52 protein-coding genes and 1 tRNA gene (1 of these 53 only partly in view) are annotated in these 56,680 nt (G+C 60.7%); 26 read left to right on the forward strand and 27 right to left on the reverse strand.

Translation table 11 applies throughout. The features are described from left to right. Nucleotides 1–238, forward strand: the final stretch of a protein-coding gene (locus AB1495_RS14345; protein ID WP_074634860.1) for a hypothetical protein. Its footprint begins 284 nt before the window's first position; 238 of the gene's 522 nt are visible here — the last part of the coding sequence; the start codon falls outside the window, past its left edge; the stop codon is at nt 236–238. A gap of 36 nt (nt 239–274) precedes the next feature. Here AB1495_RS14345 and rnd read toward each other — a convergent pair whose 3' ends face one another. From rnd to purM, 3 genes are all read right to left on the reverse strand, one after another. Continuing rightward, complete coding sequence (gene rnd, locus AB1495_RS14350) at nt 275–1,432, reverse strand: ribonuclease D (RefSeq protein ID WP_074634859.1); 1,158 nt, start codon at nt 1,430–1,432, stop codon at nt 275–277. Nucleotides 1,433–1,505: 73 nt separating this feature from the next. After that, a complete protein-coding gene (gene purN / locus AB1495_RS14355) occupies nt 1,506–2,102 on the reverse strand; it encodes a phosphoribosylglycinamide formyltransferase (protein ID WP_074634858.1) in 597 nt (198 codons plus the stop codon). Beyond that, nucleotides 2,099–3,145, reverse strand: a complete 1,047-nt coding sequence (gene purM, locus AB1495_RS14360; protein ID WP_074634857.1) for a phosphoribosylformylglycinamidine cyclo-ligase — start codon at nt 3,143–3,145, stop codon at nt 2,099–2,101. The genes purN and purM overlap by 4 nt, the downstream gene beginning before the upstream one ends. Nucleotides 3,146–3,281: 136 nt before the next feature. Here purM and AB1495_RS14365 point away from each other — a divergent pair. Continuing rightward, nucleotides 3,282–3,358 (forward strand) — tRNA-Ile (locus tag AB1495_RS14365). Between the two features lie 107 nt (nt 3,359–3,465). Here AB1495_RS14365 and AB1495_RS14370 read toward each other — a convergent pair. From AB1495_RS14370 to AB1495_RS14385, 4 genes are all read right to left on the reverse strand, one after another. Then, nucleotides 3,466–5,562 (reverse strand): ATP-binding protein, encoded by a 2,097-nt coding sequence (locus AB1495_RS14370; protein WP_074635192.1) that lies wholly within the window; start codon nt 5,560–5,562, stop codon nt 3,466–3,468. Between the two features lie 235 nt (nt 5,563–5,797). Further along, nucleotides 5,798–7,174, reverse strand: coding sequence for an NAD-dependent succinate-semialdehyde dehydrogenase (locus AB1495_RS14375; protein WP_074634856.1), 1,377 nt, complete (start codon nt 7,172–7,174; stop codon nt 5,798–5,800). Nucleotides 7,175–7,285: 111 nt separating this feature from the next. Further along, nucleotides 7,286–7,867 (reverse strand): DUF1190 domain-containing protein, encoded by a 582-nt coding sequence (locus AB1495_RS14380; RefSeq protein WP_074634855.1) that lies wholly within the window; start codon nt 7,865–7,867, stop codon nt 7,286–7,288. A 43-nt stretch (nt 7,868–7,910) separates the two neighbouring features. After that, nucleotides 7,911–9,146, reverse strand: a complete 1,236-nt coding sequence (locus tag AB1495_RS14385) for a glutathionylspermidine synthase family protein (RefSeq protein WP_074634854.1) — start codon at nt 9,144–9,146, stop codon at nt 7,911–7,913. Nucleotides 9,147–9,376: 230 nt separating this feature from the next. Between AB1495_RS14385 and AB1495_RS14390 the strand changes: the two genes are divergently transcribed. From AB1495_RS14390 to queF, 6 genes are all read left to right on the forward strand, one after another. Beyond that, nucleotides 9,377–10,051, forward strand: a complete 675-nt coding sequence (locus tag AB1495_RS14390; RefSeq protein WP_074634853.1) for a type 1 glutamine amidotransferase domain-containing protein — start codon at nt 9,377–9,379, stop codon at nt 10,049–10,051. 71 nt (nt 10,052–10,122) lie between these two features. Continuing rightward, nucleotides 10,123–10,719 carry an SDR family oxidoreductase gene (locus AB1495_RS14395; RefSeq protein ID WP_074634852.1) on the forward strand — a complete coding sequence of 199 codons (597 nt, stop codon included), beginning with the start codon at nt 10,123–10,125 and terminating at the stop codon, nt 10,717–10,719. A 233-nt stretch (nt 10,720–10,952) separates the two neighbouring features. Further along, a complete protein-coding gene (queC, locus tag AB1495_RS14400) occupies nt 10,953–11,654 on the forward strand; it encodes a 7-cyano-7-deazaguanine synthase QueC (protein WP_074634851.1) in 702 nt (233 codons plus the stop codon). Next, nucleotides 11,654–12,007, forward strand: coding sequence for a 6-carboxytetrahydropterin synthase QueD (queD, locus tag AB1495_RS14405; RefSeq protein ID WP_009824714.1), 354 nt, complete (start codon nt 11,654–11,656; stop codon nt 12,005–12,007). Before queC ends, queD begins: the two co-directional genes overlap by 1 nt. Then, on the forward strand, nt 12,004–12,714 hold the full coding sequence (gene queE / locus AB1495_RS14410) for a 7-carboxy-7-deazaguanine synthase QueE (RefSeq protein ID WP_074634850.1): 711 nt from the start codon (nt 12,004–12,006) through the stop codon (nt 12,712–12,714). Before queD ends, queE begins: the two co-directional genes overlap by 4 nt. Before the next feature lie 18 nt (nt 12,715–12,732). Further along, on the forward strand, nt 12,733–13,194 hold the full coding sequence (queF, locus tag AB1495_RS14415) for a preQ(1) synthase (RefSeq protein WP_074634849.1): 462 nt from the start codon (nt 12,733–12,735) through the stop codon (nt 13,192–13,194). A gap of 606 nt (nt 13,195–13,800) precedes the next feature. Here queF and AB1495_RS14420 read toward each other — a convergent pair. Then, nucleotides 13,801–15,426, reverse strand: coding sequence for a long-chain fatty acid--CoA ligase (locus AB1495_RS14420; RefSeq protein ID WP_037944362.1), 1,626 nt, complete (start codon nt 15,424–15,426; stop codon nt 13,801–13,803). An 88-nt stretch (nt 15,427–15,514) separates the two neighbouring features. On the opposite strand from AB1495_RS14420, the gene AB1495_RS14425 reads away from it, so the two are divergent. Continuing rightward, a complete protein-coding gene (locus tag AB1495_RS14425; protein WP_005853740.1) occupies nt 15,515–15,994 on the forward strand; it encodes a thioesterase family protein in 480 nt (159 codons plus the stop codon). A gap of 36 nt (nt 15,995–16,030) precedes the next feature. Further along, nucleotides 16,031–16,483 (forward strand): GNAT family N-acetyltransferase, encoded by a 453-nt coding sequence (locus AB1495_RS14430; RefSeq protein WP_074634848.1) that lies wholly within the window; start codon nt 16,031–16,033, stop codon nt 16,481–16,483. Nucleotides 16,484–16,569: 86 nt separating this feature from the next. Here AB1495_RS14430 and pgi read toward each other — a convergent pair whose 3' ends face one another. The 3 genes from pgi to zwf are packed head-to-tail and all read right to left on the reverse strand — an operon-like array spanning nt 16,570 to nt 20,293. Continuing rightward, nucleotides 16,570–18,159 (reverse strand): glucose-6-phosphate isomerase, encoded by a 1,590-nt coding sequence (gene pgi, locus AB1495_RS14435; protein ID WP_074634847.1) that lies wholly within the window; start codon nt 18,157–18,159, stop codon nt 16,570–16,572. Then, the gene (gene pgl, locus AB1495_RS14440; RefSeq protein ID WP_074634846.1) at nt 18,156–18,827 is read right to left on the reverse strand and encodes a 6-phosphogluconolactonase; all 672 of its coding nucleotides are present in this window, start codon (nt 18,825–18,827) and stop codon (nt 18,156–18,158) included. Before pgl ends, pgi begins: the two co-directional genes overlap by 4 nt. Further along, nucleotides 18,824–20,293: a glucose-6-phosphate dehydrogenase gene (gene zwf / locus AB1495_RS14445; RefSeq protein WP_064216451.1), complete on the reverse strand. Its 1,470-nt coding sequence runs from the start codon at nt 20,291–20,293 to the stop codon at nt 18,824–18,826. The genes pgl and zwf overlap by 4 nt, the downstream gene beginning before the upstream one ends. Before the next feature lie 177 nt (nt 20,294–20,470). On the opposite strand from zwf, the gene AB1495_RS14450 reads away from it, so the two are divergent. After that, complete coding sequence (locus AB1495_RS14450) at nt 20,471–21,418, forward strand: radical SAM protein (protein WP_009824723.1); 948 nt, start codon at nt 20,471–20,473, stop codon at nt 21,416–21,418. An 18-nt stretch (nt 21,419–21,436) separates the two neighbouring features. Here AB1495_RS14450 and AB1495_RS14455 read toward each other — a convergent pair whose 3' ends face one another. Next, nucleotides 21,437–22,498 (reverse strand): DUF2855 family protein, encoded by a 1,062-nt coding sequence (locus AB1495_RS14455; RefSeq protein ID WP_074634845.1) that lies wholly within the window; start codon nt 22,496–22,498, stop codon nt 21,437–21,439. 239 nt (nt 22,499–22,737) lie between these two features. Between AB1495_RS14455 and gyrA the strand changes: the two genes are divergently transcribed. Then, complete coding sequence (gene gyrA, locus AB1495_RS14460; RefSeq protein ID WP_074634844.1) at nt 22,738–25,494, forward strand: DNA gyrase subunit A; 2,757 nt, start codon at nt 22,738–22,740, stop codon at nt 25,492–25,494. A gap of 140 nt (nt 25,495–25,634) precedes the next feature. Here the strand turns inward: gyrA and AB1495_RS14465 are convergent, their stop codons facing one another. From AB1495_RS14465 to AB1495_RS14480, 4 genes are all read right to left on the reverse strand, one after another. Further along, complete coding sequence (locus AB1495_RS14465; RefSeq protein ID WP_037944371.1) at nt 25,635–25,976, reverse strand: hypothetical protein; 342 nt, start codon at nt 25,974–25,976, stop codon at nt 25,635–25,637. Between the two features lie 142 nt (nt 25,977–26,118). After that, nucleotides 26,119–27,594: a carboxypeptidase M32 gene (locus AB1495_RS14470; protein ID WP_074634843.1), complete on the reverse strand. Its 1,476-nt coding sequence runs from the start codon at nt 27,592–27,594 to the stop codon at nt 26,119–26,121. Then, on the reverse strand, nt 27,594–28,745 hold the full coding sequence (gene ctaA / locus AB1495_RS14475; RefSeq protein WP_037944373.1) for a heme A synthase: 1,152 nt from the start codon (nt 28,743–28,745) through the stop codon (nt 27,594–27,596). Before ctaA ends, AB1495_RS14470 begins: the two co-directional genes overlap by 1 nt. Nucleotides 28,746–28,800: 55 nt before the next feature. Continuing rightward, nucleotides 28,801–29,553 carry an RNA methyltransferase gene (locus AB1495_RS14480; RefSeq protein WP_064216445.1) on the reverse strand — a complete coding sequence of 251 codons (753 nt, stop codon included), beginning with the start codon at nt 29,551–29,553 and terminating at the stop codon, nt 28,801–28,803. A 156-nt stretch (nt 29,554–29,709) separates the two neighbouring features. On the opposite strand from AB1495_RS14480, the gene AB1495_RS14485 reads away from it, so the two are divergent. Continuing rightward, complete coding sequence (locus AB1495_RS14485) at nt 29,710–30,330, forward strand: thiamine phosphate synthase (RefSeq protein WP_074634842.1); 621 nt, start codon at nt 29,710–29,712, stop codon at nt 30,328–30,330. Nucleotides 30,331–30,346: 16 nt separating this feature from the next. On the opposite strand, the gene AB1495_RS14490 is transcribed toward AB1495_RS14485, so the two are convergent. Continuing rightward, nucleotides 30,347–31,672, reverse strand: coding sequence for a HupE/UreJ family protein (locus AB1495_RS14490; protein WP_074634841.1), 1,326 nt, complete (start codon nt 31,670–31,672; stop codon nt 30,347–30,349). On the opposite strand from AB1495_RS14490, the gene AB1495_RS14495 reads away from it, so the two are divergent. The 4 genes from AB1495_RS14495 to AB1495_RS14510 all read left to right on the forward strand — a co-directional run bounded on the left by AB1495_RS14495 (nt 31,671) and on the right by AB1495_RS14510 (nt 35,172). Further along, nucleotides 31,671–32,486: a DUF4198 domain-containing protein gene (locus AB1495_RS14495; RefSeq protein WP_074634840.1), complete on the forward strand. Its 816-nt coding sequence runs from the start codon at nt 31,671–31,673 to the stop codon at nt 32,484–32,486. The genes AB1495_RS14490 and AB1495_RS14495 overlap by 2 nt on opposite strands. A 57-nt stretch (nt 32,487–32,543) precedes the next feature. Then, nucleotides 32,544–33,428, forward strand: coding sequence for a PfkB family carbohydrate kinase (locus AB1495_RS14500; RefSeq protein WP_037944378.1), 885 nt, complete (start codon nt 32,544–32,546; stop codon nt 33,426–33,428). Beyond that, nucleotides 33,425–34,339: a pseudouridine-5'-phosphate glycosidase gene (locus AB1495_RS14505; RefSeq protein WP_074634839.1), complete on the forward strand. Its 915-nt coding sequence runs from the start codon at nt 33,425–33,427 to the stop codon at nt 34,337–34,339. The genes AB1495_RS14500 and AB1495_RS14505 overlap by 4 nt, the downstream gene beginning before the upstream one ends. A gap of 86 nt (nt 34,340–34,425) precedes the next feature. Beyond that, nucleotides 34,426–35,172 carry a DUF502 domain-containing protein gene (locus AB1495_RS14510; RefSeq protein ID WP_074634838.1) on the forward strand — a complete coding sequence of 249 codons (747 nt, stop codon included), beginning with the start codon at nt 34,426–34,428 and terminating at the stop codon, nt 35,170–35,172. On the opposite strand, the gene AB1495_RS14515 is transcribed toward AB1495_RS14510, so the two are convergent. Both AB1495_RS14515 and AB1495_RS14520 read right to left on the reverse strand, forming a co-directional pair. Next, nucleotides 35,165–36,196, reverse strand: a complete 1,032-nt coding sequence (locus AB1495_RS14515) for a patatin-like phospholipase family protein (protein WP_074634837.1) — start codon at nt 36,194–36,196, stop codon at nt 35,165–35,167. The two genes, AB1495_RS14510 and AB1495_RS14515, sit on opposite strands and share 8 nt — an antisense overlap. Nucleotides 36,197–36,256: 60 nt before the next feature. After that, nucleotides 36,257–37,030: a 3-hydroxybutyrate dehydrogenase gene (locus AB1495_RS14520; RefSeq protein WP_197145991.1), complete on the reverse strand. Its 774-nt coding sequence runs from the start codon at nt 37,028–37,030 to the stop codon at nt 36,257–36,259. Nucleotides 37,031–37,453: 423 nt separating this feature from the next. On the opposite strand from AB1495_RS14520, the gene AB1495_RS14525 reads away from it, so the two are divergent. Beyond that, the gene (locus AB1495_RS14525; protein WP_074634835.1) at nt 37,454–39,172 is read left to right on the forward strand and encodes an extracellular solute-binding protein; all 1,719 of its coding nucleotides are present in this window, start codon (nt 37,454–37,456) and stop codon (nt 39,170–39,172) included. Between the two features lie 91 nt (nt 39,173–39,263). Here AB1495_RS14525 and AB1495_RS14530 read toward each other — a convergent pair whose 3' ends face one another. Then, nucleotides 39,264–39,887, reverse strand: coding sequence for a helix-turn-helix domain-containing protein (locus AB1495_RS14530; protein WP_037945035.1), 624 nt, complete (start codon nt 39,885–39,887; stop codon nt 39,264–39,266). Nucleotides 39,888–39,951: 64 nt separating this feature from the next. On the opposite strand from AB1495_RS14530, the gene AB1495_RS14535 reads away from it, so the two are divergent. From AB1495_RS14535 to AB1495_RS14550, 4 genes are all read left to right on the forward strand, one after another. Further along, entirely contained in the window at nt 39,952–41,466 is a 1,515-nt protein-coding gene (locus tag AB1495_RS14535; protein ID WP_074634834.1) for a class I adenylate-forming enzyme family protein, read from the forward strand. Further along, nucleotides 41,463–42,104 carry a DsbA family protein gene (locus AB1495_RS14540; RefSeq protein WP_037964336.1) on the forward strand — a complete coding sequence of 214 codons (642 nt, stop codon included), beginning with the start codon at nt 41,463–41,465 and terminating at the stop codon, nt 42,102–42,104. Before AB1495_RS14535 ends, AB1495_RS14540 begins: the two co-directional genes overlap by 4 nt. A 115-nt stretch (nt 42,105–42,219) precedes the next feature. Then, nucleotides 42,220–42,702, forward strand: a complete 483-nt coding sequence (locus tag AB1495_RS14545; protein ID WP_074634833.1) for an adenylyltransferase/cytidyltransferase family protein — start codon at nt 42,220–42,222, stop codon at nt 42,700–42,702. Between the two features lie 90 nt (nt 42,703–42,792). Further along, on the forward strand, nt 42,793–44,028 hold the full coding sequence (locus tag AB1495_RS14550; protein ID WP_074634832.1) for a multidrug effflux MFS transporter: 1,236 nt from the start codon (nt 42,793–42,795) through the stop codon (nt 44,026–44,028). Between the two features lie 162 nt (nt 44,029–44,190). Here AB1495_RS14550 and AB1495_RS14555 read toward each other — a convergent pair whose 3' ends face one another. Both AB1495_RS14555 and AB1495_RS14560 read right to left on the reverse strand, forming a co-directional pair. Then, complete coding sequence (locus AB1495_RS14555) at nt 44,191–45,498, reverse strand: DEAD/DEAH box helicase (protein WP_074634831.1); 1,308 nt, start codon at nt 45,496–45,498, stop codon at nt 44,191–44,193. 317 nt (nt 45,499–45,815) lie between these two features. Beyond that, on the reverse strand, nt 45,816–46,859 hold the full coding sequence (locus AB1495_RS14560; protein WP_074634830.1) for an AbrB family transcriptional regulator: 1,044 nt from the start codon (nt 46,857–46,859) through the stop codon (nt 45,816–45,818). 134 nt (nt 46,860–46,993) lie between these two features. Here AB1495_RS14560 and AB1495_RS14565 point away from each other — a divergent pair, with 134 nt between their 5' ends. Continuing rightward, nucleotides 46,994–47,863, forward strand: coding sequence for a DMT family transporter (locus AB1495_RS14565; protein ID WP_037944386.1), 870 nt, complete (start codon nt 46,994–46,996; stop codon nt 47,861–47,863). A 69-nt stretch (nt 47,864–47,932) separates the two neighbouring features. Further along, nucleotides 47,933–49,210: a phosphopyruvate hydratase gene (eno, locus tag AB1495_RS14570; protein WP_074634829.1), complete on the forward strand. Its 1,278-nt coding sequence runs from the start codon at nt 47,933–47,935 to the stop codon at nt 49,208–49,210. An 88-nt stretch (nt 49,211–49,298) separates the two neighbouring features. Here eno and AB1495_RS14575 read toward each other — a convergent pair whose 3' ends face one another. Beyond that, on the reverse strand, nt 49,299–49,979 hold the full coding sequence (locus tag AB1495_RS14575) for a hypothetical protein (protein WP_074634828.1): 681 nt from the start codon (nt 49,977–49,979) through the stop codon (nt 49,299–49,301). A 333-nt stretch (nt 49,980–50,312) separates the two neighbouring features. After that, the gene (locus tag AB1495_RS14580; protein WP_074634827.1) at nt 50,313–51,458 is read right to left on the reverse strand and encodes an anhydro-N-acetylmuramic acid kinase; all 1,146 of its coding nucleotides are present in this window, start codon (nt 51,456–51,458) and stop codon (nt 50,313–50,315) included. Between the two features lie 65 nt (nt 51,459–51,523). On the opposite strand from AB1495_RS14580, the gene tyrS reads away from it, so the two are divergent. Next, nucleotides 51,524–52,774 carry a tyrosine--tRNA ligase gene (gene tyrS / locus AB1495_RS14585; RefSeq protein ID WP_074634826.1) on the forward strand — a complete coding sequence of 417 codons (1,251 nt, stop codon included), beginning with the start codon at nt 51,524–51,526 and terminating at the stop codon, nt 52,772–52,774. A gap of 41 nt (nt 52,775–52,815) precedes the next feature. Here the strand turns inward: tyrS and AB1495_RS14590 are convergent, their stop codons facing one another. The 3 genes from AB1495_RS14590 to AB1495_RS14600 all read right to left on the reverse strand — a co-directional run bounded on the left by AB1495_RS14590 (nt 52,816) and on the right by AB1495_RS14600 (nt 55,935). Then, the gene (locus AB1495_RS14590; protein WP_074634825.1) at nt 52,816–54,627 is read right to left on the reverse strand and encodes an ABC-F family ATP-binding cassette domain-containing protein; all 1,812 of its coding nucleotides are present in this window, start codon (nt 54,625–54,627) and stop codon (nt 52,816–52,818) included. Between the two features lie 84 nt (nt 54,628–54,711). Further along, a complete protein-coding gene (locus AB1495_RS14595; RefSeq protein WP_244268832.1) occupies nt 54,712–55,461 on the reverse strand; it encodes a GNAT family N-acetyltransferase in 750 nt (249 codons plus the stop codon). A gap of 9 nt (nt 55,462–55,470) precedes the next feature. Further along, a complete protein-coding gene (locus AB1495_RS14600; RefSeq protein WP_005853789.1) occupies nt 55,471–55,935 on the reverse strand; it encodes an outer membrane protein assembly factor BamE in 465 nt (154 codons plus the stop codon). Nucleotides 55,936–56,026: 91 nt separating this feature from the next. Between AB1495_RS14600 and AB1495_RS14605 the strand changes: the two genes are divergently transcribed. Then, complete coding sequence (locus AB1495_RS14605) at nt 56,027–56,581, forward strand: DUF177 domain-containing protein (RefSeq protein ID WP_074634824.1); 555 nt, start codon at nt 56,027–56,029, stop codon at nt 56,579–56,581. Nucleotides 56,582–56,680 lie beyond the last annotated feature (99 nt).

The following is a 56,680-nucleotide window of genomic DNA, read 5'->3' on the forward strand; positions in this document are numbered from 1 at the left end:
CGCGGATCGCCAAGGCATTTACGAGGTGCAGCTGACCCCCGCGAACGAAGACGAACTGCCAGTGGACGGCGTTCTGACCTACCGTCTTGAAGGGGTAGAACCAAGCGAGGCGACCGCCATCGGCACGCCCCCCACCCGCGAGGTTACGGCCGGCCGCAAGCTGACCAACCAGACGCTGGCTGGTGTGACGACCATCCGCGTCGAAGGGCTGCGCAACGCGATGACATCGCGCCGCTAACCCCAAATAAAACAATAAAAACCAAAGAGTTGAGCCTTAAAGCTCAACCACTTTCAGATCGGACCCGACCGCGGTCAAAGCGATCTCGCCGTTGCACAGACGCAGCGCATCTTCCCCGAATACCTCGCGTCGCCACCCTTTAAGTGCGGCCACATCACGCAGCCCTGCGGCGATCCCGTCAAGATCCGCAGCGGGGGCGATCAGCTTGGCCGCAACGCCTGCGCTTTCGGACTTGGCCTTTAGCAAGACACGCAGCAGATCGGACAGCGCCGGATTGACCTGAAGCTTGTCGCGGCTGCGATCGGGCTGCGGCATATCGCCGGGCGGGCAATTCACGCCAGCGGCCACCGCCTTGAGGATACCATCCGCGATCTCGCCCTTGCGGGCCTCGCGCAGAAGCAGACGGGCACGGCCCAGTTCCTCGTGGTTTTTCGGTTTGTTGCTGGCCAACTCTACCATCGCGTCATCCTTATAGACGCGGCTGCGCGGGATGTTGCGGGTCTGGGCGTACTCCTCGCGGAACGCGGCCAGTTCGCGCACAAGCGCCAGGAACTTTGGCGAATTCGTGCGCGTCTTGACCCGACGCCATGCCTCGCGCGGCGGGGTGACATAGGTGTCAGGGCTGGTCAGGATCTCAAGCTCTTCCTGAACCCAGCGGGCGCGGCCCGTCTGTTCAAGCTTACGCGCAAGGAATTCGTAGATCTGGCGCAGGTGCGTGACATCGGCCAGCGCGTATTTCGCCTGCGCATCACTCAGTGGGCGGCGCGACCAGTCGGTAAAACGGGACGTCTTATCAAGAGGTTGATGGGCGATCTTGCGCACCAGAGTTTCATATCCCACCTGTTCGCCAAAGCCACACACCATCGCCGCGACCTGTGTGTCGAACAAGGGTTCAGGAAAGACGCCCGCATCGACAAAGAAAATCTCTAGATCCTGCCGCGCGGCGTGGAAGACTTTGACCACCGACGTATCACGGAACAGCGTGTACAGCGGGTCAAGCGACAGCCCCTCGCTCAGCGGGTCCACCAGAACGGCATTGCTATCGTCGGTTCCGGGCATCGCCAACTGGATCAGACAGAGCTTGGAATAATAGGTCCGTTCGCGCAGAAACTCGGTATCGACGGTCACGTAATCATGCTTGGCGGCCTCTGTGCAGTAGGCTTCAAGCTCGGCGGTGGTGGTGATTGTTTTCATAGCGCTACTTTGGACAGAGGAAGCCATTCAGGCAATGGAAAAGCGCATGGTTTCAGCGCAATAGGCCGCGCGGTCAGCTTTCCAGCATTAAAAGATCACGGTTGCCGCTGGCAAACCGCCGCAGCACCGCAGGGTAAAGACGATGTTCCTGCACCAGAACCCGCGCTGCCAGATCTTCTGGCGTGTCGCCGGCCATGACGGGAATGGTCGCCTGCCCCAAAATAGGCCCGTCATCCAGCGCTGCCGTGACCTCGTGCACGGTGCAGCCATGCTGGGTATCGCCGGCCTCAAGCGCGCGGGCATGGGTGTGCAGCCCCTTATAGCGCGGCAGCAAAGACGGGTGGATATTGATCATCCGGCCCGCCCAAGCATCGGTAAAGCCGCCGGTCAGTTTGCGCATAAACCCTGCCAGACAGATGATGTCGGGCGCATGGGGCATCAGCCGCGCGGTCAATTCGTTTTCAAAGGCAGCGCGATCCCCTGCAAAGGGCTTGTGATCCACGACTTCGGTCGGGATGCCGCGTTCTTTGGCCCAGGTAATCCCACCCGCGTCCGTCACATTCGACACCACCACACAAGGCCGCGCGGGATGGTCGCCGGTCATGTCTTCGACCAGCGCCCGCATGTTCGACCCGCCACCCGAAAGGAAAATCGCAACCCGTTTGGTCACAGCAGGCTGCCGGTATAGGCAACGCCCGTGGTCTCGGTGACATTGCCCATCGGATAGACCGTTTCGCCCGCCTGCCGCAGCAGTTTGGTCAGCGCCTCGGCCTCATCCGCTTTGACCACAAGGATCATGCCCACGCCGCAGTTAAAGGTCTTGAGCATCTCGGTTTCCGAGATCGCGCCCACATCGGCCATCCATTTGAACACGCCGGGCAGCTCCCAGCTGTCCAGATCAATCTGCGCGCCCAGATCATCGGGCAGCACACGGGGCAGGTTTTCCGTCAGACCGCCGCCGGTGATATGGGCCAGCGCACGCACGCCCCCTGCCCGCACGGCCTGCAACGCGGGTTTCACATAAAGCCGCGTCGGCGTCAGCAGCACCTCGCCCAATGTTCCGTCGGCCCAGGGGCAGTCCGCATCCCAGCCAAGGCCAGAGATCTCGACCAGTTTACGCACCAGAGAATAGCCGTTCGAATGCACCCCGTCCGAGGCAAGCCCCAGCAGCACATCCCCCGCCGCCACATCACGGGGCAAGTCCGCACCGCGTTCCATCGCGCCCACAGAGAAGCCCGCAAGGTCAAAATCACCTTCGGAATACATGCCAGGCATCTCTGCCGTCTCGCCCCCGATCAACGCGCAGCCAGAGCCTTCGCAGCCTTTGGCGATGCCTTCGATGATCCGCGCGGCCTGTTCGGTCTCAAGCTTGCCGGTGGCGAAATAATCGAGGAAAAACAGCGGCTCCGCCCCTTGGCACACCAGATCGTTGACGCACATGGCGACCAGATCGACCCCCACGCCATCGACGTTGCCGGTATCAATCGCGATCCGCAGCTTGGTGCCCACACCGTCCGTCGCAGCGACGAGGATCGGGTCGGTATAGCCCGCCCCCTTGAGGTCGAACAGCGCGCCGAAACCGCCAAGCCCCGACATCACGCCCGGACGCTTTGTCCGTTTGGCCGCCGGTTTGATACGTTCTACCAGCGCGTTGCCTGCATCAATATCCACACCAGCGTCTGCATAGGTGATCGAGTTCTTGGAGTTGGTCATGACGCATCCCGCTGCCTGTTCCCTTTGCGAAAGTGGGTTATAGCAGGTTGCGCAGGCGTGCAATGCACCTAAGCCACATCTGCGCGTTTCTATCCCTTGACGCGCCGCGCCCGCCCGCTTACCAAACCGCGCAGGCGGGCCTGTAGCTCAATTGGTTAGAGCAGAGCGCTCATAACGCTTTGGTTGCGGGTTCAAGTCCTGCCGGGCCTACCAAACTTTCAGTATTCAAACTGAAACCGCCGCAATCCATTTGGAAATACAAGGTTACTCCGGGGCTGCGCGCTACGATCCGCGGGACAATCGCGCTGTTTCGCGCGGCCTTAGGCGGCAGCGTTTACCTCGAGGCTTTGCGCGGCGCGGATGGGGAGTGTCAGGATAAAGCAGCTGCCCTGCCCGACGACGCTGGACACGCTAAGGCTGCCGCCCTGCATTTCTGCCAGACTGCGCGAAATCGCGAGCCCCATGCCCGTGCCGCCTGCCCGACGCGTGGCGGTGGAATCGACCTGATAGAAGACCTCGAAAATGCTTTGGAGTTCGGCTTCGGGGATGCCGGCACCGCTGTCATGCACTTCGAAGCTGACGGCATCGCCCACGGGTTTCACCACCAGACGGACGAAACCGGTGTCGGTGAATTTGATCGCGTTGCCGATCAGGTTGAACAGGATCTGCCGCGTGCGCACCTTATCGGCAAAGACCATATCCGCCTCTTGCACCACATCAAAGGCCAGCCCCTTCTTGCTTGAAAGTGTGCGAAGCTGTTCGATCACCGGATCGACAATATCCTGCACCGCACAACGGCTGGGTTCGATCACCAGGCTGCCGGATTCGATCTTGGCCACGTCGAGGATCTCGTTGATGAGGTGCAACAGATGCTCGCCGGATTGTACCAACCGGTTCATCAGGCCGGACAGCTGGTCGTACATCTCATCCAGCAGGCGTTTTGCCTCTGCGTGGCTGATCTCTCCGTCCTCATAGCCCTTGAGCAGCGCCTTGGACGACGACAGCATACGCGCGTTGCGGGAAAGCTGCGCCACGCCCATGATCACCGTCAGCGGCGTGCGCAGCTCGTGGCTGAGGACGCCCATGAAATCCGTCTTGGCCTTGCTGGCAGCTTCGGCGGCATCCTTGGCGTGGCTCAGCTCGGTCACATCCACGCGCAGGCCGACATAGCTGCCGTCTGCCAAAGGCCGGTCAGAGGCTTTGATCACGCGCCCGCCCGACAGATGTTGTTCTGTCTCGGATGTCCTGTTTTCGCGGTGGATGGCCAAGCGACGCTCGATCCATTCATCCTCATTATAGCGCCCCATGGGAAACTGCTTGCTTTTGACACCGATACGCAACAGCTCGGCAAAAGGTGTTCCGGGTTTGAGAACCTCGGGGGGAAGCTCGTACATCTCTTTGTATTTAGAGTTGCTTAGAAGTAAACGGTCCTGCGCGTCGAACATGACAAACCCGTCGTTCAGCGCCTCGATCCCGCTGCTTAGCAGGACTTCGGCACGTTTGCGCCGCTCTGACACCTGCAGCACATAAAGCAGCGTGCCCAAGAGCATCAGGCCGGCCGACGCGATGAGCGCCCGCTTGGCCCATTGATCGGGCGCGTGTTTGGGCCACCCGCCCTTGGTGCGTGCTTCCAGCATCCATTCCTCGAAGGAGAAATCGAATTCCAACGTAACAGTATCCGCCTCCCGCAGGCTCTGATCGCCGTAGGTGAACATCTGCGGCCCTGTACCAACCTGTGGAGAGGCCGCATGAATGAGGATGTCATAGCGTTCTTCGGCCTCACGTATGCCGGAATTGATCAGGAATTGATCATAGTCCAGCACAAGCGATACGATCCCCCACAGCTGGCGTTTGCTGCCGTCAACATCGCCTTCGGTGGCAAAGTCGGGATCGGGCCAATAGACCGGGGCGCGCAGGATCAGCCCCTTACCGCCTTGCACCAGATCGACGGGGCCGGTCATCAGCTCTTTGCCCAGGTTCAGCATCCGTTCGATGCCGGGAAACTGGTCTTCGTTTGTGCGGTAATCTAACCCAAGCGCGCCCATGTTCGGCGCGAGCGGGTGGATCAGGGTCACGACGAGGTCAGGCGCGGCAGCAACATTGATGACCGTGTCGTCGATTTCACGTATATTCTGAACCCGCTGGGTAAACTCTTCCTGCTTGGCGAAGGGGTTCTCGCCGATGAACGTCGCGAGCTCGCGCAGCGCAAGGGACCTTTGGTGGATAATCTCTTCGAACTGTTCGCGCACCTCAAGCAGGTCCAGATAAGTCTGAGCGCGTGCTTCGTAGACGAAAGCTTCGGACAGCAGACGATCCAGACGACCAGCGGCGTAGGTAATGATGACCGTCGCGACGAGGAATGCGACCAGTGACCATATACCGCCAATGTGGGTGCGCTTTGTTCTACTTAAGGGCAAGCACTGTTCCGCCTGAAGCGCAGCGTAGCTGCGGATTACCTGAAGCATCCAAGTCTAAGAGATCGTTCTATGCGGCGGCAGGGCGAGGTTCCGCCGACATAATACAATTGGAGATGTGTGGCGCGCGCGCCGCATTTGTTAACTTTGCGTAAACCTTAACCATCGGGCCTAAATAAGTTGCGCGCGCCGGACATATCTCCGACGCGCGCCCCACGTTTACCGTTGCCTCGCAGGCTTAGGGCAGGAAAATCGCCTTGGCATTGGCAAATTCGTTCATGCCAAATCCGCCATGCTCACGCCCATAGCCGGAATCTTTCACCCCGCCAAAGGGCATATTCGGATCGGCAGCTCCGAAGGAGTTGATGCGGATCATGCCTGTGTCGAAATGCTCTTTCGCGAGCTTCAACGCGCGATCCTCGTCCTTCGAGAATATCCCGCCGCCCAGACCGTAGCGACTGTCATTCGCCAGACGCATCGCGTCTTCGTCATCCTTCGCACGGATGATCGACGCAACGGGCCCGAAGATTTCATCGTCAAACGCCGGCATACCGGGTTTAAGGTCAGATAATACCGTCGCTGGGTAATAGGCCCCCGTACGGTCAGGCACCTCGCCACCGCACAGCACCTTGGCCCCTTTATCAACGCTTTCTTTCACCTGATCGCGCACGGTCTCGAACTGGTCTTGGCTGGACAATGGACCCAGCTGAACGTTTTCGTCGGTCGGATCACCCATATTGATCTTTTCCATCTCGGCGACGAAGGCATCAACAAAGGCGTCATGGACCTTATCGGCGACAATAAAGCGTTTCGCCGATACACAGGTTTCCCCGTTGTTATAGAGCCGACCCATAACCGAGAATTTGACCGCTGTTTCGATATCAGCATCCTCAAGCACCAGATAGGCGTCGTTGGACCCAAGTTCGAGCACGGTCTTTTTCAGCGACTTCGCGGCGACCGACCCGATATGACGGCCCGCGCCATCGCTGCCCGTCATTGTCACGCCTCGCACCTTGGGGTGTTCGATCAGCTTGTCGCTGGTGTCGTGGTCAATCAGGATCACTTGGAACAGGTCTTCGGGTAGCCCTGCCTCGATACAAAGCTCGCGCAGGCGCAGGCCCGAGCCGGTGCAGATGCTCGCGTGTTTCAGGACACAACCGTTGCCGGTCATCAGGTTCGCCGCAAGCACACGGGTGGGTTGGTATAGTGGGAAGTTCCACGGCTGGATCGAATAGATGACGCCGATGGGCTGATACGTCACGACCCCGCGCTTGCCGTCGGCACCGTGGGTGCGCTCTTCATCCGCAAGCACGTCGGGGCCATTCTTGGCGGTATATTCAAAGATGGCCGCGCAAATCTCTACCTCGGTCTTGCCATCTTTCAGCAGCTTACCTGTCTCGCGCGTCATAAGAGCGGCCAGTTCATCCGCGTTATCGCGCAGCTTGGCGGCGATCTTGGTCAGATAGGGCGCGCGTTCTTTGTGCGACAGTTTGCGCCATTCAAGATGCGCGTCATGACAGGCTTCGACCCGCTGAATAGCCTCTGCCTCGCTCATCAGATCGTAGGACTGGATCTCTTCTTCGGTGGCTGGATTGATTGTCGTGATCTTGGACATGTCTGCTCCTTCTTCGCTTATTCGCGTCGAAGGGCAAACACATGGCCGTCGTATCAAGTTCCTGCGGTTGCGGCTGCTGCGGTCACGTCTGCGTGTGCGACGCCCGCACCCTTAGCCGCCGAAGCCCGTGCGACCGCTGCCCACCTTCCCGAAACCGCCGCGGGATTTCGCCGTCGCACGGGTCATCGGGGTTTTGCCCACGGTCGTCGCGGGGCGGGTGAATTGCGAGGTGCTGAGCTTGGCGGCCCCCTTGTTGCTGGAATAGGTGCTGGTGCGCGCCGCATTGGTGAACTTGCCATCCGCCGTCTTATACATCGGCTGGCTTGCGGCCATACCCGACCGCCCGCCCAGCATGTTCCCGATCAGATAGCCCGCGAGCAATGGCATAAAGATACCGCCCGATCCGCCCTGTGTTTGCTGCGCCTCTGACCCGCAGGCCCCTTCGCCGTGTTGTTCTTCGCAGACATCCAGACTGTTGTAGCGCGGTGCGGATTCCACGTGCAGCGTCTCTGCCTCGGCAAAGGCGGTTTCACAATCGGCGGCGGTGAATGTGCCCCCAAAAGACGACTCGTTCTTGCAGCTTTGCACATCGGGAAAGGCAGCGGCATCAATCTTTTCGTCGCGGCAACCGGCCAGTGTAAAGGCGGTGGCCCCGATGATCGCGATGGCGACGCGTTTTGACCGTTTTGTCATGATGATCTGCTTTCTGCTGTGGTGCGGCGATTGGGCGACGATGCTAACCGGAATATGGCGCAATGTAATGGGGTTTGAAACGCGACAAATCCTGCGTGATCCTCGACCGGTCCTCGCGCAGGCCGATGCCCGCACAGGTCTGCCCGATGATCCACGCGCCGACCACGGGGCGCATCCCGTCGAACTGCGGCAAGGGCGCATAGGCCTGAAGGATACGGGCGTGTTCGGCATACGCCGTGTTGCTGGCACTTTCGATGATCTGGCCGGATTTCACGATCTCGACCGAGGCACCTTCGCGCGACAGGATCGGTTTGCGCACATGGGCCCGTGCAAGCCCTGCCCGCGCACGGTCAAAGGCATCCGCCGCACGCCCCGTGACAGAGCCGCGCCCCGCCATCGCCTCGCCCACATCCTGTTCAAAGAACGCAGGGAGAAGGTTCGGGTGATCCTCGAACATCTCCCACAGCACGGGCAGCAGGCCCTTGTTGGACAGCAGCGCTTTCCATGCGGGTTCAAGGAACAGACAGCCAGAGCCTTCGATGTGGTCCGCGTAATCGTCGCGCAGCAGGTCTTCCCACGGGTAGAGTTTGAACAAGACGGCAATGCGCCGGTCCTCATCATCCAGAAACTGCCCGTCATTGCTCAGCGCGATTTTATCAAGGTCGCAATAATGCGCGCCCAACCCCGCCTCGCGCGCGGCCCAGCCCATAGCCTCTACCGTGCCGTAGTCTTCGGGATTGCCCGCCACGGCGGTGAAATGCAGATCGCTATCGGGTTCGAACACGTCGGCGAAACGGGCGACAAGCGCCTCGTGGATGCCGTTGAACTGATCCGCCCCCTCGGGCAGGTTGCCTGCCTCTAGCTGATCTTCCAACCACTGCCACTGGAAGGCCGCCGATTCATAAAGCGAGGTCGGCGTATCGGCATTATACTCCAGCAACTTGGCAGGCCCCTGCCCGTTATATGCCAGATCGAAGCGGCCATAAATCTCGGGGTCGCCTTGCTTCCAGCTGTTCGCAATGAGATCACGGTGCGCTTCGGGAATGGCAAGTTTGTCCAACAGCTCTTCGCTGGCAAGGATGTGATCCACCGCCTCGCGGCACATACCATGCAGCGCGGTCGCGGGGTCTTCGATGTCATTTTCAATCTGGTCAAGCGAGAACGCATAGACAGAGGTTTCGTCCCAATAGGGTTCGCCGTGCATGTCCGCGAAGGAAAAACCGACCTCTTTGGCGTGGTCGCGCCAGTGGGGCCGTTCGGCTAGTTCTACTCTATGCATCCGGCCGGACCTTTCGCTCGAAAAACTACCGCGGGTTTAATCGCATTGCCCCCGTGGTGCCAGAGCATATCCGCCATTGCAGAACCCGCACCCGCATCAGTCACAAAAACGTCAGACATATCGCGGAACAACGGGCGCGCCCATTCGTTGAACGGTCTACGCGGTCGTGATTGCGGCGTCCCCAATGACGCCCTGACCGGTATAAGAAATGAATTGAAAGGCCCAAAAACATGAAAATTCTCATGGTACTCACCTCCCACGACAAGCTGGGCGACACTGGTAACAAAACCGGTTTCTGGCTCGAAGAGTTCGCGGCCCCCTATTATGTGTTCAAGGACGCTGGTGCAGAGATCACTTTGGCATCGCCCAAAGGCGGACAGCCGCCGATTGATCCGTCCAGCGATGCAGATGATGCGCAGACCGACGCGACCAAACGGTTCAAGGGCGATGACGCTGCACAGAAAGAGCTGGCCAATACCGAGGTGCTTTCGAGCGTTTCGGCCGACGGTTTTGACGCGATCTTCTACCCCGGCGGCCACGGCCCGCTATGGGATCTGGCTGAAGACAAGGCCAGCATCAACCTGATCGAAAGCTTTGCCGCCAGCGACCGCCCCGTCGGGGCCGTCTGCCACGCGCCAGCAGTGTTCAAGCACACCAAAGGCACCGACGACAAACCGCTGGTTTCCGGCAAAACCGTCACCGGTTTCACCAATACCGAGGAAGAGGCCGTGGGCCTGACCGATGTGGTCCCCTTTCTGGTCGAAGACATGCTCAAGACCAATGGTGGGACCTATAAGAAGGGTGACGACTGGGCATCCTTCGTGGTGACCGATGGCAAGCTTGTCACCGGACAGAACCCGGCGTCTTCGGAAGAAGCCGCCCACAAGCTATTGTCGCTGCTGTAAAAGACCGCCCGCTGCGCGAAGGCCGCGCGGCGGGCAGTTTTTCCGCGACACGTATAACAAGGATTACAACCATGAATATTCTCGTCGCCGGCGCGACCGGCAAAACCGGTGTCCGCGTCACTGAACAACTTCGCGAACAGGGTCACACGCCGATCGCCCTTGTCCGCGATTCCTCTGACACCAGTGCGCTGGCCTCCGACGTGGTGCTGCGCAAGGGGGACCTGACCAATCTGACCGCTGACGCCTGCGAAGGCTGCGATGCGGTGATCTTTGCCGCGGGATCCGGCGGGTCCACGGGGCCAGAGATGACCGACAAGGTCGACCGCGATGGTGCCAAAGATCTGGTTGATATCGCCGCCAAGGCCGGCATCTCGCGCTTTGTGATGCTCAGCAGCGTCGGCGCAGACAACCCCGACCCAGACAGCGAGCTTGCGCATTATCTGCAAGCCAAACACGAAGCCGACGTGCATCTGCAAAACTCCGGCCTCGAATACGCCATCCTGCGCCCCGTCGCACTGACGGATGATGCGGGCAATCGGAATATGATCTTTGGCGACAGCGTTGACGTCAAAGCCAAGGCCGCCCGTGGCGATGTTGCCGCCGCTTTGGTCGATGCTGTCACCGACCCCGAATGGAAGAACCAGGCTTTGCTGATGCAATCCGCCTGATCACGGGTTTGCGTATAATCTGACTACGCGCGGGCACCTCCCACCCGTTCGCGGGACGAATGCGCCGTGCCGCCAGACCCCACCGGTCTGGAGATTTTTCTATGAGTGACGCTGCGAATGCGACATTTCGCGCCAAATCCGCCGCATTGCCCCCCTTGGCATCCCTGATCGTCTCGTCTATCAGGCACCTTCCCGGTCGCAGCCTACCCGGGTATCAAAACAAGGGTTAAGAAATGAAAACGATTGTCATCTGCTCCGGCGGATTGGATTCTGTGTCGCTCGCTCATATGGTGGCGGCCAAGCGCAAGCTGACGGGGCTCGTGTCTTTCGACTACGGCCAACGTCACCGCAAGGAACTAGACTATGCCGCGCTTTGCGCCAAACGTCTGGATGTTCCCCATGACATCATCGATATGCGCGGGATCGGTGCGGCGCTGACCGGATCCGCGCTGACCGATGATGTCGATGTACCCGACGGGCATTACGCCGAAGAAACGATGCGGGTCACCGTTGTCCCCAACCGGAATGCGATCATGCTGACGGTCGCCTATGGCATTGCCGCCGCACGGGGGGATCAGGCGGTCGCAACCGCGGTGCATGGGGGCGATCACTTTATCTACCCCGACTGCCGCCCCGATTTCACCCAAGCGTTTGAATTCATGCAATATATGGCGCTGGACGGCTATGCTGATGTATCGCTTTACACGCCTTTCGTGCACCGTTCAAAAGCGGATATCGTGACCGAAGGCCAGCGCCATAACACCCCCTTTGCCGAAACGTGGTCTTGCTATAAGGGCGGCGTGCATCACTGCGGGCGCTGTGGCACCTGCGTGGAACGGCGCGAGGCTTTCGATCTGGCGGGGGTTGCCGACCCGACCCAATATGACGACCCCGATTTCTGGGCCGAAGCGGTCAAGCGGAAGATCCTCACCTGATGTATACCATTACGAAAGAGTTCCATTTCTCCGCCTCACATCAGCTGTCGCATCTGCCCGATGGCCACCAATGCGCCCGCCTGCACGGGCATAACTATGTCGTGGTGGTGGAGCTTCGGGCCAAAGAGCTGAACGCCGACGGTTTCGTTCGCGACTACGGAGAGCTGAAGCCGCTCAAGACCTATATAGACGAGACTTTCGATCACCGTCACCTCAACGACGTGCTGGATTTTGTCTCCACCGGCGAGAATATGGCGCGTCATCTCTATGAATGGTGCGCGCAGCATTGGCCCGAAACCACCGCCGTCAAAGTCAGCGAGACGCCAAAGACCTGGGCAGAGTACCGGCCATGAGCCAGCTGCGCATCGCCGAGGTGTTCGGCCCCACGATACAGGGCGAAGGCGCGCTGATCGGTGAACCCACCGTCTTTGTGCGCACGGGCGGCTGTGACTATCGCTGCGCGTGGTGTGACAGCATGCACGCGGTCGACCCGGCATTCCGCCATGACTGGGCCAGCATGTCGACCGACGCGGTCTGGCAAGAGGTGCAGCGCCTGTCGGACAACACGCCGCTGACCGTATCCTTGTCAGGCGGCAACCCCGCCATTCAGGACTTCGCGCCCTTGATCCAATTGGGTCATGCCGCCGGCTACCGTTTTGCCTGCGAGACGCAAGGCTCCATCGCGAAGCCGTGGTTCGGGCAGCTGGATTGTCTTGTGCTGAGCCCGAAACCACCATCCAGCGGCGAGACGGTGGATTGGGCCGCTTTCGACCGTTGCGTTGCAGCTGGCGAAACGGCGGCCCAGACGGTGATGAAGATCGTGATATTCGACGACGCGGATTACGATTGGGCCCGCGACGCCGCCACCCGCTACGCCGAACTGCCGCTTTATCTGCAACCGGGCAACGACGAGGTCGACCCCAGCGTCGCTATCGATCCGCAGGTGCTGGCGGATAAGCTATTGTGGCTGGTGGACAAAACCATGGCAGATCGCTGGTTCACGCCGCGCCTGCTGCCGCAACTACATGTATTGCTATGGGGCAACAAACGCGGGGTCTGACCCGCCACCGGAGGATTTATGGAAACGATTTACAGCGATTTGCAGCAGCTTGGCGGCAAGACAGAGCTTCCCGCCTCGCCCGAAGAAGCGATGCTCGAGAAAGTCGCGAACCCTCAGGCCGATGTCGATTATTGCGTGCGCTTCACCGCGCCCGAGTTCACCTCGCTTTGCCCGATGACCGGCCAACCCGACTTTGCGCATCTAGTGATTGACTATGTACCGGATCAGTATCTGGTCGAATCCAAATCGCTCAAGCTTTACCTGGGCGCATTTCGCAACCACGGTGCCTTTCACGAGGATTGCACCGTCTCTATCGGGCGCCGTCTGGTAGAGCTGTTGTCGCCCCGCTGGCTGCGCATCGGCGGCTATTGGTATCCGCGCGGAGGCATCCCCATCGACGTGTTCTGGCAAACGGGCGAGACCCCCAATAGCGTCTGGATTCCCGATCAAGGCGTGCCGCCCTATCGCGGGCGCGGATGAAGCGAGAGAAGCCCCAGCACTACCTAAGGTAGATCAAAGCCGCGCAACGAGTGCCTCGTTGCGCGGCTTTTTTGTGCTCGGATTTCTCGGCATATTCTTATGCCAAACCTGCCGATTACCTTTAGATATGAGTGCAAAGCCCGGCGATCAGTCAGCCCCGTCTCGCAAGACCAAGAACAACTAAAACGTGTTACCGCACGTAAGCTGTTAGCCTTAAAGGTTATTTATCGCTAGACATTGCACTTTTAAATTGCGTTAATATTTCGATAGCGAGTGATTTCAGTACGAGTATCGATTTTTACACTTCGCCAAGTTTTTTTGGCAGACATTTCAGGTGACACATGTTTTCGAAGCTCGTCCGGGCGCTTTCGCGCGTGCCGTGCAAATTTGGTATTCATCGCTGGCGTGACAGTACGACCATGCCCCAAAAAGTCTGTACGAGGTGCCACTGTCGGCGACAGACCTACGTTTAAGGTCAATGTCTCCGCTTCATAAGGCGCCCTTCTGAAGACCGCATATAACGCTCCTGCCCCGCATATATTCTATACTGTGGGACAGAAGAAAGCTCAGTCACCGGGGCAGCGGCCTGCCCCGGTGAAGCATTCATCAGCCGTTGATCAGCACTTCGCCGAAGCTTTCGCGCAGATCACGTTTCAACACCTTGCCGGTCGCGTTGCGCGGCAATGCGTCGGTAAATACGACGCGATCAGGGATCTGCCATTTGGCGATCTTGTCTTCGAAGATCGACAGAATCTCTGCCTCGCTCGGGTCCTGGCCTTCGGCTTTCACCGCAATCAGGATCGGACGTTCGTCCCATTTTTCGTGACGGGCCCCGATGACGGCCGCATCCGCGATTTGCGGGTGACCGATCGCGATGTTTTCAAGCTCGACCGAGCTGATCCATTCGCCGCCCGACTTGATGATGTCTTTTGACCGATCACGGATCGTGACATAGCCGTCAGGGTCCATTGTCGCCACATCGCCCGTGTCGAACCAACCGTCCTTGTTCAGCGTCTCGCTGCGGGTCTTGCGGAAATAGCTGTCGAGAATCCAGTAGCCCTTGGTGACCAGATCGCCCTGTGTCACGCCGTCATGTGCCACGGGGTTACCGTCGTCATCAAGGATTTCAAGATCCACACCAAAGACCGGACGACCCTGATTTTCGCGCAGCTTGTTTTGCGCGTCGGCAGGAAGCTTGGTGTGTTTGGCCAGCAGCTGGTTGATGCTGCCGACGGGCGACATCTCTGTCATGCCCCAGGCGTGGATCGTCTCTACCCCGTATTTCTCGCGGAAGGCGGTCATCATCGACGGCGGGCAGGCAGAGCCGCCAACAACCGTGCGCTGCAGGCTTTCCAGCTTGCTGCCGATCTTATCCGCCTCGTTCAGCAGCCCCAGCCAGATGGTTGGAACGCCAAGCGCCAGCGACACATGGTTGGTGTCGATCAGTTTCACCAGAGACGGGCCATCCAGACCGGGACCGGGCATTACCATCGCCGCGCCAACCATAGCGCAGGCATAGGGCGCGCCCCAGGCGTTGACGTGGAACATCGGCACGACGGGCAGCACCACATCCTTGGCCGTGATCGCAATGCTGTCGGCCAGGTTGATCCCGAAGCTGTGCAACACGGTCGAACGGTGTGAATACAGAACGCCCTTGGGGTTACCCGTGGTGCCCGAAGTGTAGCACAGGCTGGAGGCGGTGTTCTCGTCCAGATCCGGCCAGATGAACTCGGGGTCGCCGCTGGCGATCAGGTCGTCATAGAACTTGATCCCGGGCAGTTGCGCGGCGGCTTCTTCGTCGGTGCCTTCCATCAGCACGACATGCTCAAGATGTTCAAGCTTGTCCTGAATGCCTGCGATCAGCGGCACAAACGTCTTGTCGATGAACAGCACCTTATCTTCGGCGTGGTTCAGGATATAGACAAGCTGTTCGGGGAAAAGACGCGGGTTAATGGTGTGGCAGACGAAACCGCCGCCCGATGCACCAAAGTAGATTTCGAGGTGACGGCGGTTGTTCCAAGCGATGGTGCCGCAGCGCGCCTGCGGGTCCAGCCCCAGATTTGTCAGCGCAGAAGCCAGCGCACGGGCGTTGCGCGCGACTTGACCCCAAGAGGTCTGCTCCAACCCGCCGGTGGTCTTGACAGAGACAATCTCTGTCTCGCCGTGAAAGCGTTGTGCGTGTTCGATCAAGCTCGAAATCAGCAGCGGTTTATTCATCATTTGGCCAAGCATGGCGCATCCTCCCAATTACTCGTTGGGTGCAAAATGGACAAATCACCCCAGTCTTGCAAGCGCCCTCATTGCTGCTTACGCAGGGTTCATGACAGTTATTTATCACACGCCCCTTTCCCCCGATCAGCAACGCGCCGCCGGTATGCCGACACCGCAACCGCTGGCCATGGCAGATCAGGTCCGCTTCTCTGATCTGGACACCAACAACCACGTCAATAACACCGTCTATTTTGAATGGTTCGAACGGCTGCGCATCCGCTATACGCAGTCATTGGTAGAACGCGGGCTGATCGACAGCCCCGGCCCGCGCGTGGTGATCCGGTCAGGGTCGATCCGCTATCTGCAAGAGATGCTGGAGCGCGAGAATTACATCGTGACCTGCCGCTGCACCAGCTTTCGCAACACCTCTTACGCTTTGGCGCAAGAGGTTTGGGTAGGCCGCGAACTGCGGGCCACGTTCGAGTGTATTTTGGTGCTGCTGGAACGGGACGGCTCCGGTCGGTATCCCCTGCCCGACCGTTTGAAACAATATTTTGAGCAGACTGAAAACGCCCGCCCCGAGGGGTAATCGCCGCGCGCGCGTGCATCGAAAGGAACATAAGCTATGACACTCACCACCCGCCCGATGGAGGCCGCGGATCGCAGCGCTTGGGAAGCGCTCTTTGCCGGCTACGCCGCTTTCTACAAGGTCGATCAGACGCCGCAGATGCGTGAAACCGTCTTTGGCTGGCTGATGGACGCCGCTCACGGCAGCAATTGCATCGTGGCACAGGATGCCAGCGGCGCGCTTGTCGGGTTTACCCATTACCGCCCCTTTGTCAGCCAGCTGCGCGCGGCGACGAACTGTTTTCTGGATGATCTGTTTGTCAGCCCGCAGGCCCGCGGGTCCGGAGCCGCACAGGCGCTGATCAAAGCGGTTGAGACGGTGGCGAAAAACAACGGCTGGGGCACGCTGCGCTGGATCACAGCAGAGGATAACTATCGCGGGCGTGGGGCCTACGACAAGCTGGCGACCCGCACGGGCTGGGTGACCTATGACATCGCGCTGAACGGGTAAACTGCAGCGCTGTGCGCGAGATTGGGGATGAGGGGCGCTGCCCCTCACACTCCCCGGAGTTTATTTGGCAAAATGAAGCCGTGATCCTAATCGGCGTGTTTTGCAATAAAGGCGACAAGAGCGGCGGTTGAGCCGTCTTTATCGGTCGCAGGTGCCGCGCCCTCGACGATGGGTTGCAATGAGGTGGCGAGCTCTTTGCCCAGTTCCACACCCCATTGATCGTAGGAATTGATGCCCAGGATGACCCCTTCCACAAAGACGCGATGTTCATACAGCGCGATGATCTGCCCCAGGGTGAACGGGTCGAGCAGAGGGTAGCTGAGCGTGGTCGACGGGCGGTTACCGGGGAAGACGCGGTGGCGCGCCTGACGGTCCAGCTCGGCACCGGTCAGACCTTTTGCCGCCATCAGCTCTGACGCTTCTTGCAAGGATCGCCCGCGCATCAATGCTTCGGATTGCGCAAGACAATTGGCGATCAGCAGCTTGTGGTGGTGCGTCAGGTCCGGCTCGTGCCCATTGGCCGCGATCAGGAATTCGCAAGGAATGACGCGGGTGCCTTGGTGGATCAGCTGGTAGAACGCGTGCTGGCCATTGGTGCCCGCAGCCCCCCAGACGACGGGACCCGTGTGATAGGGCGCCGTGGTGCCGTCCATCAGGGTCGACTTGCCGTTGGATTCCATTTCAAGCTGCTGGAGGTAATCGGGCAGTTGCCCCAACCGCTGGTCATAGGGCAGCACAGCGCGGGTGGCATAGCCGCAGATCTGATTATGCCAGATGCCGACCAAGGCCAGCAGCATGGGCATGTTCTCGTGCGGGGCGGCGGCGCAGAAGTGACGGTCCATCGCCTGCCCGCCGCGCAGAAACGCATCAAAGGCGCGTGGGCCAATGGCGATCATCAGCGACAGGCCGATGGGCCCCCAGACGGAATAGCGCCCACCGACCCAGTCTTCGAAGCCAAAGACCTGATCCGCATCGATACCGAAATCGCTGGTCTTGTCCTGCGCTGTGCTCAGGGCGGCAAACTGCTTTGCCGGATCGCCGTCATTCTCTGTCATCCACGCGCGTGCGGTACGGGCGTTGGTCATCGTCTCGATCGTGGTGAAGGTCTTGGAAGCGACGATCACCAATGTGGTTTTCGCATCAAGCCCGCGGAGCGTGTCCGAGATATGCGCCCCGTCGACATTCGACACGAAGTGGCAGCGCGGCCCGTCATGATAGGGCGAGAGCGCCTGCACCGCCATCGCGGGCCCAAGATCGGACCCGCCGATACCGATATTCACCACATCCGTAATGTCGCTGCTGCGGATCTGATCCGCGAAACCGCGCATCCGGTCGAGCGTATCATGAACGCCGGGCATCACATCCGCCCCATCCACCATCACCGCCCCGCCATCAAGATTGCGCAGCGCCGTGTGCAGTACCGCGCGGTCTTCGGTCTCGTTGATCTTTTCGCCTGCGAACATCGCATCGCGACGCGCGGGCACGTCCGCGGCATCGATCAGCGCCAGCAGCGCATCCATCGTATCGCGGTCAAGGTTGGTTTTGGAGAAGTCGAACAACATGTCGCCGGTCTGCGCGCTGAACGTCTGGGCGCGATCGGCTGTGTCGAACAACGACAGGATAGAGCGGTCTTGCACCGCCGCCTGCATACGGATCAAATCATCAAAATGCGTCATGGTGCCCAATGTACTGTTGCCTCGTTCAATACTGCGCCGATGGGGGCCTGAAGGGCCGGCAGGCTTTGCGCCTGTTCCACCGCTGCGCGTTTTTCATCGCCAAAGATCACAAGATGTTTTGACATTGCGCCTTCCAGCACCCTGCGCGACAGGGTGATACGCCCGATGTCCTGCCCGTCGACATCGATCGGGCAGAGCGCCGGCGCGTCCGCGGCCATTGCCGCCTCAAGCCCGTTGGAACCCGGAAAGAGCGAGGCCGTGTGCATATCCGCGCCCATGCCCAGCAACAGCACCGACAGCGGCAATCGGGATTCGATCTTGGGGGACAGTGTTTCTGCGGCCTCGGCCGAGGTCAGCCCGTCGATGTAGAACGGGGTGAACGCTGCCTCGGCCGCGCGCCCCACCAGCAAGCGATTGCGCAAGAGCCGCGCGTTCGACATCTCGTGGTCGGGGGCGACCCAGCGTTCGTCACCCAGCATGACCTGCACCCGCGCCCAATCAAGATTGGCCGCGCTGAGGCTGTCAAAGATCGGCCCCGGGGTTGTTCCGCCCGGCACCGCAAAGCTGACCGTGTCATGGGACAAAAGGGCGTTCTTCAGCTCCCCCGCGATCAGATTGGCGAGGTCCATCGCAAGGACTTCGCGGTCGGCATATTCGATCAACCTCATGCAGAATACTCCCGCCATTGGCGCTGGTCACGGCGCATCAGTTCGTTGGCATCTGTCGGGCCGTCGGACCCGCTGTCGTAGGGTTTGGGCACGTCATTGCGCGCTTCCCAGCCCTGGATGATCGGGTCGGTCCAGGCCCAAGCGGCCTCTACCTCGTCGCCGCGCATGAACAGGGTCTGGTTGCCACGGATCACGTCCATGATCAGACGTTCATAGGCGTCTACCTGTTCGGAGCCTTCAGGCCCCAAAGCGTCGGCGAATGTCATATCCAAGGGCACGTCCACCAAACGCATGCCGCCCGGGCCCGGTTCCTTGATCGTCACGCCAAGGGTGATGCCTTCGTTCGGCTGCAAACGGATCGACAGAACATTGCGGTGGCGGCCTGCGTCTTCGGCAAAAATCGAATGGGGCGTTTCCTTGAAGACGACCGTGATCTCGGAGGACCGCGCCGCCATGCGTTTGCCGGTGCGTAGGTAAAAAGGCGTGCCAGCCCACCGCCAGTTACTGATGTGGGTTTTCAGCGCGACGAAGCTTTCGGTGCGCGAGCGTGGATCCCCCACAGCGGTACGGTAACCGGGTTGTTCGGCCTCGTTGCACGGTTCTGCCTGATATTGACCGCGGGCGATGTGGTGCGGCAGCACAGGGTCGAGCGCGCGGATCACCTTGAGCTTTTCATCGCGGACCGCGTCGGGGTCAAACCGCGCGGGCGGCTCCATCGCGATCAGGCACAAAAGCTGCATCAGGTGGTTTTGCACCATATCGCGCATGGCACCTGATTTGTCGTAATATTCGCCCCTGCCCCCGACGCCGACGGTTTCGGCCACGGTGATCTGGATGTGATCGACATATTGGCTGTTCCACAGCGGCTCGAACAGCATGTTGCCAAACCGCACAGCCATCAGGTTTTGCACCGTCTCTTTACCCAGATAGTGGTCGATCCGGTAGATCTGGCTTTCGTCGAAATACTTGGCGAGCGTGGCGTTAAGCGCCTGCGCGGTTTTCAGGTCGCGGCCAAAGGGCTTTTCGACGACGATCCGGCTTTGCGCGTCAGCCATGCCCCATTGTTGCAGACGTTCCGCCAGATCACCGAACAAAGCGGGCGAGACGGAAAAATAATAGGCCTCTACCCGTTCGGTCCCGGCCATGAGCTTTTGCAGCTCGGCCCAGCCGTCCTCGCCTTTCGCGTCAATCGCGACATATTCCAGCCGGTCGATGAACCCGTCCAGCTGCGCCTTCTCGTGCTCGAAGTCACCGTTGAATTCGGCAATGGCCTCGCGGATCATCTGCTGGTAGCCCGCGCGGTCCATTTCTGTGCGCGCGGCACCAATGACACGGGCGTTTTCGGGCATCTGCCCCGCACAAAAGCGCCGGAACAAGCCCGGCAGGATCTTGCGGCGCGCCAGATCGCCTGTGCCGCCGAAAATCACCAGATCAAAAGGATCGACCGGAATGACGCGTGATACCATGTGGATGCTCCTTGTCGCGAGGCTACGACGTTTGGGTGCCGAGATGTGATGTTAGCGCAAACATACTGAGATTTCCGTTTTTCACAAGTCTGTGCACCAAATGACACGGGGTTTTATTGCGCATACCATTCGCATAGACAAAGAAAAGTAATTTATACAGGTGAGGCTCGGTTTCCTATGAAAGACGTTGTCGACGCAAATATCGGTAAATTTCAGGATCCTGCCCTGACGGCCAAGGGCGAACCCCGCGCGACTGTCAGCCTGACAAACCCGCAGACGCTGTGGTTCAACACCGGCACCCTGTGCAACATTGAATGTGTGAACTGCTATATCGCGTCCAGCCCCACGAATGATGCGCTGGTCTATATCACCGCCGACGAGGTGCGCGATTATCTGGGGCAAATCACGCAGCGCAACTGGCCAGTGACAGAGATTGCCTTTACCGGCGGCGAGCCGTTCATGAACCCGCAGATGATCGAGATCACCGAAGCCTCGCTGGCCGCCGGATATGACGTGCTGATCCTGACCAACGCTATGCGCCCGATGATGCGTAAATCCGTGCAAGCGGGGCTGGTGCGCCTGAACGAAGCCTATCCCGGCAAGCTGACATTGCGCATTTCCGTGGATCACTACCGCACCGATCTGCATGACGCAGAGCGCGGCGCGGGCGCGCTGGAAAAGACAGTGACCGGCATGAAATGGCTGCGCGATAATAACATCCGCATGGCCGTTGCAGGGCGGTCGGTTTTTGGCGCCACAGACGAAGACAGCCGCGCCGGATACGGGGCTTTCTATGCTGAACACAGCTTTGACATCGACCCGCAAGACCCTGGGATGACAGTGCTTTTCCCTGAGATGGATGAAACCGTCGAAGTGCCCGAAATCACCACCGCTTGCTGGGGAATCCTGGATAAATCCCCCGACGCGGTGATGTGTTCAAGCTCGCGTATGGTGGTAAAGCGCAAAGGTGCGGCGACCCCTGCCGTGCTGGCCTGCACCCTGCTGCCCTACACCGAAGAGTTCGAGCTGGGCCATTCGCTGGAAGAGGCGGAAAAAGACGTAGCCCTGAACCACCCTCATTGCGCCAAATTCTGTGTCTTGGGCGGGGCAAGCTGTTCGGCCTGACCCCGCGCACGCACAGCATTAGGGGCGGATGATCGCGCCGACCTTGGGGTCGGCCTCCCCCCGTGCGAGGGTGGCATAGACCTCTTCCGCATCGGCCACGCCGTCATGCACCTGCACCTCCATCCAATCGGATGCGCTGGCCGCGATGCGTTTCCACGCGGCGGTGATCTGCGCCTCGATCTTGCCGGGGCCCCATTCCTCGCGGCGTTTGGCGACCTGTGAGGGCGCAAAGAAGAATTGCGGCTTGGGGCCGTCCAACGGCGCTGTCGAGGTAAATTGATCCCAATGGCTCAACCCGACCGCAGAGGAATGTTTTAGCTGATTTTTCAACGTGCTGTGCAGCTTGGCTTTGACCGTACTATTGCCCGACATATCGACATAGACGGAGGGGACGTGGGCCAGCGCGTCGATCTGGTCGTAGGTCAGCACCGTATCGCAATGCCCTAAACCTTCAACAAACGCGCGATTCCCGGCAGATGTGAGGCCCACGATCTTGACCCCGCGCGCCTCTGCCTCGGCGAGGTAGCTGCACAGGCCCAATCCGGTTTTTGACGAGGCGCTGCCCACAATAATCTGCTCTGCGCCGAAGAAGTCATTATCCAGCAGCCAATCGTAGATCAGATAGGACGTCGCCAGCAGCGGTTGCAGCAAGGCGCGCAAGTGATCCTCTGATGCGGGGGCGGTTTTGACGGGCGTGTACTGATTATAAATCAAGGGCAGTTTCGCCCGATGCGCCGCCCCATCCACCAGACCGGCCGCGCCTTGTTCAGGTGTGATCACCAGCTCGGATGCCATTGGATAAAAGCCATACAGGCGCGTTCCGACCTCAAGCACATCTGTGCGGCTTTCGACAACCTTTGCAGTCCCCCACACGGGCACGATCCCCCATCCGTTCTCGGATGTCGGGAAAAACTGCCAATAGCCGATATCGAAACCCGCCGCCGCATAGGTCACGTTGTTCGATGTCACGGCAAAGCTTTCGATCGCAAGACGCGCCTGCCCCGGTGCCAGCGGCTCTCCCTCCGCCTCGAGCATGCGGGTTTCGGTGATTGCGTTTTGATTGACCAATATCTGTTGCACGTAGATGCCTCCCCCTCGTTTTGCTTTAGCCTACCCCAAAAGCGCGGGTTTGAACCACCAATTGACGTTGACGTTACGCCCCAAAAATCACGCCGGATTTAGTATCATTATATTTCAATAACTTAGCCTGATGAGCAAGTGAATCCCCGCCTGCCAAGGCCGCAGGCATTGCACCCGATATGCCCCGTCTGCTATACAAAACCGCAAGATATAGAACCAGCAAGAGCTAGGCAGATTACGTGAACGACACGCCAGAAACCCCTGAAAACGATGACGAAATCCCGGCTACGCGCCCCGTGTATGATGGCCCGTCGGTTAATATCGAACACGAGATGCGGACATCCTATCTGGATTATGCCATGTCGGTCATCGTTTCGCGCGCCATTCCCGACCTGCGAGACGGGCTGAAACCGGTTCACCGCCGCATCATCTATTCGATGTATGAGAAAGGCATTACCCACGATAAGGCCTACCGCAAGTCGGCAAAGTCCGTGGGCGACGTAATGGGCTCCTACCACCCGCATGGCGACAGCGCGATTTATGACGCTCTGGTCCGCATGGCGCAGGACTTCTCTATGTCGCTGCCGCTGATTGACGGTCAGGGTAACTTTGGGTCGATGGACGGCGATAGCGCTGCGGCAATGCGTTATACGGAATCCCGCCTTGATAAGGTCGCGTCCTTCATGACCGGCGATCTGGACAAGGAAACCGTTGATTTCATCGACAACTACGATGGCAAAGAACGCGAACCCACTGTTTTGCCAGCACGGTTCCCGAATATGCTGGTCAATGGCGCGGGCGGTATCGCCGTTGGTATGGCGACCAACATCCCGCCGCATAACTTGGGCGAAGTGATCGACGCCTGTCAGGCCCTGATCGAGAACCCCGATCTGACCTCGGAAGAGCTGATCGAATATATCCCCGGCCCCGACTTCCCCACCGGCGGGATCATGTTGGGTCGTTCGGGCGCGCGCAAAGCCTATCTTGAGGGGCGCGGCAGTGTGATCATGCGGGCCAAGACCCGTGTCGAAGAGATTCGTAAAGACCGTTTCGCCATCGTCATCGACGAGATCTGCTATCAGGTGAACAAATCCACCATGATCGAAAAGATCGCCGAGCAGGTGCGCGAGAAGAAGATCGACGGCATCGCCCATGTACAGGATGAATCTGACCGCAACGGCGTGCGGGTTGTGATCGAGCTGAAGCGCGACGCGACGGCCGAAGTGGTGATGAACCAGCTTTACCGTTTCACCCCGATGCAGACCTATTTCGGCTGTAACATGCTGGCGCTCAACGGCGGCCGGCCCGAACAGCTGACCCTGCGCAAGTTCCTGACATCCTTCATCGATTTCCGCGAAGATGTCGTCGCCCGCCGCACTGCCTATCTGCTGCGCAAAGCGCGTGAACGCAGCCACATCCTGTGTGGTCTGGCCGTGGCCGTTACCAATATCGACGAGGTCGTCGCGACGATCCGGTCCTCCGCCGATGCCGCTGAAGCGCGCGAAAAGCTGATGACACGCCGTTGGCCCGCGGAACAGATCCTGCAATATATCGCATTGATCGACGATCCGACACATACCGCCAATGACGACGGCACCTATAACCTGTCCGAAGCACAGGCCCGCGCCATTCTGGAACTGCGTTTGCAGCGTCTGACGCAGATCGGGGTGAAAGAGGTCACCGACGAGCTGGAAGAACTGGCCAAGAAGATCAAGGAATACCTTGAAATTCTGGGCAGCCGCGAACGGATCATGGGCATTATCTCGGACGAGCTGGCCGAGGTGAAAGACCAGTTTGCCGTGCCGCGCCGCACAGAGATCGTCGACTGGTCCGGCGACATGGACGACGAAGACCTGATCGCGCGCGAGGATATGGTCGTGACCGTAACCTCCGGCGGCTATATCAAACGCACCCCACTGGTCGATTTCCGCAGCCAACGCCGCGGCGGCAAAGGTGTTTCGGGCATGCAAACGAAGGAAGAGGACGTCGTCACCACCCTCTTCGTTGCCAATACCCATACGCAACTGTTGTTCTTCACGACCGACGGCATGGTCTACAAGCTCAAGACCTGGCGCTTGCCCCAAGGCGGGCGCACGTCAAAGGGCAAGGCGATCGTTAATATCCTGCCCATCCCCACCGGCGTTTCCATCGCGGCGATTATGCCCGTGGATCGCGACGAAAAAGAATGGGACGACCTTCAGGTCGTGTTCGCGACATCCGCTGGCACCGTGCGCAGGAACAAACTGTCGGATTTCACCAATGTCATGCGCAACGGCAAGATCGCCATGAAGTTCGAGGACGACCACGCCGACACCACGCTGATCAACGCACGCATCGCGTCGAATGATGATGATGTCATGCTGGTGACCAATTCGGGCCGCGCGATCCGCTTCCCTGCGACGGATGTGCGCGTCTTTAACAGCCGCGCCTCTGTCGGGGTGCGTGGGATCAAGCTGAACGGCGATGACAAGGTCGTCTCCATGTCGATCATCCGTCACTTCGACGCCAGCTCGGAAGAGCGGACGGCCTACCTCAAGATGCGCCGCGCGATGGCCGGTCTGGCCGATGATGCGGAAGGCGACGAAGACGAAGCCCCCGCCGATCCGAATTTCTCGCAAGAGCGCTACGCCGAAATGTCCGCGGCCGAGAACCTGCTGCTAACGATCACCGAAAAAGGCGCGGGCAAACTGTCCTCCAGCCACGACTATCCCGTGCGCGGGCGTGGTGGCCTGGGTGTGACCGCAATGGACAAAGCGATGCGCGGTGGCGATATCGTCGCCTCCTTCCCTGTCGAGATGGATGATCAGATCATGCTCGCGACCTCTAAAGGGCAATCGATTCGCGTCCCGGTAGAGGGGATTTCCTTCCGGTCGCGCAGTGCCGGTGGCGTCAAAGTCTTTGACACCGGACGCGGCGAAGTTGTGGTAAGCGTTGCCTGGATTGCAGACCAAGGTGATGAAACCGGCGACGACGAGATCGCAACGCCTGAGGCGTAAGTCGCCCAACAGAATGTTAAAAGCCGCCCCTCTTCCTGAGTGGGCGGCTTTTTTCTTTGCGCGCTACGGATTGCAAACCCATAAAAAAACGCCCCCGAGGGGGCGTTCTCGAAACTCTCAGATCGTCAGATCTGTATTGCTTACGTACCGTTGGAACCGTTTGTGCCGTTTGCGTCGTCATCGTTGCTTGCGATAACTGCGACAGCAACGATAACCGCTGCGATACCACCGGCCGCGGCGGGGCTCAGGCCCTCAAAGCCAACGCCACCAGCGGCGCTTGGATCGATGCAACGACGTGCAATGATGCCATCGATTTCGGTAGGTGCTTGGCAAGCGTAGGTAACGCCGTTTTCGCCAACAACTGTGGTTGGGTAGCCGGCAACGCCGGAATCACCACCAACAGCGGCTTGGGTTGTAACTTGGGCGGAAGCTGCGCCGGCAGTCATCAAAAGCGCGGCGGCGAATGCTGTGAAGCGTGTCATAATAATTTCTCCAGTTTGCGAAGGTCAAAAATCTTGATCATCATATCGCATATTTCAGGCGCAATAGCAAACTTGATATTGACGCTAGGGTCATCAGATCAAGTAAATGCAATTCAACCGACCGTTTTCGGGCTCGGCCAGACTATAATGCATATAGAGTGCTGAATTTCTCCGTCAAATAAGAAAGCAAGGGGGCCTCGCTCGGCTGCTCTCCGGTGGCGCGCGTGATCAGATCCCGCGGGGCGTAAAGCCCGCCGTGGCGCTGGACATTCTCGCGCAGCCAGCCCGTCGCCGCAGAGGTATCGCCCTGCGCCAATTGCGCATCCAGTTCCGGTACATCGCGGCGCAGCGCCGTATTCAGGCACCCGGCATAGACGTTGCCCAAGGAATATGTCGGGAAATAGCCGAACAACCCGACTGACCAATGCACATCCTGCAACACCCCGTTCGAGGGCCGGTCAACCGCATAGCCGAAATCGGCCTCGAACCTGTCGTTCCACGCGGCTTCCAGATCACCGACCTGCAGATCACCGGCCATCAAAGCGCGCTCCAGATCAAACCGCAAAAGCACGTGCAGATTGTATTGCAGCTCGTCGGCCTCGGTCCGGATATAGCCGTCAGAGACACGGTTCACGATGCGGTAGAAGGTTTCTTCATCCGCCACGCCAAAATCACCGAAGGCATCGCGCATCTGACCATACAACCAGCCGGTAAAGGCACGGCTGCGCCCAAGCTGGTTTTCATAGATCCGGCTTTGACTTTCGTGCACCCCCATAGACACACCCGCCCCAAGCGGCGTCAAAAGGTAGTCCTTGTCGATGCCCTGCTCGTAGCAGGCATGCCCGACCTCGTGGATGGTGGAATAAAAACAGTTGAACGGGTCCAGCTCGTTGGTGCGTGTGGTGATCCGAACATCAAGCCCCGACCCGCTTGAGAACGGATGCACGGCCTTGTCGACACGCCCCATGGACATATCATAGCCGAAGGTGGTGGCGAGCTGACGTGTCAGCTTCATCTGGGTCTCCGCGTCAAAGCGGCCCTCTAGCACCGGCGGTGCTTCGGCGGCGCGCACGGCTTCGCGCAGGCGCGTCAGCTCGGGGCGCAATGCGCCGAACATCGCCTCCAGCTCGGCAGCACGCGCACCGGGTTCATAATCATCCAGCATCGCGTCATAGACATCGCCGCCAGCAGCCAGCGCCTGCCCTTCTTCGCGCTTCAACGCGATCACCTCGGTCAGGGTCGGGGCAAAGGCCGCGACATCATCGGCGGCGCGCGCCTCGGCCCAGATGCCCTGCGCTTCCGAGGTGACCCGCGCGATCCGGGCGGCCAGCGCTGCGGGCACTTTAGAGCTGCGCGCGTGACTGCGACGGATGTCACGCAGCTGCGCTTGTCCGACGGGGTTCAGCGCCGCTTCGTCGATCCTGTCCAGCCATTCGGGAACGCGCGGATCAACACGGCGCGCATGAAGCACGCCTTCCATTGCCGCCATCTCCTCGCCACGCTGCGGGGCCGCCCCGCGTGGCATGACGGTCTCCTGATCCCAACCCAACCGGCCCGCGACCTGTGCCAGCGCCTCGGTTTCGCGCTGGAACGCCATCAGCTCATCAAAAGCACTCATCAGGATTTACCTCGTACAGATGTCGGAATGGGATAGGCGCTCAGGAAGCGGGCGCGCAGGATCAACACCCACAGCACCACGGCAAGCACCTGATGGAAGATCGCGATATGTACCGGTGCGGCGTTGATCACGGTCACAATGCCCAAGGCGATCTGCCCCAGCATCGCAATCATCATCAGGTTGAACGCTTTGCGCGTATTGGGATGCGCCGACTTACGGCCCCGCAGCCAGACCACGATAGCGAAGGCAAACAGCAGATAGCCCGCCATGCGGTGCATGAACTGCACCAGCCCGGGGTTTTCAAAGAAGTTGCGCCAGACCGGCGTGATGCTGAAGGCGTCAGGCGGAAAGAACTGCCCCTGCATCAGCGGCCAGTCGACAAAGAACCGCCCCGCATCGATCCCCGCGACCAGCGCGCCCAGCAGGATCTGCAGGAAGGCAAAATGCAACAGGCCCGTGGACATGCCGAAAAGCTTCGCCTCCTTGGCGCGTCGCGCCTGCATCAGGTCACGCTCGCTCCGGCCCAAGAGCAACGCATACCAGGTGATGAACCCGAGGATGACAAAGGCAAGCCCCAGATGCGTGGCCAAACGGTAGCTGGCGACATCCAGAACCGCCTCTCCGGTGGTGACGCCCGACGACACCATCCACCAGCCGATCGCACCCTGCAGACCGCCAAGACCGCCCAAGACAAGCAAACGCCCGGACCAGCCAACGGGGATCTGGCGACGCAAGAGAAACCACAAAAACCCGACAGCCCAGACCAGACCGATCACCCGGCCCAACTGCCGGTGGCCCCATTCCCACCAGTATATTGCTTTGAAATCAGACAGTTCCATCCAGGAGTTCTGGACCTGGAACTCGTCAATCTCTTGGTATTTGGCGAATTCCGACTGCCAGTCCGCCTCGTTCATCGGCGGCATAGCTCCGGTAAAGGGCTTCCATTCGGTGATGCTCAGGCCGCTGTCGGTCAATCGGGTCAGACCGCCCACGGCGATCATCACAAAGACCAATGCAAATAGGATGAACAGCCAGATACGGATGCCACGGCGTGCCCCACCCCGCCCGCGGTCAATGCCGCCAGCCTGTGCCACGGGGCGCGTGGCCTGCGCCTCGCCTACGTCCTCGAACAGCTTTCGTTTTTCGGCCATGGTGCCTCTCGTCTGCTAGGGTTTGTGCAGAAGTAGGACACAAGCGCACAAAGGTCTAGCCGCGCTCTTTCCAACGTACCATCTGTCGCAGGGTGCCGTGCAAGGTCTGCACGTCGGCACGGGTCAGCGGCAGGCGCGACCACATGTTGCGCAGATTGATCTTCATGCTGGCGGCCTTGTGCTCGGGGTAGAAAAAGCCGGCGGTGTCGAGACGTTCCTCGAAATGACGTGCGAGATGTTCGATCTCGCTGTTGTCGGCCCAGTCGGTGCCCGCCATCTCGACCTGCTCGGCCACGACATCGCCCTGCGCACGCATCCACTCATAGCCCATCAGCAACACACATTGCGCAAGGTTAAGCGAGGCAAAGGCAGGGTTTACCGGGACCGAGACAATCGCATTCGCGCGGCTGATATCATCATTCTCAAGCCCTGCCCGTTCCGGCCCGAACAGCACCGAGACACGGCGGCCCTCGCGGATCATCTGCGCGGCTTTGGCCATAGCCGCTTCAGGACTATAAACTGGCTTGGTCAGATCTCGATCGCGCGCCGTGGTGGCAAAAACAAAGGCAGCATCGCCCACAGCACCGGCCAGATCATCATAGATCACCGCCTCATCCAGCAACCGCCCCGCACCAGATGCCATAGCAACGGCCGAAGGGTTCGGCCAGCCGTCACGCGGCGCGACAATGCGCATGCGATCAAGGCCAAAGTTCCACATGGCCCGTGCGGCGGCACCGATGTTTTCGCCCATCTGCGGGCGCACAAGCACAAAGGCCGGGATCTGCGGGTGTTCTACTGTATCATTCATGGGCACCTCATACGCGCGCGGCGCGCACCTCGCAAGAACGACGGGGCGCTCCGCGCGCCTTCCAAATGGGAAAAAATCCTCGCCGAAGGCATAAAAGTTTTTCTTTCCCCGCGTGATCCGCTAATTGACGCGCAATAACGCAAAGGACAGCAAGCCATGGATACGCCCGAACAGCCGCAGCTTTACCTGATTACCCCGCCCGAGCTTGAACTCTCCAGCTTCCCCGACCAGCTGGCGCGTGTGCTGGATGCGCATGATGTGGCCTGCGTACGTCTGGCGCTCAGCACCCGTGACGAAGATCGCGTAATGCGCGCGGCGGATGCACTGCGGGGCGTCACCGACGCGCGTGACATTGCGCTGGTGATTGCGGATCACACTTTGCTGGCGGAACGGTTGGGGCTTGATGGCGTGCATCTGTCGGATGCGGCACGCTCCGTGCGTCATGCGCGCAAGACCTTGGGCGATGACGCCATTGTCGGCAGCTTTTGCAACGGCTCGCGTCACGACGGCATGGCCGCAGGCGAAGCGGGTGCGGATTACATCAGCTTTGGTCCGGTGAACGCGTCCCTGCTGGACGATGGCACCCACGCCGAACTAGAGCTATTCCAATGGTGGTCCGAAGTGATCGAAGTGCCGGTCGTCGCCGAAGGCGGGCTCAACACCGATCTGATCCGCGCGCTCACCCCCGTTACCGACTTTTTCGGCATCGGGGATGAAATCTGGACCAGCGAAACACCCCAGCAGGCGCTCGCTGATCTGATTGCCGCGATGAAGTAACCGCGCAGGGCGGGTGTTACAGGAACACCCGCTCTACGAACCAATAGGCCCCGATGACCGCAATCGCGACCGACGCCGGAATGGCGACAAAGCGACGGTAGGGTGCCGCGACCTGACGGAACTGCACCGACAGGAAACACCCGGTAAAGACCAGCGCCAGCGGGATCAGGAACACCGGCACCGGTGCCTCCAGCAGCGCGGCCACGGCGGGCATCGGTACAATGCACAGCGCCAGCGCAATCACCGTCAGCGCCACATAAAGCCCCTTGGTCGCACGCGGGTCGCCCTGCCCGCGCATCACCCGCAGCGCCTGCCAGACACAGAGGAACATGACGGCAATCACGGTGAGCTGCCCGATCTCTACCCCGATGTTGAACCCGATGAGCGCGGGGATGAACTGGTCTTGCGGCAAGCCGAATTCCCCCAGCACCGAGGCAAAACCAAGCCCGTGCAACAGACCAAAGCCAAAGATCACCAGCGGTCTCCACGGGCTGAGCCCTGCAAGAAAGATATTCTCGACCGCGACATAGACGATAGAGGCGGCGATCAACGGCTCGACAATGCTACCGGGGACAGTCACCCAGCCAAGCGCGCCAAGCGCCAATGTCACCGTATGCGCGGCCGTAAACGCCGTGACCTGCCAGACCAGCGGGCGCAGATGTGTCGACAGGAAAAACAACCCCAGCACGAACAAGATATGATCCAGCCCTTTGGGCAGGATGTGGTCAAACCCGACGGGAATATAGCTGGCAAACGCCTCCCACGCGGATTGCTGTCCGCCGCCCGCAAGCAAAATTTCGGGGCTTTCCGCGCCACCGTCCAGATAACCGGTATAGGGGTTTTCGACCCCTTGCTGACGCAGGACCAGCGCGCCCGACCCATCGGGCCATGACACCACCAGCCCGCGCGTGTCTTGCGGCACCATTCCTTGCAGCGACCATTCGGCGATACGGGGCAGTTCTGGGTTCACGTCTTCGGGAAGCGTCAGCGCCACTGCCTCCAGCGCCACAGGCTCCCCATCGGCGCGCAGCAGCGGTAGCGCGTTCCACTGGGCCAGCAATTCCGGCGCACGGGCCGCGACCTCATCGGCGGGCAAGGCACGCAAGCTGTCGTAATCGCTGGCATCTTCGGCATCATTCGTATCAGCCACCGCGTCCAGATCAATGCCGGACATCAGCGCCTCTAGGTTCACGCGCAGATCAAGCGTGACCTGACCGTCGCTGCTTTGCACATCGGCGATGGTCGGCACGACTTCATGCGCCTGCGCGAGCCCTACCAGCCCACTTGACAAAACCAGCACATAGGCCAGCTTGAGTATCAGTTTATAAAAGGTTGTTGTCATGTTTCTGTCCCGTTTCGTACTCGTACTATCATTCTTATTACCAACTTCGGCTGTCACTGCGCATGAATTCTGGCTGGACGCGCCCGCGTATCAAGTACAGCCCGGCACCGAAATAACAACCGACATCCGCAACGGTCAGTTGTTCGAGGGCACACGCCTCGCCTATTTCCCGAACAGCACCGAACGGTTTGACGTGACTTTTGACGGGGAAACCGTGCCGGTCACGGCACGCATGGGCGATATCCCGGCGCTGACGATGACCGCGCCGGATCAGGAAGGGCTGGCAATCGTCGCGCATCAGGCCAAGGCGACAATGCTGACCTATAAAGACTGGCAAACATTCGTCGGATTTACCGTGCACAAGGATTTCATGCAGGCATTGGCCGAGCACCGCTCGAAGGGCTATCCCCAAGACAAGGTGCGCGAACGCTATAGCCGCTATTCCAAGGCACTGATCGCTGTCGGCGACGGACAAGGTGAAGACAAAGCCTTGGGGCTTGAAACCGAATTTGTCGCGCTCACCAACCCCTACACGCTTGCGGCCGATCAGCAGATGGAGGTCGCGCTGACCTACCAGCAAGAGCCGCGCCGCGATGTGCAGGTTGAAGTCTATGAACGCGACGCCGACAAGAACGTCACCGTGACCAAATACCGGACGGATGACGCGGGGCACGTCCAATTTCCGGTTACCGCGGGGATGACCTATCTGGTGGATGCCGTGGTGCTGCGCCCTGCCCCGGACGTGGAAACCACCCCCACCAGCCCCCAATGGGAGAGCCTTTGGGCATCGCTGACATTTGCCGTGCCGGAATAGGCCTTTTCGCGCCGCCGCGCCTTGCGCCCGCCATATCGGTTGGGCCATACCGGCGGCATGACACATACACCTGACATTCTCTGCATCGGTTCCGTGCTTTGGGACATTATCGGCCGTGGCGATACGGTCATGCGACAAGGCTCTGATATGCCCGGTCGCATCTCGCGTCTGCCCGGTGGCGTTGCGCTGAATATCGCGATGGCGCTGGCCCGCTTTGGGCTGTCCCCCGCCCTCATCAGCGCCGTCGGCCGCGACCCCGAAGGGGACGAGCTGATCGCCGCGTGCAAGCTGCGCGGGCTGCATACGGATCATGTGTACCGCTCGGATGATCTGCCCACGGACCGCTATATGGCGGTCGAGGGCACCAACGGCCTGATCGCCGCCATTGCCGATGCTCATTCGCTTGAGGCTGCGGGCGACAAGATCTTGCGCCCGTTCGAAGACGGATCGCTGCCCACCCCCTACCGCGGGGCCGTGGCGCTGGATGGCAATCTGACGCTGGACCTGCTGTCGCAAATGGCCCGTAGCCCGCTGCTCGAGCATGCCGATCTGCGCGTCGCCCCTGCGTCGCCGGGCAAGGCGCAACGGCTCACACCGTTTTTGCAGGCGGAACGCGGCACGCTTTACGTCAACCTCGAAGAAGCGGGGCTGCTGTGTCAGGCGACATTCGACAATTCGCGCGATGCGGCCACGGCGCTGCTGTCCCGCGGTGCGGTTCGCGCGGTGGTGACCGATGGCGGCAATCCCGCGACGGTGGGTGCGCCAAGCGGTCTGATCACTCAGAACCCGCCCCCCGTCTCTGTCACCCGCGTCACCGGTGCCGGTGATACGTTCATGGCTGCCCATATCGCGGCTGAAATCAAAGGGGCGGCACCAGACGCGGCCCTGACCCAAGCGCTTAGTGCCGCTGCCCAATATGTTTCTGGAGAGACCAAAATATGATTCCCCTGCACCGCTCTGCCGAAGTCGCCAAAGCCCATGCGAATGGAACCCCCGTTGTTGCGCTGGAAAGCACGATCATCACCCACGGGATGCCCTATCCGCAAAACCTAGAGGTCGCGCGTCAGGTCGAGGCAGATGTGCGTGAGGCCGGTGCGATCCCCGCCACCATCGCTGTGATCGACGGACGTTTGCACATCGGGCTCGAGGACGACGAGCTGACGGCATTGGCGCAGGCCAAGAATGTCGCCAAACTGTCGCGCGCCGATATGGCGGCCTGCATCGCCACGGGCGGCACCGGTGCCACAACGGTTGCCGCGACGATGATCGCCGCCCATCTGGCCGAGATCGCGGTTTTCGCCACCGGCGGTATCGGCGGCGTGCATAAGGGCGCAGAAGACAGCTTTGATATCTCTGCCGACCTGATGGAGCTTGCCCAAACGCCGGTGACCGTTGTCGCCGCGGGGGCCAAGGCCATTCTGGATGTGGCCAAAACGCTCGAGGTGCTGGAAACGCAAGGCGTGCCGGTGATCACCGTCGGCCAAGACAGCTTCCCCGCCTTCTGGAGCAGCACCTCCCCGCTGAAATCGCCCCTGCGCATGGATAACGCGACTGATATCGCCGCCGCCCATAAAATGCGCGGTCATATGGGTTTGCCCGGGGGGCAGCTGGTCGCCAACCCGATCCCGAAAGAGGATGAAATCGCCGCCGCTGATCTGGCACCCATCATCATGGCCGCCCAAGCCGATGCCAATACCCACGGCATCAGCGGTAAGGCCGTGACCCCCTATCTATTGCAGCGCATCTTCGAACTGACCGAAGGCCGGTCGCTGACCGCGAACATCGCATTGGTGCGTAACAACGCCCGTTTTGCGTCCAAAATTGCGGCTGCACTTATGTCAAAAGACGCATAAAGCTTAATTATTATGCGTCCTCCATTGTAGCAACGCGTGAAACGCCCTAGCTCTAACGCATTGCTGCAGTGGGATAACCTTCATTCATGAACACACCGTTTACGCCGCCCCTTCCTCCCGCACCGCGCCGGACTTTGCTCTCGCGGATCAGGGCTTCGTTCCTGACGGGGCTGGTGGTGATTGCGCCGGTCGGCCTCACGATCTGGCTGATCTGGAGCGTGATCGGCTGGATCGACGGGATCGTGCTGCCGATGGTGCCGCTGGCCTATCACCCCGACCGGCTGATCCAGACGTATTTCGGGTTGGACCCGTCTGCCCAGATCAACGTGCGCGGCATCGGTGTGATCATCTTCTTGCTGTTTACGGTCATCGTCGGTTGGCTGGCCAAGGGCATTATCGGGCGGTCGTTCATCCGTTTCGCCGAAAGTCTGGTAGAGCGTACACCTGTGGTGCGGACCATCTATTCCGGCATCAAGCAGATTTCGGAAACGATTTTCGCCCAGTCAGAGCGCAGCTTTGAAACCGCCTGCATGATTGAATACCCGCGTAAGGGTATGTGGGCGCTTGGTTTTATCTCTATCCCCGCAAAGGGAGAGGTCGCCGCAGCAGGGGGTGAAGGATCGAACCTTGTGGGGGTGTTTGTGCCAACCACGCCCAACCCGACCTCGGGCTTTTTGTTGTTCGTGCCGCAAAAGGATGTGACCGAGCTCGACATGTCGGTCGAGGACGCAGCCAAGCTGGTGATCTCTGCCGGGCTGGTCTATCCGCCAAAGAAACCGGTGCCTGTGGACCCATCCGCGACCCCGCGGCCCGACCGCATTTCCCCTAGCTGAACATCTTGCGCAGATCGACTGAACTGCGTTTGCCTACACTGTCGATATCGGTTTGCAGAAACCGCTCGGCCGAGGTGCGGCCCGCGGATTTAAGCGCAGTGATCACCGCCCCGTTCGGCACGCTTTTGGTAGCGGTGGACAGCTGCGACATCAGATCATCGTCAGCGACCATGTGAATCCGCAACCGCTGCATCTGACCTTCCTCGACACGTCCCTGATCCAGCAGGTTCTGCACAAAGTGGATCGCACGAAGTTCGCGTAACAGGCTGGAATTAAAGCTGATTTCGTTCACTCGATTGTGGATCATCTGCGGCGTGGTGGGCAGTTCGTCCCGTTCAAGCGGGTTGATATTGATGATGACGATATCCCCCGGCAAGTCCGAGGAATACAGCGGGAAAAGCGCCGGATTGCCGGTATAGCCCCCGTCCCAGAACGCCTCGCGCCGGCCCGATTTCGGATCCTCCATCTCGATCGCCTGAAACAGCGTCGGCAGACAGGCAGAGGCGAGGATCGCGTCAGGCGTGATCTCTTCTTTCTCGAAGACGCGAATCTTGCCGTCGCGCACTTTGGTCGCGCTGACAAACAGCCGTGGTCCCGCCGCCTCGCAGATATGTTCGTAATCAAACGTCTCGACAATATCGCGCAGCGGGTTGCGATAGAGCGGGCCGTAGACATAGGGCGACACGATCTGCGTCATCGCCGTGCTGAGCATGACCGGCCAGCTATAGGCCATCGCCTGACTAAGCGCACCGACGCCAAAGGGGGCCATCCAGCCGTTCAGATGCAGGTTACCGACACCGGCGACCTTATCCCACAGCCAATCCAGATTATCGCGCGCGGCCTGATGCCCGCCCTTGATCAGCCCCGCCTTCAATGCAGCGCCGTTCAGTGCGCCAGCCGATGTGCCGGAAATACCGCTGATCTCAAGCTCTGGCTCTTCCAGCAGCCGGTCAAGCACGCCCCAGGTGTAGGCCCCATGCGCGCCGCCGCCCTGTAGGGCAAGGTTGATCTGTTTTTTCTGCATCTAGACGCTCCGCCAATCGGCGCGCGCGAGGTATCCCCGCGCGCGGCGACGGGTGCTATATTACAGGGCGGTCCAGCCACCATCGACGCTGATCGTTGTACCGGTGATCTGGTCCCCTGCCTCGGAACATAGGAAGGTCGCGGTGCCGCCCAGTTGTTCGACCGTGGCGAACTCTTTCGACGGTTGGCGCTTGAGCATGACGTTCTTGATCACCTCTTCGCGCGACATGTCGTATTCTTTCATCGTGTCGGGGATCTGCTTTTCTACGATATCGGTCAGCACATAGCCCGGGCAGATGGCATTGCAGGTGATCGGGTCTTCGGCCGTTTCCAGCGCGGTGGTTTTGGACAGCCCGACGATCCCGTGCTTGGCCGCAATATAGGCGGATTTATAAGGCGACGCCGTGAGCCCGTGCGCCGAAGCGACGTTGATCACGCGGCCCCAGCCCGCCTCGCGCATCATTGGCAGAGCCACTGCGGTGGTATGAAACGCAGAACTGAGGTTGATGGCGATGATCGCGTCCCATTTCTCGGTCGGGAAGCTGGGGATCGGCGCCACATGCTGGATGCCCGCGTTGTTCACCAGAATATCGCAGCGCCCTGCATCGGTGATCAGCTGGCGGCATTCTTCGGCTTTCGACATATCCGCCTTGATAAAGCGCGCGGTGACTCCGGTTTCGTTGGCGATATCTTTCGCAATAGCGTGGTCTTCGTCGCGGTCGGTAAAGGAGTTCAGCACAACATCCGCCCCCGCCCGCGCCAATGCCCAAGCGATGCCAAGCCCGATACCGGAATTGGACCCCGTGATGACTGCTGTTTTTCCTGAAAGATCGATGCTGTAAGCCATGAAAATCTCCTAGCGTTTCTGCAGGTGCATCATGGCGGGCTGTGAAACGAATGGAAACGGCTAATTCCGCACCCCGGCGGAATGCCCCTGCTGCCTAGACATATGCCGGATCACGGGCAAAAAAAAACGTCCGCACGAAGCGGACGTTAAGTTATTGAGGCAGGTTTCATACAGGCAAGAAACCTATCGAGCAGTGAGTTCGTTATACGCAATTCGCCGCCGTAATCCAAGCTTAAAGTTTGAACTGTAGCCGCCGCATCGCTAAGGAATACGCTAATAAAACAAGGGCAGAGCGGGATTGTTGCTAAAATGGCGTTTAAATTTTTCCAAAGCTGTCGGGCAGTTGCAGCTGTTTCTTCACTGATTCTTCTCAGTGGATTCGCCCGCGCCGAGCCCGCACATGGTATATCTATGTATGGGGACCCTGCTCTCCCACCTGATTTTGTGTCGCTGCCCTATGCCAACCCGGACGCGCCCCAAGGCGGCGCGATCGTTCTGGGCAACACCGGCGGGTTTGACAGCCTCAATCCCTTCGTGCGCAAGGGCACCTCTCCGTGGCAGTTGCCGTTCTTTACCCATGAAAGCCTGATGGGCCGTTCGTGGGATGAACCTTTCGCGCTTTACGGGCTTTTGGCCGAATCGATTGAGGTCCCGGAGGACCGGTCCTGGGTCGAATTCACCCTGCGACCCGAGGCGCGCTTCTCTGATGGCAGTCCGGTCACCCCCGAGGATGTGATCTTTAGCTACGAAATGCTCGGCACAAAGGGGCACCCGCGCTACCACGGGCTTTATGCCCAGATCGACAGCATCACCCAGACCGGTCCGCGCAGCGTCAGAATGGCGTTCAACACCGACAACCGAGAGCTGGCCCTGCTGGCAGGGATGCGCCCGATCCTAAGCAAGGCGCAATGGGAGGGCCGCGATTTCGCCAACGCCCCGCTGGCGGAGATACCGCTTGGCTCCGGCCCCTATGTGGTCAGCGATTATAAGGCGGGCAAACAGGTCATCCTGACGCGTAACCCTGACTACTGGGGCAAGGACGTGCCGTTTCGCAAAGGCACCCATAACATCGACGAGATAAAGCTCGACTTTTACGGCGACGCGAATGTGTTGTTCGAGGCGTTCAAGGCCGGAGAGATTTCCGCCCTGCGCGAATTCAACGCCGAAAGCTGGGCGACGCAATATGACTTCCCCGCCGTGCAGCGCGGTGATGTGGTCAGATCCACCTTCGCCCATAGCAAACCCTCGGGCATGACCGGATTGGTCATGAACACCCGCCGCGCTCCGTTTGACGACATCCGCGTGCGTGAGGCGCTGATCGCGGCCTTTAACTTTGAGTATATCAACGAGACGCTGACCGGCGGGGCGCAACCGCGCATTACCTCTTATTTCTCGAACTCTCCACTGGCGATGCAAGACGGCCCCGCCACCGGCCGCGTGGCCGAGTTGTTGACCCCCTTTGCTGATGACCTGCCTGCCGGCGCGCTTGACGGCTATGCGCTGCCCGTGTCCGACGGATCCGCCCGCAACCGCGCGGGCATCCGCCGCGCCATGGGCGCGTTGGCCGACGCGGGATACAGCGCCGATGGCGGCACCATGCGGGGGCCTGACGGGCAACCCTTGTCGTTCAGCATCCTGCTGTCCAAAGGCAGCAGCGAGAATATCGCCATTGCCGAGCTTTATATCCAGGCGCTGGCCCGATTGGGCATCACCGCCCGCGTGGACGCTGTGGATGACGCGCAATTCGTCGCGCGTAACGCGGCCTTCGACTTTGACATGGCCATCTTCCGCCGCGCCCTCTCGCTGAGCCCGGGCAACGAACAACGCTATTACTGGGGGTCGGAGGCTGCCGATCAGGAAGGCAGCCGCAACCTGATGGGGGTGAAATCCCCTGCCATTGACGCGATGATCAATACGATGGTCGGGGCCAGCAGCGCCGAGGATTTCACCGCCGCCACCCGCGCGCTGGATCGCGTGCTGACCGCCGGGCGCTATGTCATCCCGTTCTGGCAGTTCACCGAAGACCGCATCGCCCATGTCGCAGCGATGAAATACCCCTCCCACGTGCCGCTGTATGGCGACGGGCCGAACTATATGCCCGAGGTCTGGTGGATTGAACCGGCCCAGTAAGCGACGCGTGTAGGTATCAGGCGGCGGTGCCTGTGGCGTAGCGGCCCTTCGGGGAGAGTTTATTTGGCAAAATGAAGCGCGGGCCCGTCGGTTAGGTGAGCGATGTGACCCAAAGGATCGTGGCGTCCTCATCGCTGGTAGAAACGACGTTATGCCCCATCGTCGCATCATAATAGGCGCTGTCGCCGCGGCGCATTTCGACGGGTTCGTAGAATTCGGTGTATAAGGTGATGACGCCGGTCAGCACGTAAAGGAACTCCTCCCCGTCGTGGCGCACCCAGCCGTCGAACTCATCCATCCGGCGGGCACGGATACGCGCGCGGTAGGGCAGCATCTGCTTTTTGCGCAGCGTATCGGCCAGCATCATGTGCTCGTAGGTGGTCGTCGCCTTGGCCGCCCCCTCGCCCGATTTGGTGACCGCCATGCGCCCGTTGATCTGCCCCGCCGAGGGGGGCGTAAAGAGCTGTGGCACCGAGATTTCCAACCCCACGGCGAGCTTTTTCAGCGCCTCATAGGTGGGCGACATCTGGCCGTTCTCGATCTTGCTGAGCGTGGAACGGGCCAGTCCGGCCTGATTGGCGGCTTGCTCCAGCGTCCAGTTGCGCGCCTTGCGCAGCTCGCGCACGCGCGCCCCCAGATCAACAGGCGGGGCGGTTTCCGTCTCGCCGCTTTCGCGGGCGATCTGGATCATGGATTTCGGGCCGTCTTGCGTCATGCGCTGGCTATAGCGTCGCGCCGGAGCGCTTGCAACGCTGCTGCGCGCGGGGTAGCGATTGGGCATGCTGTCCGTCTCTGCGTCCACCGGCTTTGCGCCTTGCCCCGCCCCGTTCAATCTTGCCGCCCATGTTCTGGGCCGCGCCGCCGATTTGGGCGACAAGACGGCGCTTGCCATTGTCGGGCCCGATCGCGTTGAGGCGTGGCGTTTCGACCAGCTTGAGGCCGCCGTGCGCGGCACCGCGACGGGATTGCTGGGCATGGGGCTGCGCCCGGGGGACATCGTGCTGATGCGCCTTGGCAATACTGTGGATTTCCCGCTGGCCTATCTGGGCGCGCTGGCCGCAGGCTTGGTGCCTGTCCCCACCGCCGCCGCACTGACAGAGCCGGAGGTTGCCGCGATCATCGCCACCCTCGCGCCCAAGGCGGTCTTGCGCGATCCCGCCGTGCCCTGCCCGCCGAATGACACCACCGTGGATCTGGCCCAGCTCAGGTCCATGCGCGATTTGCCCGCGGCCCCCTGGCATATGGGAGACCCCGACCGGCTGGGCTATATCATCTATACCTCTGGCACGTCGGGCCGGCCGAGCGCGGTGATGCATGCACATCGCGCCATCTGGGCACGGCAGATGATGGTGCGCGGATGGTATGATCTGAAGCCCGAGGATCGGGTCATGCATGCAGGCGCGTTCAATTGGACCTATACGCTGGGGACCGGCCTGATGGACCCCTGGACCGCCGGTGCCACCGCCCTGATCCCGGCTGCGGGCGTGGCACCTGCGGATTTACCTGCCTTGATGGCGCGGCATGAGGCGAGCCTTTTTGCAGCCGCACCGGGGGTGTACCGTCAGATCCTGAAACGCCACGACCAGATCAATGTGCCAAGCCTGCGCCATGGGCTAAGCGCGGGGGAGAAGCTTCCCTCGGCCGTTGCCCGCGCGTGGCAGGCTGCCAGCGGCACGCCGATCTTCGAGGCCTACGGTATGTCGGAGTGTTCGACCTTTCTCTCCGCCTCTCCCGACCGTCCGGCGCGGGCCGGCACATTGGGCCAGCCTCAGGACGGGCGGCGCATCGCGTTGATCGGGACGGAAGGCCCGGTAGAGATCGGCCAAGAGGGCACCATCGCGATCCACAAGAGCGACCCGGGGCTGATGCTTGGCTATCTTGGCGCGCCGGATCAAACGGCCCAGAAATATCAGGGTGACTGGTTCATGACCGGCGATCAAGGTGTCATGGGCACGGATGGGCAGATCACCTATCTGGGGCGCAATGACGATATGATGAACGCGGGCGGGTTCCGCGTCTCGCCGATCGAGGTGGAACAAACCCTCGCCAAATTCCCAGGCATCCATGCTGTCGGCGCGGCGGAGGTCGAGGTTAAACCCGACGTGACCGTGATCGCGGCCTTCTATACCGCCGATAGCCCGCTGGACGAGGCCGCGCTGGCGCTTTATGCACAAGACAACATGGCGCGCTACAAGCAGCCGCGCCTTTTCATCCACCTGCCAGAGCTGCCGATGGGCGCGAATGGCAAACTGCTGCGCCGGTCCTTGCGTGCAGCCTATGAGGCACAACGATGACCCAGACGATCAAGCTTGATATCATGTCCGACCCGATTTGCCCTTGGTGCTATATCGGCAAAGCCCATCTGGACCGCGCACTGGAAAGCGAGCCGGACCACCCTTTCGCGATCGAATGGCACCCGTTCCAGCTTAACCCCGACATGCCTGCCGACGGGATGGACCGCCGTGCCTATCTGGAAGGCAAGTTCGGCGGCAAGGAAGGTGCGGTGCGGGCCTATGCCCCTGTGGTGGAACATGCCGAGAAAGCCGGTCTCAAGATCAACTTCGAGGCGATGCAGCGCACCCCCAACACGCTGAACGCCCATCGGTTGATCCACTGGGCCGGGATCGAAGGGCGCCAAACCGCTGCGGTATCGGCGTTGTTCAAAGCCTATTTTGTTGATGCGCGCGATATTGGCGATGCCGAGGTGCTCGCCGATATCGCCGACGGGATCGAGATGGATGCATCTGTTGTGACGCGTCTATTGGCGACAGATGAGGATATGGAAGACATCCGCAAACGCGATGCGCACAGCCGCGAGATGGGCATCAACTCCGTCCCGACCTTTATCGTGGGCGGGCGTCACGCGGTGCCGGGCGCGCAGCCGCCAGAGCTTTGGAAAAAAGTACTGGCCGAGCTGCGCAACGAAGGCTGAGGCCACGCGCCCGATCTGGAAGTCAGGGGCAGAAAGGCTTTGCCTTTGCGCTGAAACCCGCCTAGAATCAAACGGATAAAGGGGCAAAGACCTCTATCCAGATCGAGCGGGCAGCATGAAATACGATATCCCCTTTCCCTTTATGGGACGCGGGCGGGCGACGGTGGTGACACCGGCGGCGCGCCCGTCCAGCTTCACACCCTCCACGCCAATGACGCGGACGATCCTGACCTATGGCGGGTTCGACGGATTCCACACCGGTCACGCCGACTGGCTGCGGCAGCTGGCCCGTATGGGCAGCGATCTGGTCGTCGGATGCCAGAGCGAACAGTTCTGTCAACGTGCGGGGCGTCCGGCGCATCTCGGCTTTGCCGCCCGCCGTGCGGTGTTGGAACGGTGCCGCTATGTCTCGCGTGTCATTCCGCTTGAGACATGGGATCAGGTGCGCAGCGATATCGTGAATTACAACGTCTCGGTATTGGCCCTGCCCGCGCATCTTCCCCTGCCGGTGTCGGGACTGGACGAGATCGTTCAGGTACTGCGTTTGCCGGTGACCGCCCGCGAGACAGTGCAGCGCCAGCGCGCCCAAGCCAGCTGACGGCGCGACGCCGATTGCACTATCTGTAAGGCAGCCTTATGAACACCATAGGCTGCGCCCTGCGGCCCACCGTCACGATGGAGCCGATGGATGACCGACGACCGCCCCGACATCAACATGAGCCGCCCTGAGTTTGTAGCGCTGATTGCGATGATGTTCGCAATCATTGCTTTCTCGACCGATGCAATGCTGCCTGCCCTGCCAGAGATCGGCGCAGAGCTGTCGCCTTCGGATATGACAAAAGTCCCGCTGATTGTGACCGCCTTTATTCTGGGCATGGGGATGGGCACTTTTGTCACCGGCCCACTGTCCGATGCATTCGGGCGCAAGAATATCATCTACCTCGGATCTGCGATCTATATCGCGGGGGCTGTGGTGGCGTGGCTGAGCCAATCGCTGGAGGTGATGCTGATCGCGCGGGTCGTGCAGGGTGTGGGGGCTGCGGGCCCTCGGGTTGTGGCGCTTGCGGTGATCCGCGATCTGTATTCCGGCCGGCAAATGGCCAAGATCATGTCTTTCGTGATGATGATCTTTGTCGTCGTGCCCGCCTTTGCCCCTGCAATGGGGGCTGTGATCATCGCCCTGTCCGATTGGCGTGGCGTATTCTTGTCATTCATCGTTTTCTCGGCAACCTGTGTGGTCTGGGCCATGCTCCGCCTGCCCGAAACCCTGCCCAAGCCCAAGCGTCGACCTTTACAGATCGGCCTGCTGTGGAACGCGGTGAAAGAGATATTCAGCAACCCGATGGTGTGTCTGTCGATCACGGTGCAGACGCTGGTGATGGGGTTCTTGTTCTCGACGCTGATGCTGGTGCAACCCATTTACGACCAAGTCTATGACCGCGCCGAGAGCTTCCCCTTCTGGTTTGGCGTCGCGGCGCTGATCTCGGGGACGTCGAGCCTGCTGAACGCGCTGCTGGTCGTCCGGCTGGGGATGCAGCGCATCGTGATCCTTGCGCTTGGCCTGCAGATCGTATTGTCGGGCCTGATGCTGGGCCTTGGTCTGGGCGATCTGCCCGAGCCCTATGGCTTTGTCTTTTTCCTGATGTGGCAGGCGTCGCTGTTCTTTCAGGTGGGGCTGGTGATGGGCAATCTCAACGCGCTGGCGATGGAGCCTTTGGGCCATATCGCCGGCATGGCGGCGTCGGTCATCGGGGCGGTGTCGACGGTGATGGCGGCCATGCTCGCCTCGCCCATCGGGTTGATGTTCAACGGCACGATCACCCCGCTGATCGGCGCGGTACTGACGCTGGCGACACTCGCCTTTGCGCTGATGCTGCTTCTGGCGCGGGTCAACCGGCAGGCGGCAGCAGACCCCGCGGAATAGGGCTGAGCGACCACGTGGTGGCTGGTGGTGCCGGTTTCGCCCTTCGGGCGAGGATTTAGAGCCATTTGGAAGCGCGGACGAAGGCGCTTTAAGGAGGGGTAACAAAAAGGGGCACCGCTGATAGCGGTGCCCCCTTTTGATAGTGCGTTGATACCTGTGCGTTTATGCGGCGCGCTGAGCGCTTGGCTTGCGACGACGCCGCGCGGCACCGGCGGGTTTGCCCGCACCGCCGCCGTTACCACCGCCACCGTTACCGCCACCGCCGCCGCCGCCGGGGCGACCACCGCGACCACGACCGCGTCCGCCGCGACCCTTTGGCTTGGCGGGTTCGTCAATCGCTTCCCACGGACGGCCGGAGGCCACGGGGATCGAGATTTTCATCGTCTTCTGAATATCTTTCAGCTCGCCCATTTCATCCGGTGCGCAGAAAGCGATCGCCGCCCCGTCTTTGCCCGCGCGCGCGGTCCGGCCGATACGATGGACATAATTGTCGGGCACATTGGGCAGCTCGTAGTTGTAGACGTGCTTCACGTCGGGAATATCCAGACCGCGGGCGGCGACATCCGTTGCCACCAGCACAGTGACCTCGCCTTTCTTGAAGGATTCGATGGCGCGGTCCCGCTGACCCTGGCTTTTGTTGCCATGGATAGAGGCGGCTTTGAAACCGGCTTTGACCAGATCTTTCATCAGCTTTTCACAGCCGTGTTTGGTCCGCCCGAACACCAGGGCGCGTTCCTCGGTGTGTTTGCCAAGCAGTTCGATCAGCAGGGATTTCTTTTCCGCCTTGGCGATGAAATGCACCTCTTGGGTGATCTTGTCCGCCGCCTTGCCCGGAGGCGAGACTTCGATGCGGATCGGGCTGTTGAGGTAGCTGTTGGCGATCTCGTTCATCAGTTTCGGCATGGTTGCCGAGAAGAGCATCGTTTGACGCTCTTTCGGCAGCACCGCCGCGATCTTTCGCAGATCGTGGATAAAGCCCATGTCGAGCATCTGGTCCGCTTCATCCAGCACAAGGAAAGTGGTCTTGTGCAGCAGCACCGCGCGGCGGTCCATCAGGTCCAGCAAGCGCCCGGGTGTGGCCACCAGCAGGTCGACGCCGCGCTCCATCCGTTTGATCTGCGGGTTGATCGACTGGCCGCCGACAATCATCATGGTTTTCAGCTGGGTCCCTTCGCAGAACCCCTTGAGGTTTTCCATGATCTGGTTGGCCAGCTCGCGGGTCGGGGCCAGCACCAACCCGCGCACGGTGCGCGGCTCGGGCCGGGCTTCGCGTTCCAGCATCTGGGCCACCAGCGGGATACCGAAGGCGGCGGTTTTGCCGGTGCCGGTCTGTGCCAGCCCCATTACGTCGCGGCCATTCATCCCGTGGGGGATCGCCTGTTTCTGGATCGGGGTCGGATCGGTCATACCCATGTTGGTCAAGGCTTTGACCAGACGGCGCGGCAGGCCCATCATTTCAAAATCGCTCATCGTTTTGTCGTCTTTCCGCGGGATGCGGGGCAATGCCCCTTCCCGCCATAGCAATCACGCGGGCCCTGTCGATGCAGGGAAACCGCGAGGGACGCAAAGCAGATCGCAGGGGGCAGCCTAGTGCCAACACCCTGTCTGTTGCGCTTGGCCCCACGCGTGATTTTGGGAACATCGGCGGCCTTTTGTTCAGCTCTCATAAGACGCGACGATTTTAGGTCGACAGGTCAAGGGCTGGTCTGCTCACGCGGCAGAAGGCATCGCTTGCGCCCCAGATGGGCTGTTTGGGCGGCAAAGTCAACGGTGCTGTGAAAGATAGCCTAGCGCGGGGTGCTGCGGGCCAGCATCAGGGGCAGCACAGCGCTGAGGATGAATAGGCGCATCATGTGGCAGGCGGCGACGAAACCCGGGCTGATCCCCAGCACGCTGCCCATGGCGATCATGGTCTCGAACCCACCGGGTGCAAAGGCCACGAGGATATGCGCCAGCGGCATGCCAAGCGCCATAGCGACCGGGATCGCCCCCAGCAGGGCCAACCCCACGGCAAGGCAGGTCACAGCCAGCCCCGCGGCAAGCCCCTTGGTCAGATCGTCAAGCCGCACGCCGGAGAACCGCGTGCCGATCAAGGCACCGAGCACCACATAGGCGGGCATCACCAGCCACAGGGGCAGCACACCGGGGGCGAGCCCTGTCACATGCGCAAGCGATGACACCAGCATCGGCCCGATCAACATCGGCGCGGGCACCCGGATGCGCCCCAGCAGCAGCCCTGCCCCGACGGAGAGCACCGCCATCACCAGCAATGTCACGCCGCCCATAACGGGGCCGTCGGGCACGATGGACCCGCCCAGATCAACCCCCATCGCCAGTGCGACAAAGGGCACCACCAGCGTGAGCGACAACAGCCGCACCGACTGCGTGGTCGAGATACGCACCACATTATCCCCGCCATCGGCCGCCATCGCCAGCACAAAGCTGAGGTGTCCGGGGGCCGAAGCCAGCAGTGCTGCACGACGGTCAAAGCCAAAGAACCGCGCCAGCAGCCAGCGGCTGAGCACCAGCATCGCCCAGACCAGCACGGCCATCCCTACAAAAGCCAGCGGCCAGCGCAGCATGGCATCGACCGCGTTCTGGTCAAACCCTGCCCCCACCGACAGGCCAATGACGACAAAGCAGATGTTGCGCAGCGGCAGCGACACCCCCATGCGCGCGCCCGCCAGACCGGCCAGCGACACCAGCACCGCAGGCCCCAGCAGCATGTAAATCGGCGCGTTCAGCAGCCAGCCGATACCGGCCCCCACCGCGCCGATACAGACGGTGAAAACGGTCGTAAGCGTATCAGTCGGGGGGCGCGGCCATTTCATACGCTTGTGCTATCAGTTGGTCCCTTCCGCCACCAGCCCCGTCACGGGATGCGCCGCGAGGCTTGCACATCCCCCGACAAAGGGACATGCATCCACTGACGGATTTTTAGAACGATTGTATGAAGGAATAGGATATGGACAATCTGCGCGGCGCTTTGATCATGGTGCTGTCGATGTTGGGCTTTGCCATTGAGGACATGTTCATCAAGCTGATCGGGACGGATATCCCGATCGGGCAGATTATCTTTATGCTCGGGACCGGTGGCGCGCTTTGCTATGGTGCGATGGTGGTTATGAAGGGCGAGCCCTTGATGGATCGCGCGATGCTGACCCGCCCGATCCTGCTGCGCGCCTTGGGCGAGATTGTCGGCACCTTGGGGTTCGTATCGGCCATTGTGCTGACACCGATTTCTTCTGCCTCGGCCATTTTGCAGGCGACACCGCTGGTGGTGACCCTAGGCGCGGCGCTGTTTCTGGGCGATCCCGTCGGCTGGCGCCGGTGGAGCGCTATTCTGGTTGGTATGCTGGGCGTCTTGCTGGTGATCCGCCCCGGGATGGACAGCTTTCAGGCGCTGTCCCTGCTGGCGGTGCTCGGGGTGCTGGGGCTGTCCTTGCGCGATCTGGCGACGCGACGGGTGCCGAAATCGACCTCTACGTTCCAACTGTCGTTCCTTGCGTTTCTGGCGTTGGTCCCTGCAAGCCTGCTTTTCATGCTGGGCACGGGCACGGCTTTTGCGCCGATGTCGGGGGTGCAATGGCTGTTCATGGGGGCCGCGCTGACAACCGGCATGGTCGCCTATTATGGCATCGTCGCGGCCATGCGCATCGGCGAAATCAGCTTTGTCACACCGTTCCGATATGCGCGCCTGCTGTTCGCGATGGTTGTGGGCATCACGATCTTTGGCGAACGCCCCGATCTGCTGACCTATGTTGGCGCAACCATCATTGTTGCCTCGGGCATCTATACGGTATGGCGTGAGCGAAAGGTCAAAGAACAGGCCTGAACACTTTCCATCCTCCCCCCGGCGCGCTAAACCGCTGCGCAATTGTCATCTGCAAAAGGATAGCCCCTTATGAGCACGATCATCGACATCCACGCCCGCGAAATCATTGACAGCCGGGGCAACCCCACGGTCGAAGTCGATGTGACGCTTGAAGACGGCACAATGGGCCGCGCGGCCGTTCCCTCTGGCGCATCCACCGGTGCCTATGAGGCGGTAGAGCGTCGCGATGGCGACCAAAAGCGCTATATGGGCAAGGGCGTTCTGGAAGCCTGCGCCTCCGTCAATGGCGAAATCGCGGATGCGCTGGTCGGCATCGACGCGACAGAGCAGGTCGAGATTGACGGCACGATGATCGAGCTGGACGGCACCGACAACAAGTCGCGTCTGGGGGCAAACGCCATTCTGGGCGTATCGCTGGCGACGGCGAAGGCCGCGGCTGATTATTGCTCGCAGCCGCTCTACCGCTATGTGGGCGGCACCTCTGCGCGCATGCTACCCGTGCCGATGATGAACATCATCAACGGGGGCGAGCATGCGGATAACCCGATCGACATTCAGGAATTCATGATCATGCCCGTCGCGGCAGAGAATATCCGCGACGCGGTGCGCATGGGCTCCGAGGTGTTCCACACACTGAAGAAAGAGCTTTCGGCCGCAGGTCTGTCCACCGGTATCGGCGACGAAGGCGGCTTCGCACCCAACATCAGCTCCACCCGCGATGCACTTGATTTTATTCTGAAATCCATCGAGAAAGCAGGCTATAAGCCGGGCGAGGAAATCTACCTCGCGCTGGATTGTGCGGCAACGGAATACTTCAAGGACGGCAGCTATGTCCTTTCTGGAGAAGGGAAAGCCCTGACCAGCGCCGAGAATGTCGATTATCTGGCGGCCCTATGCGCCGACTACCCCATCATCTCTATCGAAGACGGCATGTCCGAAGACGATTGGGATGGCTGGAAGCTGCTGACCGACCGTTTGGGCGACAAGATCCAGCTGGTGGGCGACGATCTGTTCGTGACCAACCCCGAACGTCTGGCCGAAGGCATCAAACGGGGCTCTGCCAACTCCATGCTGGTGAAGGTCAACCAGATCGGCACCCTGTCCGAGACGCTGCAAGCGGTCGACATGGCGCATCGTGCGGGCTTTACCAACGTGATGTCCCACCGCTCGGGCGAGACCGAGGACGCGACGATTGCGGATCTTGCTGTTGCGACGAACTGCGGTCAGATCAAGACGGGCTCGCTCGCGCGGTCCGACCGGTTGGCGAAATACAACCAGCTGATCCGCATCGAGGAATCGCTTGGTGTGACAGCGGAATACGCCGGTCGTTCGATCCTGAAAGGTTGATTACGGGGGGCAGTTCGCCCCGCCCGAAGATACGAAAGCGCGCCGATCAAGGCGCGCTTTTTTTATGCTTGCAGTATCGCGTCCGGCGTCAGCTTTGGATCTGACGCAACAGGCTCGACCTGGTAAAGCCCACACGTATCATGTCCGTGTCGCTTTTCAGCATCGGCATCTTGATCTGGATCGTCCGCGGCTGCGCGCCAAAGGCCACGTTCATCCGGATGGTGGCCACGAATTTGCCTTGCGTCGACGGGCGCACGTCTTCGATCATACCCACGACCTCGCGGTCGGTGGTCATGACCGTAGCGCCCAATGCCGCCGTGATCGGGACAGAGGCCGCGGCGCGGGTCACATCGCCGCTGACACTGCGCGATACCGCGGCAGTCGTGCTGCCGGTCGTTCCGCTGTTGTCGGTCGTCGTGCCGCCACCGCTGTTGGACCCGCCAGTGCTGCCGACACCCACGCCAACGCCCGCGACGGAACCCCCGCCAACCGAGGCCCCGACACCAGCGCCCACGCCGCCGACAGAGGCGCCAGCGCCCGCATCAGCAACCGAACCGCCACCGACAGAGGCTCCCGCCCCCGCGCCGACGCTGCCTGCGCCCACACCAACACCGACATCCGCGGCGGACCCGTGGCCGACACTGGCCCCTACGCCCGCGCCAATACCGCCCACGCTGGCACCGACGCCGACATCCAGCGCAAAGGCCGACGTGGCGATGAATACCGTTGCAACCGAAGTTGCGGCGTTTTTAAGAAACATACTCGTCATGGTCATTCTCCTTTTGAAAAGGAACGGCGCAAGTAAAGCCCCCACTTTCTGCGCCACCGTTCTGAGGTAGCACAATTCAAGGTAGAACCACCCCGATCCCAAGCAAGGAAACAGACTGTTTACGGAACGCCGCTATGCAAGCGAGCAACAGCCCTTTGCCGCGTGGAAAACCCGCGGCGCACAGCTAACCTATTCGGGAAAAACGAAGATTACGCACGACCATAGCGCGAAAAGCAAACGGGCGACTCACGCCACAACACGTCCTGTCCAGCGAAAAACGCAGGTCACAAGGGCGACGATACGCTGGCGCGCCACCCATCAAAGGGCCTTATTCTAAACGCTGATCGCCTCGGTCGGCATGCTGACGGTGCCGCCCCCGACCGCAGCCCGCACCCCAGTGGTGCCGGGGCAAGAGGTCGGCAGCCCGCGCGCCACCCGCACGGCAAGATATCCGAAGGCTTGCGCCTCCAGCATATCACCGTCGAGCCCGATCTCTTCAATCGGCATGACCGGACAATCCAGACTGACACTGAGCATCTTCATCAACACAGGGTTGTGCCGCCCGCCCCCGGTGACCAACACACGATCGGGCAAACGCGGACAATGCTGCATTGCTTCGGCCACGCCAGCGGCACACATGGCCGTCAGCGTCGCGGCGGCGTCGGCGTCCGACAGTTCGGTCACCAGCGCGACCATCTCGTCAAAATCGTTCCGGTCCAGCGACTTGGGGGGCATCCGTGCGAAATAGGGCTCGGCCAGAAACAGCTCAAGCGCGCCGGCCTCGACCTGCCCGCGCGACGCGGTCTTGCCGCCCTCGTCAAAGGGCAACCCCAGACGCGCCTGCAACAGATCGTTGATGGGCGCATTGGCGGGCCCCGTGTCGAAAGCCAGCAGCGCCCCCTCCGCCTCGGGCAAGGGGATCGCCGGATCCACCCAGGTCAGGTTGCCCACCCCGCCAAGATTCAAAAAGGCCACCGGCCCCGTCAGCCCGGCATAGCGGGCGCAGGCGTGGTGAAAGAACGGGGCCAGCGGTGCGCCCTCTCCGCCCAGATGTACATCGGCGCTGCGGAAATCCCACACGACGGGCAGCCCCAGATGATCCGCCAGCGCTGCACCGTCGCCCACCTGCAACGTCCCCTGCATGCGCGGCGCATGGGCCAGCGTCTGTCCGTGAAAGCCGATCAGATCGACATCGGTATACGCCCCAAGGGCATCGATATGCGCCGCCTCGACCACCTGCGTCGCCGCCGCCACCTCTGGCCCTGACCATTTGCCGAAACCGGCCGCGATGGTGCGGCGCTCCTCGGCTGAATAGCTGCGGTAGCTCGACGTGCCGAAGCCCATGATATCGCGGCCGTCCGTCTCGATCACCGCAACGTCCACACCGTCGAGCGAGGTGCCGCTCATCGCGCCTGCGGCCCGCAACGGGCCTGTTTTAGCGATCCGTGTCGGGGTTCTTGCCCCTTGGGCCTTATTCATGGCCTTTTCCTTTGTCTGCTCAGCACCTATAGAGTGCACCACCACCCAAGCTGAGGGCAAGCACCATGACATACCACCCCAAATCCGATTTCATCCGCATCATGATGGAGCGCGGCTTTCTCGCCGATTGTACGGACTATCAGGGCCTTGATGACGCGCTTATCAACGGGGCTGTGCCTGCCTATATCGGCTATGACGCGACAGCGAAATCCCTTCATGTGGGGCATCTGATGAATATCATGGTGCTGCGCTGGTTGCAGAAATGCGGCGGCAAACCGATCACCCTAATGGGCGGCGGCACCACCAAAGTGGGCGACCCGTCCTTCCGGTCGGATGAACGCCCCCTGCTCGACAATGCCGCCATCGACGCCAATATCGCCGGCATGCAGCAGGTGTTCGAGAAATACCTGTCCTACGGTGACGGCGACAGTGACGCGATCATGCTGAACAATGCCGAATGGCTGGACAATCTGAACTACCTCGAATTCCTGCGCGACATCGGGCGGCATTTCAGCGTGAACCGGATGCTGTCGTTCGAAAGCGTCAAATCCCGTCTTGATCGGGAACAGTCGCTGTCCTTCCTCGAATTCAACTACATGATCCTGCAGGCCTATGACTTCCTTGAACTCAACCGCCGCTATGGCTGTTTGCTGCAGATGGGCGGCTCGGATCAATGGGGTAATATCGTCAACGGGATCGACCTGACCCGCCGCGTGCTGGATCAAGAGATTTTCGGCCTCACCACGCCTTTGCTCACCACCAGCGACGGCCGCAAAATGGGCAAATCCCAAGGCGGCGCGATCTGGCTGAACGGGGACATGCTGTCGCCTTACGAGTTCTGGCAGTTCTGGCGCAACACCACCGATGCGGACACGGGCAAGTTCCTCAAGATCTTCACCGAACTACCGGTCGAGGAATGCGACCGTCTGGGCGCACTGGAAGGCTCCGACATCAACGCGGCCAAGATCATCCTCGCGAACGAGGTCACGACCCTGCTGCACGGTGCCGAAGCGGCAAAGAACGCCGAAGCCACGGCACGCGAAGTGTTCGAAAAAGGCGGTGTCGGCGATGACCTACCCACCCTGACGCTCAGCGCGGCGGATATCGGCGACGGCATTTCTATCGTGCAGTTGATCGTGAAATCCGGTCTGGCCGGTTCGGGCAAAGAGGCAAAGCGTCTGATCACCGAAAACGGTGCCCGCTATAATGACGAACCGCTGACAGACGCAGGCCTGATGGTCGATGCCGCCACGCTGGCCACACCGATCAAGCTGAGCGCGGGCAAGAAACGCCACGCGCTGGTACAACTGGGCTAAGCCCCCGCAGTATGAGAGGGGGGCGGGTCGCCCTGCCCCCTTCAGCTTTCGGCTTTTTCTTCCAGCATCAGCCACTCGGCCTCTGCGTCCTGCAGCTTTTCATTCCGCTCGACCAAGGCATCGGTCGCTTTCTGGAATTTCACCGGATTGTCGGAATAGAGCGTCGGGTCGCTCATCAACTCTTCCAGTTTCGCGATTTCAGCTTCCAGTCGCGCAATCTCGGCAGGCAGCGCCTCAAGCCGGTGCTTTTCGGTAAAGCTCAGTCCCGATTGCTGCGCCGCTTTGGGCTTTTCGGATTTCGCCCCGGGCTTTGATTTGACAACAACGCTTTGGTCAAAATCATCCTGCTGGCGCTGCGCCAGATAATCCGTCCAACCGCCCGCATAGACAGTCGCCTTGCCGTCACCTTCCATCGCGATGGTGGTCGCGGCAACACGGTCAAGGAAGTCACGGTCGTGGCTGACCAGCAGCACGGTGCCGTCATAGGTCGACAGCAGCTCCTGCATCAGATCAAGGGTTTCGACATCCAGATCGTTGGTCGGTTCGTCAAGCACCAAGAGGTTGCTGGAGCGCGCCATGATCTTGGCCAGCAGCAACCGCGCCTTTTCACCCCCCGACAAGGACCGCACGGGCGCACGGGCCTGCCCCTCGTCGAAGAGGAATTCTTTCAGGTACCCAACCACGTGTTTCGGCTGCCCACGCACCAGAATCTGGTCCGCCTTGCCCGATACACGCATTTCCGGATCCCCGGTCAGACTGTCCCACAGCGACATATCGCCATCAAGCTGCGCGCGCGCCTGGTCGAACAGCGCGATCTCAAGGTTGGTACCCTGTTTGATCTCGCCCCCGTCGGGCTGTTCTTTCCCGATCAGCATATTCAGCAACGTCGTCTTGCCCACACCATTCGGCCCGACCAAGGCGATCCGATCCCCCCGCTGGATGGTGATGTCAAAGGGGCGTAGAATCGTCTTGTCGCCAAAGGCTTTGGTGATGCCCATAGCCTCGACCACCTTGCGGCCCGACTTCGGACCCGCTTCCAGCGCCATGGCGGCGGTGCCCTGACGTTTGATCTGGCTGGCGCGTTCGGCCCGCAGGTCTTGCAGGGCACGCACACGGCCCTGGTTGCGCTTGCGCCGCGCCGAAATGCCTTCGACAGCCCACCGTGCCTCCGCCTTGATCTTGCGGTTCAGCTTGTGGCGCTGCATGTCCTCTTCTTCCCACATCTGGTCGCGCCAGGCTTCAAACCCGCCAAAGCCGATGTCCTGCCGACGCACAACACCGCGGTCGACCCAGAGCGTCGCACGGGTCAACTCGCGCAGGAACGCCCTATCGTGAGAGATAATCACAAAAGCGGCCCGCGTCGCTTTCAGCTCGTCTTCAAGCCAGCGGATCGCTTCGATATCCAGGTGGTTCGTCGGCTCGTCCAGCAACATCAGCTCGGGCTCAGAGGCCATCAGACGCGCCAATGCCGCGCGGCGACGTTCCCCACCCGACGCGGTGCTGACAGGGCGCGCGGGGTCGAACTTCAGCCCCTCTCCGGCGCGTTCGACCTTGTACATCTCTGACGGGTCCAGTCCATGGGCCGCGAAGTCGCCCAAAGTCTCGAAACCGGTCAGATCCGGGTCTTGCTCCATATAGCCCACCGAAACGCCGGGCCCGACGATCACGTCGCCGCTGTCGGCCTCGACCAATCCGGCCATAACCTTCATCAAAGTGGATTTACCTGACCCGTTCCGGCCTACCAGCGCCAGTCGGTCGCCGGATTGAACCACAAGGGACATGTCTTCGAATACGGGATCGCCGCCGAATGTCAGCGAGATCTCGTTAACTTGTAAAAGGGGTGCGCGTGCCATGACAGCCAGCTAGCGCCGCGCCGCGTCAGCGTCAATGACCCCTCTTCCAAATGGGCTAAAATCCTCGCCGAAGGCATGAAACTCTTAGGTGGCACCGCGCAGCAGGCGCTTACGCCCCTCGGGGATCGCCGCGATTTCAAGGCCGGTAAATACATGCAGCGTGTTCATCTGGTGGTCGATCACCGCATGATCGCTCACCCAGCCCCCCATCATCAGATAGCTCCGCAGCAGCGGCGGCAGCATTTGTAGCGCGGCTTTCTCGGCCGGTTTATCCAACGTCCGTTCCACAAAGCCCACCGTATCGGGGGCCTTGACCTGCGGCTGCCAGTGCAGTGGCGCAAGGTGGCGGCTGTGCAAAAGCGCCATGACATCGCTATAGGGTGCCGGATCGGTACCCTTGAAGGAGGTGCACCCAAAGAGCAACGCGACCCTATGGGCATCCACAAACTGCGCCAGCGCGGCCCAGGCCATGCGCACGACATCCGGGTCTGTGACCCCCGGGGCCAGACAGAACCGCCCCAGCTCCATCATCGCGCCGGGGAAATATGCAAGCTTGGTCAGATCGTAGAATTGCGCGGCATAGCTTTGATCCAGCGACGCGCCCTCCATCAGCCCGATCCGGTAGCAGCACAGCAGGTCACCGCTGCCTTGATGTCGCACGAGGATATGATGTTTTTGCGCATCAAACCCGTCGATATCGCGCGGCTGAACCAGCCCAAAGGCCCGCGCGCGCAAGGCTTGCGCGGCGTCGATATCCTCAGGCGTGGTGGCACAATAGGCGCGGTACGGACCGCGTAAAAGCGGCTTGATCACAGCACCCTGTGGCACCGTCACGGGCCTGCCCTAGCCAGCCAGCGCCGCAGGGTTGAAGCGGCCAATGTTGCCCAGAAGCTGGCGGATAAAGGATTTATCCGAGATCGGCGAACTGGTGACGCGGCGGTCAAGGGTGACGACATTGCCACGCTCCAGCCCGAACCGTTCGACGTTCTGCACCACCCCGTTGCTGTCAAAGCTGACAGCGACAACTTCGCGCTCTGTCTCGCGCGGGGCCATGAACCACATCGCCTGACGGCGCGACCGCACATAGTAATACCCCGAATTGGTCAGCAACCCTGCCGACGCGGGCACGCCCACGGTTTCGGCCACGGTGTCGCGAGTGTCCTGGCCCACGGTGATCTTCTCAAGATCCTCTTGCGGCGGGATATAGCCGTGGTTGGAGTATTGCGGGGAGCAGGCCCCAAGCGTCAGACCAGCAGCGAGAACTGTGGCGGTCAGCAGTGTCTTTTTGACATGGCGGTCGATACGCATTCTTGGTGCCCTCTTGCCCTTGGGGATCATGGCTTTTATCTCGCATACACTAAGCACGCCCCATGGTTCAAGAAACGAAAGTACCCCTAACATGTCTCGCACGCCCCCAAGCCCCACAGCATTGCGCGTCGCAGAGCTGTCGCAGAATGCGCAAACCCCTTTCTCCCTGCGTCCCGACGCCGACAGCTTGCGGATGATCGCAGAAGAACTTGATCTTTCAGCATTACGTAAACTTTCATTCGAAGGGCGTCTCAAGGCGCTTGGTCGCAGTGATTGGGAGCTCAAGGCGCGTCTGGGGGCCACTGTGGTGCAGCCCTGCGTGGTGACGCTGGAGCCGGTACAGACGCGGATCGACGTCGATGTCACACGGCTTTTCGTGCAGGATTACGAAGAACCCGAGGAAGCCGAGGTCGAGATGCCCGAGGATGATCGCACCGAACCGCTTGGCGCGTGGATTGATCCCGCGGCCATCATGATCGAAGCGCTGGCGCTTGAGATTCCCGAATACCCCCGCGCCGACGGGGCCGAACTGGGGCAAGCGGTCTATACCAAACCCGGCGACACCCCGATGACCGACGAAGACGCCCGCCCCTTTGCGGGGCTGGCCGGCCTGAAGAACCAGCTTAAGGACGATACCACCGAATAACCCTGCCGGTTTGGGTGAAAAAAGGGTTGCTTCGGCGGGTTTTCGCAGTATTTTGCGCCCTTCACCCCAATTAAGGTTGGACATCGGATAGGCTTCGGC

Origin of the sequence: Sulfitobacter pontiacus, assembly GCF_040790665.1 — a bacterium.
Lineage (GTDB): Bacteria > Pseudomonadota > Alphaproteobacteria > Rhodobacterales > Rhodobacteraceae > Sulfitobacter > Sulfitobacter pontiacus.

What these genes read in the sequence shown, in the direction of transcription:
- rnd (WP_074634859.1), bottom strand. Translation starts at nt 1,432, where the DNA reads ATGAAAACAATCACCACCACCGCCGAGCTTGAAGCCTACTGCACAGAG.
- purM (WP_074634857.1), bottom strand. Translation starts at nt 3,145, where the DNA reads ATGACCAACTCCAAGAACTCGATCACCTATGCAGACGCTGGTGTGGAT.
- AB1495_RS14375 (WP_074634856.1), bottom strand. Translation starts at nt 7,174, where the DNA reads ATGTCCAAGATCACGACAATCAATCCAGCCACCGAAGAAGAGATCCAG.
- AB1495_RS14380 (WP_074634855.1), bottom strand. Translation starts at nt 7,867, where the DNA reads ATGACAAAACGGTCAAAACGCGTCGCCATCGCGATCATCGGGGCCACC.
- AB1495_RS14385 (WP_074634854.1), bottom strand. Translation starts at nt 9,146, where the DNA reads ATGCATAGAGTAGAACTAGCCGAACGGCCCCACTGGCGCGACCACGCC.
- AB1495_RS14390 (WP_074634853.1), top strand. Translation starts at nt 9,377, where the DNA reads ATGAAAATTCTCATGGTACTCACCTCCCACGACAAGCTGGGCGACACT.
- AB1495_RS14395 (WP_074634852.1), top strand. Translation starts at nt 10,123, where the DNA reads ATGAATATTCTCGTCGCCGGCGCGACCGGCAAAACCGGTGTCCGCGTC.
- queC (WP_074634851.1), top strand. Translation starts at nt 10,953, where the DNA reads ATGAAAACGATTGTCATCTGCTCCGGCGGATTGGATTCTGTGTCGCTC.
- queD (WP_009824714.1), top strand. Translation starts at nt 11,654, where the DNA reads ATGTATACCATTACGAAAGAGTTCCATTTCTCCGCCTCACATCAGCTG.
- queE (WP_074634850.1), top strand. Translation starts at nt 12,004, where the DNA reads ATGAGCCAGCTGCGCATCGCCGAGGTGTTCGGCCCCACGATACAGGGC.
- queF (WP_074634849.1), top strand. Translation starts at nt 12,733, where the DNA reads ATGGAAACGATTTACAGCGATTTGCAGCAGCTTGGCGGCAAGACAGAG.
- AB1495_RS14420 (WP_037944362.1), bottom strand. Translation starts at nt 15,426, where the DNA reads ATGCTTGGCCAAATGATGAATAAACCGCTGCTGATTTCGAGCTTGATC.
- AB1495_RS14425 (WP_005853740.1), top strand. Translation starts at nt 15,515, where the DNA reads ATGACAGTTATTTATCACACGCCCCTTTCCCCCGATCAGCAACGCGCC.
- AB1495_RS14430 (WP_074634848.1), top strand. Translation starts at nt 16,031, where the DNA reads ATGACACTCACCACCCGCCCGATGGAGGCCGCGGATCGCAGCGCTTGG.
- pgi (WP_074634847.1), bottom strand. Translation starts at nt 18,159, where the DNA reads ATGACGCATTTTGATGATTTGATCCGTATGCAGGCGGCGGTGCAAGAC.
- pgl (WP_074634846.1), bottom strand. Translation starts at nt 18,827, where the DNA reads ATGAGGTTGATCGAATATGCCGACCGCGAAGTCCTTGCGATGGACCTC.
- zwf (WP_064216451.1), bottom strand. Translation starts at nt 20,293, where the DNA reads ATGGTATCACGCGTCATTCCGGTCGATCCTTTTGATCTGGTGATTTTC.
- AB1495_RS14450 (WP_009824723.1), top strand. Translation starts at nt 20,471, where the DNA reads ATGAAAGACGTTGTCGACGCAAATATCGGTAAATTTCAGGATCCTGCC.
- AB1495_RS14465 (WP_037944371.1), bottom strand. Translation starts at nt 25,976, where the DNA reads ATGACACGCTTCACAGCATTCGCCGCCGCGCTTTTGATGACTGCCGGC.
- AB1495_RS14470 (WP_074634843.1), bottom strand. Translation starts at nt 27,594, where the DNA reads ATGAGTGCTTTTGATGAGCTGATGGCGTTCCAGCGCGAAACCGAGGCG.
- ctaA (WP_037944373.1), bottom strand. Translation starts at nt 28,745, where the DNA reads ATGGCCGAAAAACGAAAGCTGTTCGAGGACGTAGGCGAGGCGCAGGCC.
- AB1495_RS14480 (WP_064216445.1), bottom strand. Translation starts at nt 29,553, where the DNA reads ATGAATGATACAGTAGAACACCCGCAGATCCCGGCCTTTGTGCTTGTG.
- AB1495_RS14485 (WP_074634842.1), top strand. Translation starts at nt 29,710, where the DNA reads ATGGATACGCCCGAACAGCCGCAGCTTTACCTGATTACCCCGCCCGAG.
- AB1495_RS14495 (WP_074634840.1), top strand. Translation starts at nt 31,671, where the DNA reads ATGTTTCTGTCCCGTTTCGTACTCGTACTATCATTCTTATTACCAACT.
- AB1495_RS14490 (WP_074634841.1), bottom strand. Translation starts at nt 31,672, where the DNA reads ATGACAACAACCTTTTATAAACTGATACTCAAGCTGGCCTATGTGCTG.
- AB1495_RS14500 (WP_037944378.1), top strand. Translation starts at nt 32,544, where the DNA reads ATGACACATACACCTGACATTCTCTGCATCGGTTCCGTGCTTTGGGAC.
- AB1495_RS14505 (WP_074634839.1), top strand. Translation starts at nt 33,425, where the DNA reads ATGATTCCCCTGCACCGCTCTGCCGAAGTCGCCAAAGCCCATGCGAAT.
- AB1495_RS14510 (WP_074634838.1), top strand. Translation starts at nt 34,426, where the DNA reads ATGAACACACCGTTTACGCCGCCCCTTCCTCCCGCACCGCGCCGGACT.
- AB1495_RS14515 (WP_074634837.1), bottom strand. Translation starts at nt 36,196, where the DNA reads ATGCAGAAAAAACAGATCAACCTTGCCCTACAGGGCGGCGGCGCGCAT.
- AB1495_RS14525 (WP_074634835.1), top strand. Translation starts at nt 37,454, where the DNA reads ATGTATGGGGACCCTGCTCTCCCACCTGATTTTGTGTCGCTGCCCTAT.
- AB1495_RS14530 (WP_037945035.1), bottom strand. Translation starts at nt 39,887, where the DNA reads ATGACGCAAGACGGCCCGAAATCCATGATCCAGATCGCCCGCGAAAGC.
- AB1495_RS14535 (WP_074634834.1), top strand. Translation starts at nt 39,952, where the DNA reads ATGCTGTCCGTCTCTGCGTCCACCGGCTTTGCGCCTTGCCCCGCCCCG.
- AB1495_RS14540 (WP_037964336.1), top strand. Translation starts at nt 41,463, where the DNA reads ATGACCCAGACGATCAAGCTTGATATCATGTCCGACCCGATTTGCCCT.
- AB1495_RS14545 (WP_074634833.1), top strand. Translation starts at nt 42,220, where the DNA reads ATGAAATACGATATCCCCTTTCCCTTTATGGGACGCGGGCGGGCGACG.
- AB1495_RS14550 (WP_074634832.1), top strand. Translation starts at nt 42,793, where the DNA reads ATGACCGACGACCGCCCCGACATCAACATGAGCCGCCCTGAGTTTGTA.
- AB1495_RS14555 (WP_074634831.1), bottom strand. Translation starts at nt 45,498, where the DNA reads ATGAGCGATTTTGAAATGATGGGCCTGCCGCGCCGTCTGGTCAAAGCC.
- AB1495_RS14560 (WP_074634830.1), bottom strand. Translation starts at nt 46,859, where the DNA reads ATGAAATGGCCGCGCCCCCCGACTGATACGCTTACGACCGTTTTCACC.
- AB1495_RS14565 (WP_037944386.1), top strand. Translation starts at nt 46,994, where the DNA reads ATGGACAATCTGCGCGGCGCTTTGATCATGGTGCTGTCGATGTTGGGC.
- eno (WP_074634829.1), top strand. Translation starts at nt 47,933, where the DNA reads ATGAGCACGATCATCGACATCCACGCCCGCGAAATCATTGACAGCCGG.
- AB1495_RS14575 (WP_074634828.1), bottom strand. Translation starts at nt 49,979, where the DNA reads ATGACGAGTATGTTTCTTAAAAACGCCGCAACTTCGGTTGCAACGGTA.
- AB1495_RS14580 (WP_074634827.1), bottom strand. Translation starts at nt 51,458, where the DNA reads ATGAATAAGGCCCAAGGGGCAAGAACCCCGACACGGATCGCTAAAACA.
- tyrS (WP_074634826.1), top strand. Translation starts at nt 51,524, where the DNA reads ATGACATACCACCCCAAATCCGATTTCATCCGCATCATGATGGAGCGC.
- AB1495_RS14590 (WP_074634825.1), bottom strand. Translation starts at nt 54,627, where the DNA reads ATGGCACGCGCACCCCTTTTACAAGTTAACGAGATCTCGCTGACATTC.
- AB1495_RS14600 (WP_005853789.1), bottom strand. Translation starts at nt 55,935, where the DNA reads ATGCGTATCGACCGCCATGTCAAAAAGACACTGCTGACCGCCACAGTT.
- AB1495_RS14605 (WP_074634824.1), top strand. Translation starts at nt 56,027, where the DNA reads ATGTCTCGCACGCCCCCAAGCCCCACAGCATTGCGCGTCGCAGAGCTG.